The sequence below is a fragment of the Pseudacidovorax sp. DMC4 genome, assembly GCF_056314265.1.
Genome location: NZ_JBQUYR010000002.1, coordinates 95396 through 149824, shown reverse-complemented (window position 1 = coordinate 149824; position 54429 = coordinate 95396). Strand labels below are relative to the sequence as shown.

The window sequence follows — 54429 nt, the reverse complement described above, 5'->3', positions numbered from 1 at the left end:
TCGAGACGCTGCGGCTTTTCGTCGTGCAGGGCAAGACGATCCGCCCGGTGCTGGACGAACTGGTGATGCAGCGCGACAGCGGCGAGTGGGACTTGAGCTGCCACGGCCGCTTCGAGGAGCTGCGCACTCAGCTCACCACGCAGCCGCCACCCGCCCGACCTGCCGGCGCGTGGGCCGAGCTGCTGGTGCGACGCAGCCTGGTGGTGCGGCAGATGGCCGTCGACGAGAACGGCCAATGCGCCGAGCGTGCCGCGGCGCCGCGCTACACCTCGGTGATGCTCAAGGCGCGGGACGGGCGCTACCCGATCCCGCCCTCACTGCGCGCGCCCTGAGACGCCAAGCGCAGCCGCCCTGCCCCGCCGCATGTCGATGGGCAGCAGCAGCACCAGCCCACCCACGAACAGCACCGTCGTCGCCATGATGGCCACCCGCTGGTTGCCGCCCGCGGCCCAGGTGATGGCCCCGTACGACAGCGGCCCGACGATGCTGGCCAGGCGCGTGGCGAAGGTCCACAGCCCGAAGAACTCCGCCAGTTGCGCCTGCGGCGCCAGCACGCCCGTCATGGCGCGCCCGGCCGACTGGCTGGCGCCCATGGCCAGCCCCGCGATGGTGGCCGCCACCCAGAACAGCCCCTTGCCCTGCGCCAGCGCCGCCAGCACGCAGACGGCGATCCACGCGACCAGCGTGATCGCCAGCGTGGGCCGGTGGCCCAGCCTGTCCTGCAGGTAGCCAAGGCCGAAAGCGCCTGCCGCGGCGGCGATGTTGAGCACGAAGATGAGGGCCATCGTCTCCTGCGTCTTGAAGCCGATCACCTGCTCGGCATAGATGGCCGCCAGCGCAATGGCCACGGCCACGCCGCCCTGGTAGCAGACCGTGCAGGCCAGCACCCACATGAAGTCGCGGTACTGCCGCGCCTGCGCGAAGGTGTGGCGCAATTGCCGCCACGCGCCGATGCCGCGGTCGGGCTCGGGCTGCGCCCGCTCGGGCAGCCCCGCAAAGGTGGCGCTGGCGGCCAGTGCGTACACGCCCGCGGTCACCAGCAGCGTGACAGGCACGAACTGCGCCGCAGGCACCCCGCGCGCCTGCGCCCACAGCACATAGCCCAGGCAAAGACCGAGCGTGAGCATGCCGCCCACGTAGCCGAAGGCCCAGCCCCAGCCGCTGACCTTGCCCATGCCCTCGGCCGTGGCCAGCTCGGGCAGGAAGGCGCCGGTGAGCGATTCGCCGTACGAGTAGAAGGTGTTGGACACGGCCACCAGCAGCATCGCCACCGCCACGCCGGCCGCGCCATGCACCGTGGGCGTCAGGGCCAGGGCCGCGGTGCTGAGCACGCAGGCGGCGGTGCTGAGCATGAGCACCCGCTTCTTGGCGGCGCGCCGGTCGGCCCAGGCGCCAATGGCCGGCATGGTGAGCATGACCACCGCATACGACAGGCTCAGCGCCGAGGTCCAGGCCAGCGTGGCCCAGGGCGCACCGCCCGCGATGCCGCCGACGAAGTACGCGGCATACACGGCCGTGATGACGACGGTGGTGTAGCCCGAGTTGGCGAAGTCGTACATGGCCCAGGCCAGCACTTCGCGCTTGCGCACGCCAGGGCAGAGGGCGGAGGAAGGAAAGAGGGGCATGGCGGCGCGCGCAGGAGTGTGGGCGGAGGCCCAGGATAGCGGCGCGCTGCGACAGAAACGACGATGCCCGCCAGGGCGGGCATCGGAGGCGCTGACGCGAAGACTCAGTGCAGGTGGCGCGGCCGGCGTCCACCGCCATGGCCACCGGCACCAGGGCCACCGCTGCTGCCACCACCGCGGGGCGGGCGGCCGATTTCGAGCGAGTTGACCAGGGCGTCGAAGCGATCGCTGAAGAGCTTGTCGATCTCGGCGACCACGCCACCGAGTTCGGCGCCGTCGAAGTGGCGCTCCATGAGGTGCACCACGTCTTCCACCAGCAGGTCGCGCTGCACCTGCATGATGGCGGCGGGGTTGGGGCCCACGAAGAGCATGACGAAGTCGTCGCGGGAATCGGCCTCGGGGTCGCCGTCTTCCTCTTCGTCGAACTCGGTGTCGTAGAAGCTCACCTCGATGGCGGCGCCCTGCTCGGTCAGTTCGTTCAGGGCCATGCACATCTCGTCGAGGGCCTGGCGGAAGTCTTCGTCGCCGGTGATGGTCCAGCAGACCTGGAGCATGCGCTCCTTGGCGTCGAAGCGGATGCCGGGCTCTTCTTCGTAGGCGCTGGTGGCGCCGTCGGCCAGGGACTTGGCGCCGGCGTACGTCCACAGGGGCTTGAGCGCTTCCTGGATCTGGGCGTAGGTGACATCCGCGCGCATGGGCACATCGCCGTGCACATGGATTTCGAATGGAGCGTTGTAGCGAGGCATGAGCAGCTCCCTGTTCTGTGTGAAGGTGGTGCCCGGAACCGGGGTCGAACCGGTATGCCGTCTTTCAACGGCGACGGATTTTAAGTCCGCTGTGTCTACCAATTTCACCATCCGGGCGGCGTGGGCGGACGATAGCAGGAGCGTCGACGAGGGTGTGGGGTGGAGGCGCGATCCGGAGTCGAACCGGACTGACCGGATTTGCAATCCGGGGCATAACCGCTTTGCTATCGCGCCGCTGGGAGACCTTCGGTACAGGTGAGGCGGCGAGCGCCTGCTGCAGTTCCGAAGAGCCTCGCAGTATATAGCGTTTTCTGGCCGTTTCCGAAGCTGCCGACAGCTCAGCGTGCCTTGCCGCCAGACTCCGCCAGCAAGGCCACCAGTTCGGGCACCAGGCGCTGCACGCCGCCCTGCTCCACGGCGCCGGCATAGGTGCCATACACGGCCTCGGCAATGCGCTGCGCAGCGTCGAAGCCGTGGGCCATCTGCGTGTAGTAGCCCAGGTCTTTCTGCGCGTTGGACATGGCAAAGCGCAGGCCGCTGGCGTCGCTGTTCAGGATGAAGGGCTTGAGCCGCTCCAGCGCCACGCCACCGCCGCCGCCCTTGGCGAGCACGTCGACGAAGACGTCGGCGGACACGCCTGCACGCCGCGCGCAGGCGGCGGCCTCGGCGATCAGCGCCACCGAGCCCAGCGAGACGTAGTTGTGCAGCAGCTTCATGCCGTGGCCGGCACCCACGCCGCCGGCGTGCGTGATGTTCTCGGCAAAGCAGGCCAGCAGCGGCCGGCATTCGTCGAACAGCGCCGCGTCGCCGCCCACCAGCAGGTTGAGCCGGCCTTCGGCCGCTTCCTTGGGCGTGCGGGTCATGGGCGCGTCCAGGAAGCGGCCGCCGGCCTGCTGCACGGCCTTGGCCATGCGCAGCGTCGAATCGGGGATGGAGGTGGAGCAGTCGATGATGACCGTGCCGGGCTTGATGGCCTTGAGCAGGCCGCCGTCGCCGACGAGCACGGCCTCGACCTGCGGCGAGCCGGTCACGCAGAGGATGACGTAATCGGCGTCGGCCACCAGCGCGGCGGGCGTGGCCGCCGTGCGGACGCCGGCGGCCAGCAGGGCATCGAGGGGCTGGTTGCCCGGGTGCTCCAGCACGGTGAGCTGGTGGCCGTGCTTCACCAGGTTGGTGGCAATGCCGTGGCCCATCAGGCCGATGCCGATCATGCCGAGGCGAAGGGGGTTCATGCGGAGGATCTCCAATGGGATGCAGGGCGACGAGAAAAAGTCGCAGCCCGCCATTGTGCGGGGTCGCCCGCCCGCGCACCGGCCGGCACTGAGGCGGGCAGCCCGACCGCACGCGCGCCTACACCGCCAGCGCACCCGCACCGACCAGCGCCGCCCGCGCGGACCGACCGCCCGCCGACCGCTACGCACGTACTGTCCTTTCCAATGACCGCTGCGCTCTTCTCATCGTCGCCCCTGGCAGAACCGCCCGAGCGGGTACTCGGCCGGCTGGTGGAAGACTCGGGCACGGCCGCATTGACGCTGGACCATCTGGTCGGCCAAGGGCTGGACGCGCTGCCCCTGCCCGGCCATGGCAGCACGCTGCTGCGCTGGCAATGGCTGGCGGCCGTGGCAGGCCACGACCTCAATCTCGCCAAGCTGTACGAAGGCCACACCGACGCGCTCGCCATCCTGGACGAGCTGCGTGGTCCGCCCCGACCCGAAGGCAGCCTGTGGGGCACCTGGTGCGCCGAGCCCCCCAGCGCCCGGCTGCGCTTCGAACAGGCGCCGGGCGGCCAGTTGCGGCTGCACGGGCCCAAGGCTTGGTGCTCGGGCGCCCGGCAGCTCACCCATGCGCTGGTGAGCGGCTGGTACGACGACGGCCAGCCCGGGCTCGCGGCCGTGGAGATGCACGCCCCGGGCGTGACCATCGGCAGCCAGCACTGGCACGCCGTGGGCATGGGCCCGACGGACACGGCCCAGGTGGATTTCGACGGCGTGCTCGCCACGCCCGTGGGCGCGCCGGGCGACTACGTGAACCGGCCCGGTTTCTGGCATGGCGGCGCGGGCATAGCCGCCTGCTGGTGGGGTGCCGCGGCCACCGTGGCGGTGCGCATGCGCAAGCACCTGCGCCAGGGCCGGCCCAACGCGCACCAGCAGGCGCATCTGGGCGCGGCCGAAGCGCTGCTGTGCGCCTGCGCGGCGCTGTTGCGCGAAAGCGCTTCCTGGATCGACACCCATCCCACCGACGACGCCCAGGCCACGGCCCTGCGCGCACGGCTTGCCGTCGAGCATGCGGCGAGCATGGTGATGCAGCACGCAGGCCGCGCGCTGGGCGCAGGCCCGCTGTGCACCGACGCGCGCCTGGCGCGCCTGATGGCGGACCTGCCCGTGTTCATGCGCCAGAGCCATGCCGAGCGGGACGAAGCCGGGCTTGGCATGCTGGCCCTTTTGGCCGACGACGGGACGCCTGCCGCCTTCGGCGGCTGGTGCGCGCTGTGAACGGCGCCGTCCTGGCCGAGCCGCCTGCCACGCGCCATATCGGCCCGGGCGAAGGCACGCCCGAATGGCAATGGGCGCGCTGCAGCCGCCTCGCGGCCGTGCCCTTCGCGCAGTTCAGCGACCTGGTGCCGGCCGATGCCCGGGCCGTGGTGGTGGCACCACATCCCGACGACGAAGTGCTGGCCGCGGGCGGCCTGCTGGCGCTGGCGACGCAGATCGGCCGCTCTATCGCGCTGGTGGCCGTCACCGATGGCGCGGCCAGTCACCCGGCCTCGCGCCTGTGGCCGGCCGAGCGCCTGGCCGCGGAGCGCCCGCGCGAGACGCTGGCCGCGCTGGCGGCCCTGGGCGCGCATCCGCAGGCGCTGGTGCGCCTGGGCCTGCCCGACGGCGGGCTCGCCGCGCAGGAGGCGGAACTCGCCCGCCAGTTGCAGGCGGTGCTGCGTCCGCGCGACGTGGTGATCACCACCTGGCAGTTCGACGGACATCCCGACCACGAAGCCACTGGCCGTGCCGCCGCGCAGGCGGCCCGCGCCGTCGGCGCCCGCTGCCTGCAGGCACCCGTGTGGGCCTGGCACTGGGCTCGCCCGGGTGACGCGCGCATGCCTTGGGCGCGCGCGCAGCGCCTGCCCCTGCCGGCCGCCATCGCCCGCCGCAAGCAGGCGGCCATGCGCGCCTTCGCGAGCCAGTTGGCGCCCGACCCGAGCACCGGTGCCGGGCCCGTGCTGCGCGCCACGACCGTGGCGCGCGCCGATCGTCCCTTCGAGGTGTTCTTCCTGCCCTGAGAGTCCGGAAAGCCGCTTGTGATGTCCTCCTTCCATGCCCATCCCGCCGCCGATCTCCCGGAGAGCGGGCAGCGCTATTTCGACGGCATCTATGCGCAGCAGGACGACCCCTACGGCCTGCGCACCCGCTGGTACGAGCGCCGCAAGCGCGACGTGCTGCTGGCCGCCCTGCCCCGCCCGCGCTTCCGACGCGCCTACGAACCCGGCTGCGGTGCCGCGGAGCTGAGCGCCGCACTCGCCACGCGTTGCGACGCCCTGTTGTGCAGCGACTTCCATCCCCGCGCGGTGGTCACGGCCGCCCGGCGCCTGTCCGGCCAGCCCCATGTGCGGGTCGAACAGCGCACGCTGCCGCAGGACTGGCCGGCGGCCGAGCGTTTCGACCTCATCGTGCTCAGCGAAGTGAGCTACTTTCTGCCCCGCATCGACGTGGCCCGCGTGGCGCACTGCTGCGCCGCCACGCTGGCGCCCGACGGCGTGCTGGTGGCCTGCGACTGGCGGCCGGACTTCGAGGGCCGCCGCACCGCCACCGCCGAAGTGCACCGCGTGCTGGAAGGACTGGGCTTGTACCGCGTCGTACGACACGAGGAAGACGACTTCCTGCTGCACGTGTGGCAGCGCGAGCGCCGCTCCGTGGCGCAGCAGGAGGGCGTGCGTTGATCGGCGTGGCCATCCCGGCCCATGACGAAGAGGCCCACATCGCCGCCACGCTGGCCGCCGTGCGCGTTGCGGCGGCCCATCCGGACCTGCAGGGCGAGGCGGTGCGCGTGGTGGTGGTGCTGGACGCCTGTGCGGACGACACCGCCCGGCTGGCCCGCCATGCCGGCGCCTGGACGCTGCCCATCGAGGCGCGCAACGTCGGCACGGCGCGAGCCACCGGCGCCGACTGGCTGCTGGCGGCCGGCGCGCGCTGGCTGGCCTTCACTGATGCGGACACGCGCGTCGATGCGCGCTGGCTGGCCGCGCAACTGGCGCTGCAGGCCGACGCCGTGTGCGGCAGCGTGGCCGTGGACGACTGGTCGGCGCACGGCCCCCTGGCCGACCGGCTGCAGGCCCACTTCGACCACCACTACCGCGACGCCGACGGTCACCGCCACATCCATGGCGCCAACCTGGGCGTGAGCGCCGAGGCCTACCGGCGCGCTGGCGGCTTTGCGCCGCTGCGCTGCAGCGAGGACGTGGCGCTGGTCGACGCGCTGGCGCGCACCGGCGCCCGCATCGCCTGGAGCGCCCTGCCCCGCGTGTGGACCAGTGCCCGCCCGCAGGCGCGTGCGCGCGGCGGCTTCGGCGACACGCTGCTGGCGATGGCGCGCAGCCTCAGCGAGGTCCTGCCCGCCGTTCCCGTGCCCGACGTTGCTGACGTGTCTCCGTCGCTCGGCGCGCGGCTTCTTCCTTCTCCCGCTTGCGCTCGCGCCGCCGTGCGCTGAGCTTGCGGCCGAGCCAGAAACTCACGAGGCCGGCCACGGCGCCGAGCACCAGGCCGAGGGTGCTGAAGTCGATGCCACCCATCACAGCACCCTTTGGACCCAGTCGGGCGTAAAGGTGAACGAACCCGGCTTGCCCTTGCGGCCACGCGTGCCGCCCGCGTTGTTGAGCGTTCGGATGTCCAGCTGCTCGTCGCGCCGCTTGCCGCGGAAGTCGCCCTCGATGCGGATGCTGCGGGTGTAGGCCGCCGCGCCCGCGAGGCGCGCCTTGGGCGCGAGGTCCATCAGCGTGAGGCCGCGGCCGCCCTTGGGCAGCAGCTTCAATTCGGCAATGTCGAAGGTCAGGATCTGCCGGTCGCTCGCCACGCAGCACACATGGGTGGCAGCGGGCAGCGGCTCGGTGCCCGCCGCGCCGCCCACCAGGCTGGGGCGGCACAGCTGGTCGCCCTCGGCCACGTCCATGAAGGCCTTGCCGCTGCGGTGCCGCGACATCATGTGCTCGATGGCGGCGATGAAGCCGAAGCCGCCCGTGCTCGACAGCAGCAGCTGCGCCGTCGGCGGACCGGCAAAGAAGTGCGACACCTGCGTGCCGGCCTCCAGCTCGATCATGGTGGTGACGGGCTGCCCATCGCCGCGCCCGCCCGGCAGGCTGGCGACGGGAACGGTGTAGACCCGCACCGAGCCGCCCTTGGCGGTGCCGAAGACCAGCAGCGTGTCCACCGTGCGGCATTCGAAGGCGCCGTACAGGCTGTCGCCGGCCTTGAAGGCGTAGTCGGCCTTCTCCGGGTTCCAGCCCTTCTGCGTGCGCACCCAGCCCTTCTGCGACACGATCACCGTCACCGGCTCGTCCAGCACCTTGACCTCGGCCACGGCGCGCTTGTCGGCCTGGATCAGCGTGCGGCGCGGGTCCTCGAAGGTCTTGGCGTCATGCTCGATCTCCTTGACCAGCAGGCGGCGCAGCGCGGCCGGGCTGCCCAGGATCTCCTCGAGCTTCTTCTGCTCGTCGCGCAGCTTGGCCAGCTCCTGCTCGATCTTGATGGCTTCGAGCCGGGCCAGCTGGCGCAGGCGGATCTCGAGGATGTCCTCGGCCTGCCGGTCGCTGAGGTTGAAGCGGGCGATGAGCGCGGCTTTCGGGTCTTCCGCCGCGCGGATGATGGCGATCACCTCGTCGATGTTGAGCAGCACCAGCTGCCGGCCTTCGAGGATGTGGATGCGGTCCAGCACCTTGTCGAGCCGGAAGCGCGAGCGGCGCTCCACGGTACGGGCGCGGAAGGCGATCCACTCTTCCAGCATCTGGCGCAGCGACTTCTGCGTCGGCTTGCCGTCCAGGCCCACCTGCGTGAGGTTGATGGACGACGAGGTTTCCAGCGAGGTCTGCGCCAGCAGCGTGGCGATGAACTCTTCCTGCGGAATGCGCGAGGTCTTGGGCTCGAAGACCAGGCGCACCGGCGCGTCCTTGCTGGACTCGTCGCGCACGGCGTCCAGCACGGCCAGCAGCGCGGCCTTGACCTGCTGCTGCTCGGTGGTCAGCGCCTTCTTGCCGGCCTTGACCTTGGGGTTGGTCAGCTCCTCGATCTCTTCGAGCACCTTCTGGTTGCTCACGCCCGGCGGCAGCTCGGTGACCACCACCTGCCACTGGCCGCGGGCCAGTTCCTCGATCTTCCAGCGTGCGCGCACCTTGAGCGAGCCGCGGCCGGTGCGGTAGGCGTCGGCGATGTCGGCCGCGCTGCTGATGATCTGCGCGCCGCCGGGGTAGTCGGGGCCGGGGATGAGGGCGAACAGCTCCTCGTCGCTGAGCTGGCCGCCGGCCTTGATCAGGGCCACGCAGGCGTCGGCCACCTCGCGCAGGTTGTGGCTGGGGATCTCGGTGGCCAGGCCCACGGCGATGCCGCTGGCGCCATTGAGCAACACGAAGGGCAGGCGCGCCGGCAGCTGGCGCGGCTCGTCGGTGGAGCCGTCGTAGTTGGGCACGAAGTCCACCGTGCCCTCGTCGATCTCGTCCAGCAGCAGCGAGGTGATGCGCGCCAGCCGCGCCTCGGTGTAGCGCATGGCCGCCGCGCCGTCGCCGTCGCGGCTGCCGAAGTTGCCCTGGCCGTCGATCAGCGGGTAGCGCTGGGCGAAGTCCTGCGCCATGCGCACCAGCGCGTCGTAGGCAGCCTGGTCGCCATGCGGGTGGAAGCGGCCGAGCACGTCGCCGACCACGCGCGCACTCTTGACAGGCTTGGCGCCGACGGTGCCGTTGGCGCCGCCAAAGCCCAGGCCCATGCGCGACATCGAGTACAGGATGCGCCGCTGCACCGGCTTCTGGCCGTCGCACACGTCGGGCAGCGCGCGGCCCTTGACCACGCTCAGCGCGTATTCGAGGTAGGCGGTCTGGGCGTAGTCGGCCAGGGTCAGGCTGTTCGGGTCCTCGGGCTCGGCCAGGGCCTGGGGGGCTTGGGTGTCGTCGTCCATCGTCGTGCGGAAAGTCGGGTTCTGGCGGGCGGCTGCCGGGGGCAGCCGTCAGTCTTGGGGTGGGTTGCGTTCTGCTACGAGCGCTCGAAGCAGAAGGGCGGGCTCAGCGTGAAGGGGGCCATCGCCTCCGAGGCCACCGGGCTGCGGCCTCGGTGCACGAAGCATCCCGCCGAGCGGCGGGCCGGCATCGGTCATGGCGCACTACTCGGCGCCGACGTCGCGCTCGGCAGAGGGCGGCGCAATTTCCATGCGCACGCGCGTGGCGGGCTTGCCGGCGCGGTTCACGCTGGCCGTGAGCACACGCGAAGGGGCCGAGGGCTTGAGGTGCGCATAGAGCTGCATCACCGTCTTCACGTAGTTCTGCGTCTCGCGGTAGTCGGGAATGCGGCGGCCTGCGCGCTGCACGGCGCCCTCGCCCGCGTTGTAGGCAGCCAGGGCGAGTTCCATGCTGCCGTCGAACATCTTGAGCAGGTCGCTGAAGTAGCGGCTGCCGGCGGCGATGTTGATGCGCGGGTCGGTGAGCTTGTGGGCCACCGTCTGCTTGGCGTCGGCACGCACGCCGTAGCGCTCGGCGGTGGCGGGCATCAGCTGCATCAGGCCGACCGCGCCCTTGGGCGAGACGGCGTCGATGTCGAAGCCGGATTCGGCGGCCATCAGTGCGTGCAGCAGCGACTCGTCGAGACCGTGCTTGCGGGCGGCGTCACGCAGGGCAGTCTTCACGGCCGGCGACAGCGGCGGCTTCTCGACCAGCGCCAGCAGGCCCTTGCGCGGCGGCTCGCCGGCGGGAACGGCCGCGGGGGGCAGCGGACGGCGGCGGTCGATGGGATTCCAGCGGCTGTTGAGGACCTCGCCGTCGCGCACGATCAGCTCGTAGCGCTCATCGGCCCGGGTGTCGGCGAAATGCGGCTGGCCCTGGGGATCGAGGTAGCCGTAGACGGTGCCGCTCGCGCCGGCGCCGGTGCGGCGGGTCAGCAGTTGCTGCAGCGCCTGCGCCGCCTCGGCGGGCACCGCGTCGTCGGCGCCGAACCTGCCAGCGGTGTCGTCGCGCAGCACCAGCTGGTAGCGGGCGTCGAGCTTCTCAGCCGAGAAATGGGCGACACCGCGCTCGTCGGTGTAGCCGTAGAGGGCGGCATGGGCGGAACCGGAGACAAAGAAAAGAGCGCCCGCTGCAAAGCCAAGCGCCCGCATCCACTCCCTCTCCCTCTGGGGGAGGGCTGGGGTGGGGGCCAGCACCGCACGGCGCGCCCTATCGGCACTCACACGCTCGGCAGCTTCGACGACGAAGCCAACGCCGCGCCCCATCGAGCGCCCGCGGCCCCTCACCCAGCCTCTCCCCAGAGGGGAGAGGAGCAGAGCCAACACCGCGGCCGGGAATGACGCGCTCATACGTCGATCTCGACGTCGTCCGCGCGCAGTTCCATCAGCTCGCGGCGGGCGGCAGCCTCGCCCTTGCCCATGAGCTTGGTGATCTCGCCCTGCGTGTGGCTGAAGTCCAGCCGACCCAGGCGCACCTGCAGCAGGCGACGGGTGTCGGGGTTGAGCGTGGTCTCCCACAGCTGCTCGGCGCTCATCTCGCCCAGGCCCTTGAAGCGGCTGATGCTCCATTTGCCCTCGGCCACGCCGTCCTTGCGCAGCTTGTCGAGGATGGCGGTGAGCTCGGCCTCATCCAGCGCATAGAACTTGGCGGCCGGCTTCTTGCCGCGGGCGGGCGCATCGACGCGGAACAGCGGCGGCCGCGCCACGTACACATGGCCGGCGTCGATCAGCTTGGGGAAGTGCCGGAAGAAGAGCGTGAGCAGCAGCACCTGGATGTGCGAGCCGTCCACGTCGGCATCGGACAGGATGCAGACCTTGCCGTAACGCAGGCCCGACAGGTCGGGCGTGTCGTTGGGGCCGTGCGGATCGACACCGATGGCCACGGACATGTCGTGGATCTCGGTGTTGGCGAACAGGCGGTCGCGCTCCACTTCCCAGGTGTTGAGCACCTTGCCGCGCAGGGGCAGGATGGCCTGGCATTCCTTGTCGCGGCCCATCTTGGCGCTGCCGCCGGCGGAGTCGCCCTCGACCAGGAAGAGTTCGTTGTGGCCGATGTCGCGGCTCTCGCAGTCGGTGAGCTTGCCGGGCAGCACGGCCACGCCGGAGCCCTTGCGCTTCTCGACCTTCTGGCCGGCGCGCTGGCGCGTCTGCGCGGCCTTGATGGCGAGTTCGGCCAGCTTCTTGCCGTAGTCGACGTGCTGGTTGAGCCACAGCTCCAGCGCCGGCCGCACGAAGCTGGAGACCAGCCGCACCGCGTCGCGCGAATTGAGCCGCTCCTTGATCTGGCCCTGGAACTGCGGGTCGAGCACCTTGGCCGACAGCACGTAGCTGGCGCGGGCGAAGACGTCCTCCGGCAGCAGCTTGACGCCCTTGGGCAGCAGCGAATGCAGCTCGATGAAGCTCTTGACGGCGTTGAACAGGCCGTCGCGCAGGCCGCTTTCGTGCGTGCCGCCGGCGCTGGTGGGAATCAGGTTGACGTAGCTCTCGCGCACCGGCTGGCCTTCTTCGGTGAAGGCCACACACCATTCGGCGCCCTCGCCTTCGGCGAAGGTCTCGGTGTTCTTGTCGGCATGGCCGGCCCCCTCGAAGAGCGGGATCACCGGGTCGGCGGTGAGCGTCTGCATGAGGTAGTCGCGCAGGCCGCCCTTGTAGAGCCACTGCTGCGTCTCGCCGCTCTTCTCGACCGTCAGGCTGACGGCCACGCCGGGCATCAGCACCGCCTTGCTGCGCAGCAGGTGCGTGAGCTCGCCCATGGGAAAGGTGGCCGATTCGAAGTACTTGGCGTCGGGCCAGGCGCGGACGGTGGTGCCCTGCCTGCGGTCGCCGCTGCCCTGCGCGCGCAGCTGCAGCGGCTCGATCACGTCGCCGGCGCCGAAGACGAGGCGGGCCACCTGGCCCTCGCGGTGCGAGACGACTTCGAGCCGCGTCGACAGCGCATTGGTCACCGACACGCCCACGCCGTGCAGGCCGCCCGAGAAGCTGTAGGCGCCGCCCTGGCCCTTGTCGAACTTGCCGCCGGCGTGCAGCCGGGTGTAGACCAGCTCGATGACGGGGGCCTTCTCTTCGGGGTGCAGGCCGAAGGGGATGCCGCGGCCGTCGTCCTCGACGCTGACCGAACCGTCGGTGTGCAGCGTGAGCTTGATCTTCTTGCCGAAGCCCGCCAACGCCTCGTCGGCGGCGTTGTCGATCACTTCCTGGATGATGTGCAGCGGGTTGTCGGTGCGGGTGTACATGCCCGGCCGCTGCTTGACGGGCTCCAGGCCCTTGAGGACGCGGATGGAACCTTCCGAGTAGCCGGAAGGCGTCTTGCTGGGGGTTGCCATGGCGGCGGATTGTAGTCACGGCCCACGGCCGGGACTGGATGCCCATCCAGCCCCTGCGGGAAGCCGCCTCAGGGCAGGCCGGCGAACAGCGCGGCGGCGGGCAGGCGCAGGTCAAGGCAGGCGAGCGGCACCGCCTCGCCCGGCGCCAGCGGCTGCAAGGCCCACAGGCCGTCGGCGCCCTTGCGGTAGAGGTCGATGCCACGTCGATGCGCGTCGATCAGCAGGTATTCGCGCAGCGAGGGCAGCCCGCGGTAATGCGTGAAGCGCACTCCGGGGTACAGGCTGCCGGCCCCGGGCGAAAGCACATCGGCGATGAACACCGGCTCGGCGACCGGCACCCGCCTTTCGCGGGCCGCGCCCGGGCAGCTCACCACCAGGTCGGGGTACAGGTAGGCAGCCGCACCGGGCAGGTACAGCCGCAGGTCCCCCCGATGGACGCGGCATGCGGTGCCGCGCAGATGCGCGCGCAGTGCCGCCGCGAGGTTGGGCGCCACCGCCGCGCGCGGGTCCGCAGCGTCGGCGGGGGCCGGTTCGGCCTCGTCGTGCACCGCGTAGACGCGGCCTTCCACGTACTCGTGCCGTCGTGCCTGGGTCGATTCCCAGGCCAAATAGTCCGCCTCCGTCATGCGCGGCGTGCTGGATGGCTGTGCCATGTTCTTCTCCCTGATCGTCGAGCCGCCGCGATGCTAGCGACAGCAAGGTGCGCACAGACCGCCGACAATGCGCCGCGCCCCTCGCGGGCCGCAATAGATCACAACACCCAGCAAGAGACACCCGCTTCCATGTCCTCCCCTGCCACCAACCTCTCCATGCGCCAGGTGCTGATCTGCGGCGCGATGGTCGTGACCCTGTCCATGGGCATCCGCCACGGCTTCGGCCTGTGGCTGCAGCCCATCACGCAGGAGCAGGGCTGGACGCGCCAGACCTTCTCGCTGGCCATCGCCATCCAGAACCTGGCCTGGGGCGTGGCCGGGGTGTTCGCCGGCATGCTGGCCGACAAGCTCGGCGCCTTTCGCGTGCTGCTGATGGGGGCGGTGCTCTACGCCGCCGGCCTGGCCGGCATGGCCCTGTCGCCCACACCCCTGGTGTTTGCGCTGACGGCGGGCGTGCTGATCGGCATGGCCCAGGCGGGCACCACCTACGCCGTCATCTACGGCGTCATCGGCCGCCAGTTGCCGGCGGAACGGCGCTCCTGGGCCATGGGCGTGACGGCGGCGGCCGGCTCCTTCGGCCAGTTCTTCATGGTGCCGGTCGAGGGCCAGCTGATCCTGCAACTGGGCTGGAAGAGCGCGCTGCTGGCGCTGGCCGCCCTGGCACTGGTGATCGTGCCGCTGGCCTTCCTGCTGCGCGAGCCGGCCCACACGACGGGCGCGGGCCGGCGCGAGCAGACCATCGCCCAGGCCGTGGCCGAGGCCTTCCGCTACCCCAGCTTCGTGCTGCTGATGGCGGGTTACTTCGTCTGCGGCTTCCAGGTGGTGTTCATCGGCGTGCACATGCCCAGCTACCTCAAGGACCATGGCCTGGCGCCCCAGGTGGCGAGCTACGCGCTGGCGCTGATCGGGCTGTTCAACGTGATCGGCACCTACACCGCCGGCGTGCTGGGGCAGCGCTTTGCCAAGCGCAAGATCCTGGCCGCCATCTACCTGGGACGGGCGGTGGCCATCAGCCTATTCCTGCTGGCGCCGCTCACGCCGACATCGGTCTACGTGTTCTCGGCCGTGATCGGTGCGCTGTGGCTGTCCACGGTGCCGGCCACCAACGCCATCATTGCCCAGATCTTCGGCGTGGCGCATCTTTCGATGCTGGGCGGCTTCGTCTTCCTCAGCCACCAGGTCGGATCCTTCCTCGGCGTCTGGCTGGGCGGCTACCTCTACGACCGCACGGGCAGCTACGACATCGTCTGGTACATCGCCATCGCGCTGGGCATCTTCGCGGCGCTGGTGAACCTGCCTGTCAACGAGCGCGCCATCGAGCGGCGCGGACTGCAGCCGGCATGAAGCAGCGCCGCGACTCCGCCGCGCTCGGCCGCCGCATGGCGGCCTGGGGCATCGCCGCCGTGGCGCTCACGGGCGTCTTCCTGCTGTATGCGCAGCCGGACTTCCTGGTGATGCTGGGCAACCAGATCTGGACCTGCTTCGGATGAGCACGACAGGTCCGCAGCCGCCGCAGCCCCTGGCACCGCCCTCGCCCTGGGTTCAGCGCTGGGCCCATCTCATTCCCGCGGGCGGACGGGTGCTCGACGTGGCCTGCGGTGCGGGCCGGCACCTCTTCTGGCTGCAGAGCCAGGGCCATGCACTGACCGGCGTCGACCGCGATCCGGCGGCCATCGCCGCCCTGGCGCCCCTGGCACAGATCGGCGCCAAGATCGTGCAGGCCGACATCGAGGACGGCCCCTGGCCCTTCGAGGGGCGCCAGTTCGACGCCGTGGTCGTCACCCACTACCTCTGGCGCCCGCTGCTGCCCCGCATCGTGGCGGCCGTGGCGCCCGGCGGCGTGCTGCTGTACGAGACCTTCGCCGCCGGCAACGAGACCGTCGGGCGCCCTTCGCGGCCCGACTTTTTGCTCACGCCGGGCGAGCTGATCGCCGCCAGCGCCGGCCTGCGGGTGGTGGCCTACGAAGACGGCTTCCTGCCCTCGCCCGAGCGCTTCGTCCAGCGCATTGCCGCCGTCCGGCCCCGGCCCGAAGAAGCCCTTGCGCGACATCGCCTCGGTCCCTCCCAGGTCGCTGGCTAGAATCCGCGGTTCCGCGTTCACCGACAAAGAGAGTCCCTTGGAGCAACTGACTGGCAGCATCGTCGCGCTCGTCACGCCGATGCATGAAGACGGTAGCGTCGACTACGACGCGCTTCGCAAGCTCATCGACTGGCACATCGCCGAGGGCACCGACTGCCTGGGCGTGGTCGGCACCACGGGCGAATCGCCCACGGTGGACGTCGAAGAGCACTGCGAAATCATCCGCGTCACCGTCGAGCAGGCCGCCGGCCGCGTGCCGGTGATGGCAGGCTGTGGCGCCAATTCCACCCGCGAAGCCATCGAACTGGCCCGCTACGCCAAGGGCGTGGGCGCCGATTCGCAGCTGCAGGTGGTGCCCTACTACAACAAGCCCACGCAGGAAGGCCAGTACCAGCACTTCCGTGCCATCGCCGAGTCCGTCGGCGACCTGCCGATGGTGCTGTACAACGTGCCCGGCCGCACGGTGGCGGATATGGCCCACGACACGGTGCTGCGCCTGGCCCAGGTGCCCGGCATCGTCGGCATCAAGGAAGCCACCGGCAACATCGAACGCGCGCAGTGGCTGATCCGCGAGGCACCCAAGGGCTTCTCCATCTATTCCGGCGACGATCCGACCGCCGTGGCACTGATGCTCTGCGGCGGCCACGGCAACGTGAGCGTCACCGCCAACGTCGCGCCGCGCCAGATGCACGAGCTGTGCGCGGCGGCCATTTCGGGCGATGCGCGCCGGGCCATGGCGATCCAGCTGTCGCTGCTGCCGCTGCACCGGGCGCTCTTCGTCGAGCCCAACCCGATTCCCGTCAAGTGGGCGCTGCAGCGCATGGGCCGCATCGGAGCCGGCCTGCGCCTGCCGCTGACGCCCCTGGCCGGCCCCCAGCACGCCGCGGTCGAAGATGCCCTGCGCCAATGCGGCCTGGTGTCCGGCTGACACAAAGCTCAAGATTCGGCAACCTTTTGCCGCCCGGGCACTCCATCTGTCCCATGCAGCTGCCGTCGCCTCGACGGGCCGCCTGATTACCCCCCTCTCTTCGCCGAAGGAAGACGACTTGAACACCCCTTTGCGATTCGCCGTGCTGGCCCTGGCCACCAGTCTGGCCGCGTGCTCCGTGCTGGAGTCCGACAAGATCGACTACAAGAGCGCCGGCAAGGCCCCCACGCTGGAGGTACCGCCCGACCTGACCCAGCTCTCGCGCGACAACCGCTACGCCATTCCCGGCGGCGTCGTCTCGGCCAACGCCTATGAGGCGGGCCGTGCCAACGCCCCGGGCATTCCCACGGCCGTCGACAAGATCGGCGACGTGCGCATGGAGCGCGCCGGCAACGAGCGCTGGATCGTGGTCGACCGCCCGCCCGAGCAGCTGTGGGACACGGTGCGCGACTTCTGGATGGAGAACGGCTTCCTGCTGACCAGCGAACAGCGCAACCTTGGCATCATGGAAACCGACTGGGCCGAAAACCGGGCCAAGCTGCCGCAGGATCCGATCCGCTCCATGCTGGGCAAGGTGATCGACTCCGTCTACTCGACCGGCGAGCTGGACCGCTTCCGCACCCGCATGGAGCGCACCTCGAAGGGCACGGAGATCTACATCAGCCACCGCGGCATGCAGGAGGTCTACACCAACCAGCGGCAGGACCAGACCGTCTGGCAACCGCGTGCCGTGGACCCCGAACTCGAGACCGAATTCCTGCGCCGCCTGATGGTCAAGCTCGGCGTGACCCAGGAGCAGTCGCGCGCCGCGGCCGCTTCCGTGGCCGCTGCGCCCCGAGCCCGCGCCGCCACCATCGGCAACATCAACGGACAGCCGGTGCTGCAGGTGGCCGACGGCTTCGACCGCGCCTGGCGCCGGGTCGGCCTCTCGCTGGACCGCACGGGCTTCACCGTGGAAGACCGCGACCGCTCGGCCGGCGTCTACTACGTGCGCTACGTGACGCCCAATCCCGACCGCAAGGAACCCGGCATCTTCGGCAAGCTCTTCAGCCGCGACAGCAAGACCGAGGCGCCGATGAAGTACCGCATCCGCGTGCAGTCGGAAGGCGACAAGAGCACGGTGACGGTGCTGAACGAGGCCGGTGCGCCGGAGAAGTCGGACAACGCCCAGCGCATCGTGCGCGTGCTGGCCGACGACCTGAAGTAAGGCGTGGCGCTGCGCTTTCGCAGCCTCGGCAGCGGCAGCAGCGGCAACGGCACGCTGGTGGAGGTGCGCAGCGAGTCGCGCACCTCGCGCCTGCTGATCGACTGCGGCTTCAACCTGCGCCAGCTCGACCAGCGGCTGGCGCGCGAAGGCCTGCAGGCGCGCGACATCGATGCCGTCTTCATCACGCACGAGCACGGCGACCACATCGGCTGCGCCCATGCGCTGTCGCAGCGCGAAGGCATCGATGTCTGGATGAGCGAAGGCACCTGGCTCGCCACTGGGGCCCCCGACTATGCGGGGCGCCTGCACTTGGCCCGCGATGGCGAGGCCATTGAGGTGGGCGAATTGCAGGTCCAGCCCTTCACCGTGCCCCACGATGCCCGCGAGCCCCTGCAGCTGCGCTGCACCGACGGTGCCCGCACTCTCGCCGTCCTGACCGACCTGGGCCATGCCAGCGCCCACGTCATGGCCCGGCTGGCCGGCGTGGATGCCCTGCTGCTGGAATTCAACCACGACGTGGCGCTGCTGTCGCAGTCGCGCTATCCGCCCTTCCTCAAGCGCCGCGTCGGGGGCAACTATGGGCACCTGTCCAACACCGCGGCGGCCGAGATCGCCCGGGCCGTGAACCACGGCGGCCTGCGCCATGTGGTGGCGGCCCATCTGTCGGAGCAGAACAACCGGCCGGACCTGGTGCGCCAGGCCATGGCCGAGGCACTCGGCGCCGCCGCCCACGAGATGCTGGCGGCCGACGCCACCGAGGGCTCGCCCTGGCTCGACGCCTGAGCCTTCAGGACCGCCACCGCGCGCCTCCGGCCCGCGGGCACCGCTTCACAGGCCGGAGAGCCGGGTGCTCATGAACAGCGACTCGCTGAACGGCAGGGATTCGGGCCCGTCGGCGCTGCCGCTGTTGATCATGCCGGTCATTTCCTCGGCCGAGATCGGCTTCGAGAACAGAAAGCCCTGAAGCTCGTCGCAGCCCATCAGCATCAGCAGCTCGCACTGGCCCTGCGTCTCCACGCCCTCGGCCACCACCTTCAGGTTCAGGGCCTTGCCCAGGCTGACGATGGACGCGGCGATGGAGCGCGCGTCCTCGCTGTGCTCGAGGTCGGCCACGAAGGCGCGGTCCACCTTCAACTCCGAGGCGGGCAGGCGCCGCAGGGCGGCGAGGCTGGAATAGCCCGTGCCGAAGTCGTCGATGGAGACATGCAGGCCCAGCGAGCGCATGCGCTCGAAGGTGGCGGTGGCGGTGTCGGTGTGCTGCATGGCCACCGACTCGGTGATCTCGCAGGTGAAGCGGTTGGGCTGCAGGCCGTGGCGCTCCAGGCACTGGGCGATGTGATCGACCAGGTCTTCCTCCTGCATCTGCAGTGCGGAGATGTTGACGGCCACGCGCATGCGCAGCCCCATCGCCCGCCAGGATGCGGCCACACGGCAGGATTCCTCGATCACCCACCGGCCCAGCATGCCCATCAGGCCCGCGGACTCCGCCATGGGCACGAACACGGCCGGTGCCACGTTGCCACGCACCGGATGCTGCCAGCGCAGGAGCGCCTCGGCCGCGGTGATCTGCAGCGACTGGGCATCGACCTTGGGCTGGAACAGCAGGCGCAGTTCCTTGTTCTCCACCGCCGCGCGCAGGTCGTTCACGAAGAAGGCCTGCGCCCGCGCCTCCTCGGCGAAGGCGGGGTCGTAGACGCAGACCTTGCCCTCGCCATTGAGCCCGGCGCCCGCACGTTCGGCGGCCAGGGAGGCGAATTCGATGAGCCGGCCGCGATCCTCCGGAGCATCCGCCATGGCCACACCGAGCGAGGCGACGAGGATCACCTGGCCCTTGGCGGACTGCACCGGCAACGCCAGTTGCTCGAACGCCAGCTCGGCCACTTCGAGCAGGTCGGCACGGTTGCCGGGGATCGCCAGCGCGAACTCGCCCCCTTCCAGGTGCGCGGCCGTCGCGCCCGGCGGCAGGCAGCCCGACAGGCGCTGGGCGGCGAGCTTGACGATGAAGTCGCCGAATTCCTGGCCAAAGGCCTGCCGCATGCGCCGGAAGTGGTCCAGCAGCACCACAACGACACCGTGAGAGCCGACATGCGCCAGATCGTCGAGCGAGGCATCGAGCCCCTTGCGGTTGCGCAGGCCCGTCAGGGCGTCGCCCCACTCCAGCTCATGCTTCTGCCGCGAGACCGCCTGCAGCTCGCGCCGGATGCCCGCCGACTTCCAGCGCTCCCGCATCATCAGCAGCAGGGCGACCAGCGCGGCCAGCAGGCTCAATCCGATCAGGCCGAGCGAAACCTCGTCGAAGGCAGCGACTTTCATCGGAAGGACAGGCGGAACGGAAGGACGTCAGGGAGTCACCCAGATGATCGTCACTTTCGATCAGCCGGGCCGAAGCGTGTCTACATTTATCAACAATTTACAACTTATGTCGCATTTAATGTGAGCAGACTGTGTCGCTGACGCGCACATCGCCCGACCCGCGCGCAGCTGAGCCGGGCGGCCTCTGGCGGCCGCCACCCGTCGCGCCAGCGGTTCAGAGGCCGAGGATGGAGGCCGGGAAACCAGGGCGGCCCCGCGCGAAGGCATCGTCCATGCGATGCCGCAGCGACTCCACGGCCGCCTGTGCACCGCTGCTGCTGCCGCGGCTGAGCACGGGGTCGTGCCGCTCGACCGTCCAGCCTGGCGTCCACAGCCCGCTGGGCAGGTCGGCGGCATCGCAGTCGGCGCAGATCCGGCACTCGATGATGTGGTCCCAGCGCTGGCGCCAGGCGACGAAGCGCGGATGGCGCTCCCGCAGCAGGCGGTCGTCGCGCATCACCAGGCGCAGGCGGCGGGCGCTGCCTGCCCAGGCCTGGAGCGCCTGGATGACCGCGGCCTCCCCGAGCGGCCAGTCGGCGAACTGAGCGTCGGCGCACCACAGAGCCGGCCAGGCGCGGTCGGCCGCCGCGGCGAAGGCCTCGCGCAGCCGGTCGGCGAAGACCGTGGGCCCGTCGAAGGGGCCCGCGCTGAGCCTCAGCTCATCGGGCATGCACCCACCCGGCTTCGCACCAGTCGCCCAGCAGGGCCAGGGCCTCGGCGCTGGCCTTGGCCAACTCGCGCGAACCCAGTTCGCGGCGATCGGCCAACCGGCGCATCAGCACCGCGTCGCGGCCGCCGGCCAGCAGGCTTTCGCCGTTGATGAAGACATGGCGCACGTCGTAGAGCATGCGGGTGCGCCGGTCGAGCCGCACGGCCTCGACGCGCTCCGGCCATTCGCCGGGATCGAACCAGACGTTGGGCTTGGGCTCGGTCAGGGACTCGCCCAGCGCGCAGTCGATGCGCGTGGACTGGGCCAGCGCCTTCTGGACGGCGTCGCGGGCAAAGGCCTGCAGCGCCTCGGGGATGGCGGCCGGCGACTCGGAGGCCGGTTGGCCGGGGTCGGCATAGCGCCGGCCGGGTGCTTCATCGTCCGAGACGATGTCGCCCAGCCGCATGAGCAGGTCGGACGCCAGTTCGGTCTGCGCGGGCGCGCGAAGGCCCACGGAGCAGGTCATGCAGTCGCCACCCACGGCGACGCCGTCATGGGCATAGCGCGGCGGCAGGTAGAGCATGTCGCCGGGTTCGAGCACCTGGGTGTCCTCGGGCTCGAAATGGTCCAGGATCTTCAGAGGGGGGCCGGGGCGCAGCGTCAGGTCCTTCTGACGGCCCCAGGACCAGCGGCGGCGTCCGCTCACCTGCAGCAGGAAGACGTCGTAGCTGTCGAAGTGCGGGCCGACGCCCCCGCCATCGCTGGCATAGCTGATCATCACATCGTCCAGCCGTGCCTCGGGCAGGAAGCGGAAGGGTTGCAGCAGCGCGTGGACCTCGTCGTCGTGCAGGTCGACGCCTTGCACCAGCAGCGTCCATTCGCGGCGGCCCAGCGGCGGCAGGCTGCGCCGGGCGAAGGGGCCGTGGCGCAGGCGCCAGCCCTGGCGGGCGTCGTGGGTGACCAGGCGGGATTCCACGCCCTCCTCGCCAGCGAGTTCGAACAGGCGGGCGCGCGACATCGGTGGGACGGTCATCGGCAGCGCCTGGCGCACCAGCAGGGGTTTCTTCTGCCAGTGGCGGCGCATGAAGGTGTCGGCGCTCAGTCCTCCGAGCAGGGGCAATCGTTGTGTCAGGGGCATGGTGGGAGAATTCTCATATGGAAATCACCCCCCAATGCGTGGTCGCCCTGACCTGGACCCTCAAGGACACCCTTGGCGAAACCCTGGACGTGCTCACCGAGCCCGTCGAATTCCTGGTGGGCGGCGACGACCTCTTCGATGCGATCGAGACAGCGCTGCAGGGCCACGGCCCCGGCGCCCGCGTGCAACTCCACCTGGAGCCCGAACAGGCCTTCGGCGACTTCGACGAGCACCTGCTCTTCCTGGAGCCGCGTGCGCTGTTCCCCAAGGAAGTGGAAGAAGGCATGAGCTTCGACGGCGCCGCCCTGCCCTCCGGGGTCAATCCGGACATGCCGAAGAACGTGCTCTACACCGTGGCCGAGATCTACCCCGAGCACCTTGTGCTGGACGGCAACCATCCGCTGGCCGGCATCGCCCTGCGGCTGGACCTGACCGTCAATGCCGTGCGCGAAGCGACCGAAGAAGAGATCGGCCGCGGTACCGCCGGCACCGGCTTCTTCCGCTTCGCGCCGATGGCGCCGGGCAGCGACTCGCTGCACTGAGCGCCCCATTGGCCGCGTCGCGACGACGCGTTCCATGAAGCACAAAGGCCGGCGCCCGAGGGGCCGGCCTTTGTGCATTCAGGTGCGATCAGTAGCGCGAGATCTGGCCGCCGTCGATGCGCACGCGGTCGCCGATGCGCAGGTCGCCGGGGCTGGGCACATCGAAGCTGCGGTAGCCGCCATTGCTCATCTGCACGGAGACGCGATAGCTTTCGTAGACGCGGCCGGCGCCATTGCGTGCCTCGACCGCGTTGCCGGCCAGCGCGCCACCCACCACGCCCAGCATGGTGGCCGCCGCGCGGCCGGAACCATGGCCGATCTGGTTGCCCAGTACGCCACCCACCAGGCCGCCCACCACGGCGCCGCCGCCCGAAGGCGCCACCGGCGGCGTCTCGCTGCGCAACACCTCGATGTTGGCGACGATGCCGGTTTCGACATACACGGCCTGGTTGTAGGCAGGGGCCGCCGGGTACACCGGTGCCGCTGCGGGCTGATAGGGATAGCGGGTCTGGTACACCGGCACCGGCGTCACGCAACCGGCGAGCAGCGCGGCGGCGGTCAGGGCAACGGCCGGAACGGCCAGGGAGCGAATCTTGTTGTGAATCATGGTATGGATCCTCGACAGGCGGGCCTGCCCTCGGCTGATCGACTGCGCCGCCGCACCATGCGGCGTCGCGCGCGACCGCCCACCTCGGGGGTTGGAGGCGGACGCGCGGCAAAGGTTCTGGAAGGCACCCTTGCTCACAGCCGAAACAACTTCTGGGAGATGCTTACAGCTTTCCGGTGGAGCCGTAACCGCCGGCACCGCGCTGGGTGTCGGCATCGAAGGTCTCGACGACGCGGAACTGGGCCTGCACCACCGGCACGATCACCAGTTGGGCCAGGCGCTCCATGGGCGCGACGACGAACGGCGTCTGGCTGCGGTTCCAGGCGCTGACCTTGAGCTCGCCCTGGTAGTCGCTGTCGATCAGGCCGACGAGGTTGCCCAGCACGATGCCGTGCTTGTGGCCGAGGCCCGAGCGGGGAAGGATCAAGGCCGCAAAGCCAGGATCGGCCAGGTGGATGGCCAGCCCCGTGCCGATGAGCTCGCAGGCGCCGGGCGCCAGGGTCAGGGGTTCTGCCAGGCAGGCGCGCAGGTCCAGGCCGGCGCTTCCGGGCGTGGCATAGGTGGGCAGTTGCTGGACCATTCGCGCGTCGAGCACGCGCACGTCGATCTTCATGGGGAGGACTGTCTTCGAGGGTTGGGCCGTGCGGCAGTGCCGCCGGCGGGAGGTCGGGGTTTGCCGTTCTGGGGGCCTTGACGAAGGCCGGCCAGCAACTGGCGGGCAACTGGCGCTGCAGCGCCGCGCCGGACAAAGCGCTTGAACACCGCGGCACCGAGGGCTGCCAGCAGCACAAGGACGCCAACAGGCGCGCCAATGGCCCACAGCACGAGAAGGCCCACGATTCCCGCCGCGGCCCAGCCCGCCACGCCTGGTGGCGCCGACAGGTCGCCCGGCGCGCTGCGCGGGCCAGGCGAAGAAGTCGCACCCGGCGACGCAGTACCGGGCGGCACCGATGCTGCGGCTGCCGAAGGTCGATCCTGTCGCGCGTGGACACGCTGCAGCGACTCGGCCGTCAACTGCTCGACATAGCGCACGAAATCGCCATTGCGGGGCGTGTTCCAGTCGGTCTCGTTCATCGGCAGAAGGATGGGACGCCTCAGCCGCGCCACGGCCGCAGCCGGACAGCGATTTCGGAGGCGAGTTCGCGGGCGAGCGCGAGCTTGGAGGCCCGCGGCAGCTCTCGTGCGCCCTGCTCGTCGACCAGCAGCAGGCTGTTGTCGTCCTGACCGAAGGTCAGCGGCCCGATGTTGCCCACCAGCAGCGGAATGCCCTTGCGCTGGCGCTTGGCCTTGGCATGTTCGAGCAGGTTTTCGCTCTCGGCCGCGAAGCCGACGCAAAACAGTTGCCGCCCACGCGCCCGCTCGCCCTGCGCGACGGTGTGCAGGATGTCGGGGTTCTCGACGAAGCGCAGCACCGGCGTCTGGCCACTGCCGTCCTTCTTGATCTTGTGCATCTGCGGATCGGCCGGCCGCCAGTCGGCCACCGCCGCCGTCGCCACGAACACCGAGGCATCGACCACGGCCGCCTGCACTGCCTGCAGCATCTGCTGGGCCGAAGCCACGTCCACGCGCTGCACGCCACGCGGCGTGGGCAGGTGCACCGGGCCGGCCACCAGCGTGACGCGGGCGCCGGCCTCGCGCGCGGCGCGGGCGATGGCGAAGCCCATCTTGCCGGAGGAATGGTTGGTGATGCCGCGGATCGGGTCCATGGCCTCGAAGGTGGGGCCGGCGGTGACCACCACATGCTCGCCCTGCAGCACCTTGGGCTGGAAGTGGGCCACGACCTCTTCGAGCAGTTCGGCCGGCTCCAGCATGCGGCCGTCGCCGGTCTCGCCGCAGGCCTGCCAGCCCTGGCCCACGCCCAGCACCCGGGCGCCATCGTCTGCGAGTTGGCGCAGATTGCGCTGGGTGGCCGGGTGGGCCCACATCTCGCGGTTCATGGCGGGCGCCACGAGCAGCGGCACGCGCTGCAGCGGACGGGCCAGGCACAGCAGGCTGAGCAGCTCGTCGGAGCGCCCCTGCACCAGCCGTGCGATGAAGTCGGCGCTGGCCGGCGCCAGCACGATCGCATCCGCCTCCCGGCCCAGGTTGATGTGGGGCATGTTGTTGGCCTGCCGCGCGTCCCATTGCGACAGGTACACGGGCTGGCCGGAGAGCGCCTGCATGGTCACCGGCGTGATGAACTGCGTGGCGGCTTCGGTCATCACCACCTGCACGGTCGCGCCGGCCTTGACGAACAGACGGCACAGCTCGGCCGACTTGTAGCAGGCCACACCGCCGGTGAGGCCCAGGAGGATGTGCTTGCCCGCCAGGTCTTGTTGCATCCGGGCAGTGTAGAGGGAGCGCCGCCCGGCCCCAGCCCTGCGTCACGCGATGTGACCGAACTGAAAAGAGGACATCGGCCGGCCGGTACAATCTCAATTTCCCATCCGCGGGCCATGGCGCCCGCGTCCGGCAATGACCAAATTCGTCTTCGTCACCGGCGGTGTGGTGTCGTCCCTCGGCAAGGGTATCGCTTCCGCCTCCCTCGCCGCCCTCCTCGAATCCCGCGGCCTCACGGTCACCCTCATCAAGCTCGATCCCTACATCAACGTGGATCCGGGCACGATGTCCCCCTTCCAGCATGGCGAAGTCTTCGTGACCGACGACGGCGCCGAAACCGACCTCGACCTGGGCCACTACGAGCGCTTCATCACGACGCGCATGCGCAAGTCCAACAACTTCACCACCGGCCAGATCTACAAGTCGGTGCTGGAGAAGGAGCGCCGCGGCGACTACCTGGGCAAGACGGTGCAGGTGATCCCGCACGTCACCAACGAGATCCAGGAATACATCAAGCGCGGTGCCGGCATCGGCACGCCGCACGAGGTGCAGATCGCCATCGTCGAGATCGGCGGCACGGTGGGCGACATCGAGTCCCTGCCCTTCCTCGAGGCCGTGCGCCAGATGAGCCTGAAGGCCGGCCCCAACAACAGCGCCTTCGTGCACCTGAGCTACCTGCCCTGGATCGCGGCAGCCGGCGAGCTCAAGACCAAGCCCACGCAGCACACGGCGCAGAAACTGCGTGAGATCGGCATCCAGGCCGACGCCCTGCTGTGCCGCGCCGACCGGCCGATTCCCGACGAGGAGCGTGCCAAGATCTCGCTGTTCTCCAACGTGCCCGAATGGGGTGTGATCAGCATGTGGGACGTGGACACCATCTACAAGGTGCCGCGCATGCTGCATGAGCAGGGCCTGGACGGCCTCATCTGCGACAAGCTGCGCCTGAACACGCCGCCGGCCAAGCTGCAGCGCTGGGACGACCTGGTCTACGAGGTGGAGCATCCGCAGAAGGAAGTGACCATCGCCATGGTCGGCAAGTACGTCGACCTGTCGGACAGCTACAAGTCGCTCAACGAAGCGCTGCGCCACGCCGGCATGAAGAACCATGCCCGCGTGAAGATCGAGTACCTCGATTCCGAGACCATCCAGCCCGACAACGTGGCGCGCCTGGACAAGTACGACGCCATCCTGGTGCCCGGCGGCTTCGGCCAGCGCGGCGTGGAAGGCAAGATCTGCGCGGCCCGCTTCGCCCGCGAGAACAAGATTCCCTACCTGGGCATCTGCCTGGGCATGCAGGTCGCCACCATCGAATACGCGCGCAACGTGGCCGGCCTCAAGGGCGCCAACAGCACGGAGTTCGACCCCAATGCCAGCGTCCCCGTGATCGCACTGATCACCGAGTGGAAGGACGCCGACGGCACCATCAAGACGCGCACGGCCAAGTCCGATCTGGGCGGCACGATGCGCCTGGGCGCGCAGAGCTCCGACGTGATGCCAGGCACGCTGGCCCACAGCATCTACGGCGACGTGGTGACCGAGCGCCACCGCCACCGCTACGAGGCCAACGTCAATTACCTGGACCAGCTGCGCCAGTCCGGCCTGGTGATCTCGGCGCTGACGCAGCGCGAGCAGCTGACCGAGATCGTCGAGCTGCCGCAGGACGTGCATCCCTGGTACATGGGCGTGCAGTTCCACCCCGAGTTCAAGTCCACGCCCTGGGACGGCCATCCGCTGTTCAACGCCTTCGTGCGTGCGGCGCTGTCGCACCAGGGCTCGGACAAGAGCGCGCTGAAGGTCGTGGCCTGAGCGGCCGGCGCCAAGGAGCAAGCATGAAACTGTGTGGCTTCGACGTCGGGCTCCAACAGCCCTTCTTCCTGATCGCCGGGCCCTGCGTGGTCGAGTCCGAGCAACTGCAGATGGACACCGCGGGCCAGTTGAAGGAAATCACCAGTTCGCTGGGCATTCCCTTCATCTTCAAGAGCAGCTTCGACAAGGCCAACCGCTCCTCGGGCACGAGCTTCCGCGGTCCGGGCCGCGAGAAGGGCCTGGCCATCCTGGCCAAGCTGAAGCAGGAGCTTGGCGTGGCGGTGCTGACCGACGTGCATTCCGAAGAGGACATCGCCGAGGCCGCCCAGGTGGTCGATGTGCTGCAGACGCCCGCCTTCCTGTGCCGCCAGACCGATTTCATCCGCGCCGCTGCCCAGTCGGGCAAGCCGGTGAACATCAAGAAGGGCCAGTTCCTCGCGCCGCACGACATGAAGAACGTGATCGACAAGGCGCGCGCGGCCGCCCGCGAGAAGGGCCTGCCGGACGACAACTTCCTGGCCTGCGAGCGCGGCGCGAGCTTCGGCTACAACAACCTGGTCAGTGACATGCGCGGCCTGGCGATCATGCGCGAGACCGGCGCACCGGTGGTGTTCGACGCCACGCATTCTGTGCAGCTGCCGGGCGGCCAGGGCACCAGCTCCGGCGGACAGCGCGAATTCGTGCCGGTGCTCTCGCGCGCCGCGGTGGCCGTGGGCGTGGCAGGCCTGTTCATGGAGACGCACCCCGACCCCAAGAACGCGCTGTCCGACGGCCCCAACGCCGTGCCGCTCAAGCACATGAAGGCGCTGCTCGAGACGCTGGTCGAACTCGACCGCATCACCAAGAAGAACGGCTTTCTGGAAGACAGCTTCAACGCATGACCCTGCCGCCCAGCCAGGACCGGATCGTCGCCGCGCTGCGCAACGCGCTGCCGCAGGCGCGGGCTGCCTGGCTGTTCGGCAGTGCGGCCTCTGGCCGCTTCGGCCCCCACAGCGATCTGGACATCGCAGTGGATCTACCGGCCCCCTTGTCGCCCGAGCTTCGGTGGGAAGCCTCCGAACAAATCGCAGCGCAGTTTGGCGTCGACGTGGACCTGCTGGACTTCCGGCGCCTGTCCACCGTGATGCAGCATCAGGTCCTGGCCACCGGCCGCCTCCTCTTCAGCCTGGACCCGGTGGCGCTGACGGGCTACTGCGCATTCGTGCTCAGCGAGTACCAGCACATGCAGGCATGGCGGCAGCCGATGGTGAAGCAACTGGCCCATCGACTGCTTCGCGCGGGAGAAGCGCGTCCATGACGGCCCTTGCTGACGCCCTGGCGCAAAAGAGCGCCCGTCTCGAGCGCTGCGTGCGCCGCGCCCGCGAAGAGCTGGCTGCGGCGGCAGACTTCATGACCGATTTCTCGCGTCAGGACGCTGCCATCCTCAACGTGCAACGTGCCTGCGAACTGGCGATCGGCATGGGCAACATGGTGATCGCGGCCCAGGGCTGGGCGTTGCCGGGCAGTGCGCGCGAAGTGTTTGCGACACTGCAGCAAGAGGGCGTGATCGACGCCGACCTGGCGGCTGTGCTGGGCCGCATGGTTGGCTTTCGTAACATCGCGGTCCACGAGTACCAGAGCCTGGATGTGGCCATCGTGGTCGCTGTCATCCGGCACGAGCTGGACGGGTTGCTGCGCTTCGCCGGCCTGTTGCTGTCGCGCCAATTCCCCGATTCGAACTGAAGGACACCTGCAACATGCCCAGCGGCTACGTCATCGCCCACGTCGAAGTCACCAACCCGACGCAGTACGAGGAATACAAGAAGTGGTCCTCCGCCGCCATGCAGGCGCATGGCGCCGAGGTCTGCGTGCGTGGCGGGCAGGTCGAGCCGCTCGAAGGCACCTGGCAGCCCACGCGCGTGGTGCTGCTCAAGTTCGCCACGTTCGAGCAGGCCAAGGCCTTCTACGAGACCCCCGAATACAAGAAGGCCCGCGAGGCCCGTGCCGGCGCCGCGATCATGAACATGATCGCCGTCGAAGGCGTCTGAGCGCGGCACGCCCGCCTGAACCGATTTCAAAAAACCGGAGAACCCTGAATGAGTGCCATCGTTGACATCGTCGGCCGCGAGATCCTCGACAGCCGCGGCAATCCCACCGTGGAATGCGACGTGCTGCTGGAAAGCGGCACCATGGGCCGTGCGGCCGTGCCCTCGGGCGCCAGCACCGGTAGCCGCGAAGCCATCGAGCTGCGCGACGGCGACAAGGGCCGTTACCTGGGCAAGGGCGTGCTCAAGGCCGTCGAGCACGTCAACACCGAGATCAGCGAAGCCGTGCTGGGCCTGGACGCCTCGGAACAGGCCTTCCTGGACAAGACCCTGATCGACCTGGACGGCACCGAGAACAAGAGCCGCCTGGGCGCCAACGCCATGCTGGCCGTGTCGATGGCCGTGGCGCGCGCTGCGGCCGAAGAGTCCGGCCTGCCCCTGTACCGCTACTTCGGCGGCATGGGCGGCATGAGCCTGCCGGTGCCGATGATGAACGTCATCAACGGCGGCGCGCATGCCAACAACAGCCTGGACCTGCAGGAGTTCATGATCATCCCGGTGGGCGCGCCCAGCTTCCGCGAAGCGCTGCGCTACGGCGCCGAGGTGTTCCATGCCCTCAAGAAGATTATCGACAGCCGCGGCATGCCCACGGCCGTGGGCGACGAAGGCGGTTTTGCCCCCAGCGTCGAGAACCATGAAGCGGCGATCCAGCTGATCCTGGAAGCCATCGACAAGGCCGGCTACACCGCCGGCGAGCAGATCGCCCTGGGCCTGGACTGCGCCGCCAGCGAGTTCTACAAGGACGGCAAGTACGTGCTCGAAGGCGAAGGTGGTCTGCAGCTGGAGGCCGCAAGCTGGACCGACATGCTGGCCACCTGGTGCGACAAGTACCCGATCATCTCGATCGAGGACGGCATGCACGAAGGCGACTGGGCCGGCTGGAAGCTGCTGACCGAGCGCCTGGGCAAGAAGGTGCAGCTGGTGGGCGACGACCTGTTCGTGACCAACACCAAGATCCTGAAGCAGGGCATCGACCAGAACATCGCCAACTCGATCCTCATCAAGATCAACCAGATCGGCACGCTGACCGAGACCTTCGCCGCCATCGAGATGGCCAAGCGCGCCGGCTACACCGCCGTGATCTCGCACCGCTCCGGCGAGACCGAAGACAGCACCATCGCCGACATCGCCGTCGGCCTGAACGCCGGCCAGATCAAGACCGGCTCGCTGTCGCGCTCGGACCGCATGGCCAAGTACAACCAGCTGCTGCGCATCGAGGAAGACCTGGGCGACGTCGCGAGCTACCCCGGCCGCGCCGCGTTCTACAACCTGCGTTGATGCGCCGGTCTTCCAGTTCGGGCGTGGTGCGGGCCACGGTGCCAGTGCAGATCGGCTGAGCGGCGATGCGCACGCGCCTCGTCATCCCGGCCATCCTGCTGTGCCTTCTCGGCCTGCTGCAGCTCCAGCTGTGGACAGGCCGCGGCAGCCTGCCCGACGTGTCCAAGCTGCGCAAGAACCTGGAAGACCAGAAGACCGCCAACCTCCGCGCCCAGCACACCAACGAGCGGCTCGAGTCCGAGGTCAACGACCTCAAGGAAGGCATCGAGATGGCCGAGGAGCGGGCGCGACAGGAGCTGGGCATGGTCAAACCCAACGAGATCCTGGTGCAGATCGCGCGCTAGGACGGCGCGTCAAGAATGCGCGCGCTGCCGCTCCCATGACACCGCGCCTCGGCACCGGCAGCGTGATCGCCGTCTGGGGTGTGTCGGCGGCAGACGGGGAGCAACTGGTCGACGCGCTGGCCCGCCGCTTCATGCAGCGGGGCATCAAGGCCATCGCGTTGGTCGGGATGGCGCCGACCGACGCACCCGAACGCCCGCCGGCTCCCGCCGATGCGCTTGCACGGGCCCATGCCTGGCGCATGCGGATCGATCAAGCGCGCCATGACGCACTCGTCGTGGCGGCCGGCAGTCCCATCGCCCTGCTCGCCCAAAGGGGCGTCCCGGTCGAAAGCTGGCCCCCCTCGCTGGTCGCCGCCGAGCGCGGCCATGCCTTCACCCTGCTGCTGCCCCCACAGGACACGGCAGGCCACGACGAGCAGGTTCTCGACGGTCGCTTGCGGGCGGGGTTCGCCGCGGCAGGCCTGCCTTGCGCCGTCATTCACGGCCGCGACGCCGCCCAACACATGTCCCGCGCCTGGTCGGCGCTGCAGGCAGCCCTGGATGCGCGGGAAGAGGCACCGGCCCCCCCGCGCCACCTGCGCGCGCCGGCGTGGAACTGCGAGCGCTGTTCCGACCCTGACTGCGAGCACCGCCTCTTCACCGACCTGATCGCTGCCCGGCAGACGCCGGCCGCGGGCTGACCCACTCATGCACCTCCGGACATCCGCCCCCTTCCCCATCCGCCGCGCGCTCGCCGCCTGTGCCGCACTGATCGCACTCGCGGCAGGAATGCCGCCCGCCGCCCAGGCCGCGGCCACTACCGTGACGGTCGAGAACCAGACGAAGCCGACGCGATGCGCCGAGGAAGACAACGTCTCGCTGCTGCTGCGTGGCGGCGTCAAGCGTTTCACCGTCGAGGCGCTGCAACCCGGCTACATCGAACGCATCGCGCAGGACACCACCGCCCCCGACTTCTCCGGCTGCAACTTCGACGGCGGCGATCATCCGACCGACCCCAAACACCGCTTCGAGCCACGCACCGTCACCTTGCACGAGGACGCCAAGTGGCGCATCGTGGGCATGACGCTGCCGGTGTTCTGGCGGCCGCAGCAGGTGCCGGTGGAAGTGGACGGCAAGCGCGACCGCGGCTTCCACATGATCCAGGTCTATCGCCGGATCGACGGCCAGATGAAGGAAGCGCTGGTCATGTACCCCTCGGACGGCTACTGGCGCATCAAGCCGTTGCCGCTGGCCCGCTTCGGGGACGGCGTCTACGGCTCCTCGATGCTGCTGGGCCCGGTGCGCCAGGAGGGCCGGCCGGTGGTCAACATCCGGGACATCCGCATTCGCACACAGCCCGATATCCGCTTCGACCTGCGATTCGCCGGTGGGGGCGCTGCACGCATCCGCCTTGCCGAGGTCAGCCGCGAGCGCACGGCGCTTGACGTGCGCTTCTCGCGGCCGGTCCGCGGCATGCAGCCCTTCTCGGTGCTGCGGTCGATGTATGTGGCGGCAGACAACGCCGACATGAGCGAGGTCCGCTGGCACGGCAGCGGCGACGCCGGTGCGGTGGCGCACACGCAGCCGCTGCCGGACTTCGGGCGCGCCTCGGGGGTGGGAGAGGTGCGCTTCGGCCGCAGCGAGCCCTCCCGACACAACACCAGCGCCCCGGACATCCGCTACAGCGCCTTCGAACGCTGAGGACGGCCGCGGCCCGCGCCCTCACAGTACGTCTTCGGGCAGCAATTTCAGCAGGAGCCAGTCGCGCACGCGGTCGATGACGTTGGCACCGGGCTCTTCGTCGAGCACCGCCTCGCTGCCGTCCGTGTGGTGCTCGATCCACTGCACGTCGTCGACGTCCTTGCGAAGGCGCAGTTCGTAGGCGCCCAGTTCGCGCACCGGCATCAGCGCGCCGAACTGCTCGATCAAGGCCGGGCTCTCGATGATGACGCCCACCTCGGTATTGAGGCGGGCGGAGCGCCCATCGAGGTTCATCGAGCCGATGAAGACGCGCTCGCGGTCCACCAGCATGATCTTGGCGTGCAGCCGCGCGCTGGAATGCCGGAATTCGCCGAAGCGGCGTTCCTTGGGCACCAGCCGCGAGCCGAGTTCGTAGATCTTCACGCCGGCCTTGAGCATGGCGAGCCGGTAGCGGGCATAGCCGGAATACACCAGGGTCTCGTCCGTGGCGTCCAGGGAATTGGTGAAGACCAGCACCTGAACGCCCCTGGCGGCCTGCTCCCGCAACAGTGCCAGGCCGGCCTGGCCCGGGACGAAGTACGGCGACACCATCAGCACCTCCCGCCGCGCGCCGTAGAGCATGGCGATGGTTCGCTGGCTCACGCTGTCGGCAAAGCTGGCTTCGGGGTCGTCGTAGGTGATCTTCTCGGGCACGTCCGACACCACGCGGCCGTCGCCTTCGGTCAGGAGCAGCCGGCCCGCGGCCAGCTGCACGCTCACGGGCGGGTGACCGAGCACATCGGTGGCCGCCTCGGGCAGCAGGTCGCGCCGGTCCTCGCAACGTTCGGCCAGCACGCGGCGGGTCCGGTCATCGTCGGGCGGCAATTCCATCAGGCTGCCGATGGGCCTCACCTGGCGGCTGTTCCAGAAGTCGTCGAAGCTGTTCGACAGCGCCGGCACCACCGGCCCGGCGGCGAGCAGGTCCATGTCGACGAAGTTGGCCTGGTCGCTGCGCATGAAGTATTCGTCAGCGATGTTGCGACCGCCCGTGATCGCCACGCTGTTGTCAGCCACTAGCAGCTTGTTGTGCATGCGGCGATTGACGCGCCGCAGATCGCCCAGGGAAAGCGCCACGCGCCAAGCCAATGGACCGCTGCGCACGGCGAGCGGATTGAACAGGCGCAGTTCGAAATTCGGTTGGGAGGCCAGGGCAGCGAAGAGCTGGTCCTTGCCAGGGGTGTACAGGTCGTCGACCAGCAGGCGCACACGCACGCCGCGGCGCGATGCATCGAGCAGTTCACTCAGGAAAAGCAGGCCTGTCGCGTCGTCCTGGAGGATGTAGTACTGCGCGTCGAGGGTCTTACGCGCAGCCCGGATCAGTGCAATCCGGGCATTCAGGGCCGTGGGCCCCTCGGGCATGAGCAGGAAGCCGGAACGACCGCGCGACGCCGCGTCCGCCGCGAGACTGGCCGCAGCGATATGGGCCAGGGGTGTGGGCCCAACGTCCGTCGCCGCGAAGGACGGTGCCGCGGCGACGGACGGTTCGGGCAGACTGGCACAGGCGGTGAGCAGCGCAACAAGTCCGAGCCCCAGGCACCGAACCAGCCATCCCACCCACGGAACCGGCGACGCGCCAGCATGAGCGTGGCGCGCCACGCGGCCGGCATGCGCCTGTGCCACTCAGCGAAGGCCGGTTACTTCTTGGGTTCGCCGGCTTCGGTCGGAGCCGGGATGGCGCCAGCCTTGTTGGCGGCGGCCATTTCCTTGCGCTTCTTCGCGCGCTCGGCCTTGCGCGACTCGTGCGTGCCCGAGATGACCTTGGTCTGCTTCTCGGGAGCCGTGGCTTCACCACCGGTGGGAGCGGTGCCGCTCTTTTCGGCAGCGGTCATGTCGGCCTTGCGCTTCTCGCGTGCGGCGGCACGCTCGGCCTTGGTGGTCTTCTTGGCGGCAGGCGTCGGCGGTTCCTTGGTCGGATCGTCAGCCATCGCGGGGCTGGCGGCCAGAAGCGCGACGGCCAGAGCTGCAGTTGCCGCAAAGAGGTTCTTGGTGTTCATATCGTCCTCGAGATAGTTGATTGAAGCCGACCGCGAACGGCCGACACCCCATCGTGGAACCGGCTTACAAAAGCGTCAAGGGTTGTGACACAAGGAATCTGCTCCCATCCCCCCAATGGACCTGCCTCTGTGGCGCGGACGACACTCCGCGGAAGCCGCAGCTAAACAAAAAGGACAAAGCTGAACGATTACTGAACGATTGAACTGCCCGGCACCTGCCCCGGCGGCCCTGCAAAGATCTGGGCCGTGTCGACAGCATCGAAGCGGTATTGCTGACCGCAGAAGTCGCAGCCCACCTCGATGCGGCCCTGCTCGGCCAGGATGTCGTCGGCCTCCTCGCGGCCCAGGCTGCGGATCATGCTGGCGACGCGGTCGCGGCTGCAGGTGCATGCAAAGCGCGGGCCAAGCATGCCGTCGCGCGGCGCGAAGCGCAGCAACCGCTCCTCCCAGAACAGGCGCCGCAGGATGGTCTCGATGTCCAGCGACAGCAGTTCGGTCCGCGTGAGGCTGCTGGCCAGCGTCGAAATGCGGTTGTAGTCCTCGTTGCGGCCGATCTCGTCCTCGTCCCGCGCGGTGGCGCTGCCGGCCAGATTGGCCTCGCCGGCCAGCGGCAGGCGCTGGATCAGCAGGCCCGCGGCCACCTGCTCGTCGGCGGCCAGCACCAGCGTGGTGTCGAGCTGCTCGCTCTGCAGCATGTAGTGCTGCAGCACGTCCGATAGCTTGCCCAGGCGCTCGCCACGGTCGCCGAACAGGGGCACCACGCCCTGGTAGGGCTGCTGGCCCGGCAGGCGCTCCTTGGGATCGAGGGTGATGGCGCAGCGGCCCTTGTTGCCCACGTTCACCAGGTCGGCCAGGCCGGCGGTGGCCGGCACATCGCCCACCACGCTGGCCGTGGCGCGCAGGCTCAGGTCGGGCTGCGCTTCGGCCACGGCCACCTTGACCGGCCCGTCGCCGAAGATCTGGAGGATCAAGGAGCCCTTGAACTTGATGTTGGCCTGCATCAGCGTGGCTGCGGCGGTCATCTCGCCCAGCAGTTCGGCCACGGGCGGTGCATAGGCGCCCGTCTGGGTGTTGGCGGCGCGGCGGGCAAGGATCTCCTGCCAGGCGCCGTCCAGGCGCACGATCATGCCGCGCACCGGCAGGCCGTCGAAGAGGAAGGTGTGTAGTTCGCTCAAGGTTGCTTTCCTCGGCCGACGGGCCGGCGCACTGCGCCGAAGGGGTCAGCCGATCTTTTTGAGGCCCTTCGCGAAGCGATGGGCGTTTTCCACATAGTGCTGCGCGCTCTGGCGCAGCTTGGCGGCGGCAGCATCATCGAGCGTGCGCACCACCTTGGCCGGCGAGCCGATGATCAGCGAGTTGTCCGGAAACTCCTTGCCTTCGGTCACCACGCTGCCGGCACCGACGATGGAGTTGCGGCCGATGCGCGCATTGTTCAAGACCACTGCCTGGATGCCGATCAGCGAGCCGTCGCCGATGGTGCAACCGTGCAGCATGACCTGATGGCCGACGGTCACGTTCTCGCCGATGGTCAGGGGGCAGCCGATGTCGGCGTGCAGCACCGACAGGTCCTGCACATTGCTGTTGCGCCCGATGGCGATGTGCTCGGTGTCGCCGCGCACGACGGCGCCGAACCAGACGCTGGCGTTCTCGGCCAGGCTCACATTGCCCATCACCTCGGCGCTGTCGGCCACCCATGCGCCTTCGGCGAGTTGGGGGGCGGTGCCATCGAGTTCGTAGAGGGCCATGCTTGTCGTCTCCTTGTGTCGTGGGTGCACATGCGGGCAGGCCGCGGGCGAAAAATAGAATTGTAGGGATGCACCCCCGGTTGCGCGCGCTGCAGGCGCTTGTCCTTTCCGATCCCGCCCAGAAGGTGGCGGCCACCCGCGCGCTGGCAGCCGATTGCGCCCAGGCGCCGCCCGTCGACGCCTGCTGGACCGACCACGTCCGCATGCCGGACGACGGTGCGGGCGTGCCGGGCCGCCCTGCCCGGCCGGTCCGCGTGGGCGCCAAGGACGTGCCTACCCGCTCGCCCTTCACCGAGGAAGGCCGCGCGGCGCTGGTGCATGCCATCTGCCACATCGAATTCAATGCCATCAACCTCGCGCTCGACGCGCTGTGGCGCTTCGACGGCATGCCGGCCGACTACTACCGCGACTGGCTGCGGGTCGCGGACGAGGAGGCGCTGCACTTCACGCTGATCCACGGTCACCTGGAGTGCATGGGGTGGTGCTACGGCGACTTCCCCGGCCACGACGGGCTGTGGACCATGTGCGAGAAGACGGCCGACGACGTGGTCGCCCGCATGGCGCTGGTGCCCCGGACCCTGGAAGCGCGCGGGCTGGACGCGACGCCGCTCATCCAGGCCAAGCTCGCCCGTGTGGGCACGCCCGACGCGCGGGCGGCCATGGCCATCCTCGACATCATCCTGCGCGACGAGATCGGCCATGTGGCGGTGGGCAACCGCTGGTACCGCTGGCTGTGCGAGCGGGAGGGGCTGGAACCGCTGGCGCACTACCGGCGCCTGTACCGCGAGCATCAGGCGCCCCGGCTCAAGCCGCCGTTCAACATGGACGCGCGGTCGCGGGCCGGCTTCACGCCAGACGAACTGGAAGGGCTGGCGGCGGACGCGACATAGGCGCCTGTAGCGCGGACCGCGCATTGGCACGCCCGCCCTGGGCCGCCCGCGCCAACACGCCCCTTGCGCCCACTCAATCCGCCTTGATGCCCGCGGCGCGGATGATCCGGCCGTTGTTCTCGTATTCGGCCGCGATCTCCTTGGCAAAGGCCGCGGGGCTTCCGCCGGTCGGCACGTTGTCGGTGGTGGTCAGGCGCGAACGCATCTGGGGCGATTGCAGCGCGGTGTTGATCTCCGTGTTGAAACGGGCCTGCAAGGGCTGCGGCAACCCGGCCGGGGCGAAGACGCCGAACTGCGAAGAGAGGTTGGCGTCCTTGAAGCCCAGCTCGGTGAGGGTCGGCACGTTGGGCAGGCTCTCCAGCCGCGCCGGGGCGCCCACAGCCAGGGGCCGCAGCTTGCCGGCCTTGACCTGGATGGCCACCGCCGGGCCCGCGTTCGTGGACAGCACCTCGAACTGGCCCGACAGCGCATCCGTCATCTGCTGGCCGCCCCCCTTGTAGGGCACATGGGTGATGTCGACCTTGGCCGTCGCGCGCAGTTGTTCCAGCATGATGTGTCCCAACGATGCCGGCCCCGAGGTCGCCCACCGCACCGCGCCGGGCTGCGCCTTCGCCTTCGCCAGCACGGCGCGCATGTCCGCGCTGCCCTCGGCCGAGGTGGCCAGCAACACCACCGGCGAATACATGACGCTGGCCACCGGCAGCAGGTCGCGCAGCGGGTCGTAGGGCAGCTTGCCCAGATGCGGGCTCAGCACCAGCGGGCTGATGGCCGAGAAGCCGAGCGTGGCGCCGTCCGGTGCGGCCTTGGCGATGGCCTCCATGGCGATGGTGCCGCTGGCGCCCGCCTTGTTGTCGACGACGAAGGTGCTGCCGGTCTGCGCCGCCAGCCGCTCGGCCAGGGTGCGGGCCACCACGTCGGCCACGCCGCCGGGCGGATAGGCCACGATCAGGCGCACAGTCTTGGGCAGGTCCTGGGCCAGGGCCGGCAGGCCGGTGGCCGCGAGGGCCGCGCCACAGGCCGCGAGAACAGCGCCGCGGCACAGGCGCCGGCGCAGGTAGGAATCGGTCGTAAAGATCATGGCCGGATCATGCCAGCGGCCCTCGGCTTCGGCTGCCGCAGGCGGCCAGCCGCCCGGCTTCAGCCACGCGGATGGTGCCGCGCATGCAGCTGGCGCAGGCGTTCACGCGCCACATGGGTATAGATGGTGGTGGTGGAGATATCGGCATGCCCGAGCAACAGTTGCACCGCCCGCAGATCGGCCCCGTGGTTGAGCAGATGCGTGGCGAAGGCATGGCGCAGCGTGTGCGGCGACAGCGGCACACGCACGCCCGCCGCCTCGGCGTGCTTCTTGACGATCACCCAGAACATGGCCCGCGTCATGCCGGCGCCGCGCGCGGTGACGAACAGGTCGCCGCTCTGCTGGCCGCCCAGGATGGCGGACCGGGATTCGGCCAGATAGCGGCCGATCCAGCGCTCGGCTTCCTGGCCGAAGGGCACCAAGCGCTCCTTGCTGCCCTTGCCCATCACGCGCAGCACGCCCTCCTGCAGGCCGAGGTCGACCAGGCGCAGGCCCACCAGCTCGCTCACGCGCAGGCCGCTGGCGTACATCAGCTCCAGCATCGCGCGGTCGCGCAAGCCCAGCGGCGTGGCGATGTCGGGCGCGCCCAGCAGCGCCTCCACCTGCGCCTCGCTCAGCGTCTTGGGCACGCGCGCGGGCTGGCGCGCAGGCAGCAGGCGCAGGGTCGGGTCGGCCACGATGCGGTGCTCGCGCAGCGCCCAGCGGAAGTAGCGCTTGAACACCGTCAGCCGGCGGTTGGCCGAGGTGGCCTTGCCGCGCTGCGCAAGCCGCTCGCCCATATAGGCCTGTAGATCGCTCTCGCGCGCCGCCGGCAGTGTCACGCCGCGGGGTGCGAGCCATTGCGCCAGCAGCGAGAGGTCGCGCCGGTACGCGGCCAGCGTGTTGCGCGACAGGCCCTCCTCCAGCCACAGCGCGTCGATGAAGTCGTCGATGTCGGCAGGCGATGGCGTGGCGGCGGTGGAGGCCGGAGGGGTCATGGACATGCGGAAAAACAGGAAGCCGCCCGAGGGCGGCTCCAGAGAACGCCGCGCCCGCAGCGGCGGGCAGGGCAAGAACAGAACGCTCAGTCGAGCTTGAGATTCTGCTTCTTCACCACGTCCTTGTAGATCGCGAACTCGGCCTTGATCTGCGCGGCGAACTGTTCGGGCGTATTGGCCACGATGATCGAGCCGGTGTCCTCGATACGCTTGCGCACGGCGGGGTCTTCCAGCGCCTTGCGCGTGCCTGCGTTGATCTTGTCCACCACGTCCTTCGGCAGGCCCTTGGGGCCGAGGATGCCGTAGTACGCCATGCGGTTCACTGGCTCCAGACCGACCTCCTTGAAGGTGGGCACGTTGGGCAGGTCCTTCAGGCGCTGGGGCGCCGCCACCACGATGGGCACCAGCTTGCCGGCCTTGATGAAGGGCAGCGCCGAGGGCAGGTTGTCGAAGATCATCGGCACCTGGCCGCCGACGGTGTCGTTGAGGGCGGGGCCGGCGCCGCGGTACGGGATGTGCGTGACGAAGGTGCCGGTCATGCTCTTGTAGAGCTCCATCAGCAGGTGGCCGATGCCGCCGGTGCCGGACGAGCTGTACGAGTACTTGCCGGGGTTTTTCTTCAGCTCGGCCACGAAGCTGGCGTAGTCCTTGGCCGGAAAGCTCGGATGCACCGCGATCACGTTGGGCGTGGCGGCGATGTTGATGATGGGCGTGAAGTCGTTGATCGGGTCGTACGGCGTCTTGGGATTGATCGCCGGGTTGGCGGCCGTGCTCGACACCGTGGCCACGCCGAGCTTGTAACCATCGGGCGCGGCGCGGGCCGTCTCGGACGCGCCGACCACGCCGCCGCCGCCGGCCTTGTTGGTGACCACCACCGGCTGGCCCAGGATCTTGCCCAGCGGATCGGCGATGACGCGGCCCACGATGTCGGTGGTGCCGCCGGGAGCGAAGGGCACCTGCAGTTCGATCGGCTTGTCGGGATAGCCCTGCGCCCAGGCGGCGGGGGCAGCCAGCGAGCCCAGCAGGGCAGCGGCGGCGATGGCGTTCCAGTGGCGACGTTGCATCGGTTTGACTCCAGGTTCGTTTCTTGAAATGGGCGGATTCGCTTCCCGCGTGCGGCGCATCCTAGCGGCAGCCCTGCTGCCGGACCTTGAGGGAATACCTATAAGCGGCCCGTTTATGCTCCCCGGGTGAATTACGCGCAGCTGCTGTTTCCGGACTTCTCCCTCATCGCCTGCGGTTGGCTGCTGTGCCGCTACACCGCGCTGGACCGCCGGGTCTGGGACCAGGTGGAGAGCCTGGTGTATTACTTTCTCTTCCCGGTCCTGCTCTTCCATTCGATCGTGAAGAGCCCCATCGACTTTGGCTCCGCCACGCACTTGCTGGCCGCCGGGCTGGGCGTGGGACTGGCCGGCATCGCGTTCGCGTATGCGCTGCCCCATCTGCCCTGGCTGGGACGGCACATCGACCGGCGCGAGCACGCGGCCAGCGCCCAGGTGGCCTTCCGCTTCAACTCCTTCATCTGCCTGGCCGTGGCCGAGCGCCTGGCCGGCGCCGAGGGCCTGCTGGTGATCGCGGTGCTGATCGGCGTGTGCGTGCCGCTGATGAACGTCGCGGCGGTGTGGCCGATGGCGCGGCATGCCAACAGCGGGTTTCTGCGCCAGCTCGTGCGCAATCCGCTCATCATCGCGACGGCCAGCGGGCTGGTGATCAACCTGCTGGGCCTGCAGGTGCCCCACTGGATGCAGCCGACGCTCGGCCGGCTGGGCGCCGCCTCGCTGGCGCTCGGCCTGCTGGCAGCGGGCGCAGGCATGCAGTTCGGCGCACTCAACCGCGGCAAGGCGCTGGGCGTCGCGGTGCTGTCGATCCGGCACCTGGTGCTGCCGCTGGTGGCCTGGTGCCTGTGCCGGCTGCTGGGGCTGCACGGGGCCCAGGCGGCGGTGCTGATGGCCTTCTCGGCCGTGCCCACCGCATCGAGCGCCTACGTGCTCGCAGCGCGTATGGGCTACAACGGCGCGTATGTCGCGGCGCTGGTGACGCTGTCGACCCTGCTGGGCATCGTCAGCCTGCCCTTCGCGCTCAGCCTGCCGCGCTGAGTGCCGGCCTCAGGCGCGCGCGGCGGTGGGCGCCTGCGCCAGCGCCCAGTCGATGTGCTCGCGCAGCAGGGGCGCGGCGGTGTCGCGCCGCGACAGCAGCGCCGCTGCGGCCGACGCATCGCCCTGCCGCAACGCATTGCCCAGCGCGACGGCGATGTTGCGCAACCAGCGCTCATGGCCGATACGGCGGATGGGGCTGCCTTCGGTGCGGCGCAGGAACTCGTCCTCGGTCCATGCGAAAAGCTGCGCCAGCGTGACGCCCGTCAGGCCCTCGCGCGGATCGAAGTCCGGCAGTGCACTGCGCTGCGCGAACTTGTTCCAGGGGCAGGCGAGCTGGCAGTCGTCGCAGCCATAGATGCGGTTGGCCATCGCCGGGCGCAGCGCCTCCGGGATGACTCCCGCGTGCTCGATGGTCAGATAGGAAATGCAGCGTCGCGCGTCCAGCCGGTGCGGCCCGAGGATGGCGCCGGTCGGGCAGGCGTCGATGCATGCCGTGCAGCGGCCGCAGTGCGCCGCCACCGGCTCGGTCGGCGGCAGGGCGATGTCGACATAGATCTCGCCCAGGAAGAACATGGAGCCCGCCTCGCGGCTCAGCACCAGCGTGTGCTTGCCGCGCCAACCCTGGCCACTGCGACTGGCCAGCTCGGCCTCCAGCACGGGCGCGGAATCGGTGAACACGCGGTGGCCGAAGGGTCCGATCTCGGCGGCCAGCCGGTCGGCCAGCTTCTGCAGCCGGGCCCGCAGCACCTTGTGGTAGTCGCGCCCCCGGGCATAGAGCGACACGATGCCCTCGCCGGGCCGATCCAGCCGTGCCCATTCGACGGCCTGCCAGTCTTCCGGCGTCTCGCGCGGCAGGTAGTCCATGCGGGCGGTGATGACGCTGAGGGTGCCCGGCACCAGCTCGGCAGGCCGGGCGCGACGCATGCCGTGCGCCGCCATATACCCCATCTCGCCATGGAAGCCCTGGGCCAGCCATTCCGCCAGGCCGGGCTCTGCGTCGGACAGGTCGATGCCCGCGATGCCGATTTGGGAGAATCCGAGCTCCCCGGCCCACGCACGAATCCGAGCCACGAGTTGAGCATCGACCGCAGTCACCGCCCGATTGTAGAAATCGCCTCCCGCACGCTGCATTGGCAGGGCGAGGAGGACACCGCCCGCTTTGCCCAGTCGCTGGCGCAAGCCATGCAGGCCCGGCCCGAGCTGGGCCACGCGTTCATCGCGCTGCACGGCGACCTGGGCGCTGGCAAGACCACCATCGTGCGCCACCTGCTGCGCGCGCTCGGCGTCCAGGGCCGCATCAAGAGCCCCACGTATGCCGTGGTGGAGCCGCACACGACGCAGGACGGCCGGCCGGTCTACCACTTCGACTTCTACCGCTTCAGCGATCCACGCGAGTGGGAGGACGCCGGGTTCCGGGACCTTTTTGCCGGCCCCGGACTCAAGCTGGCCGAGTGGCCCGGCCAGGCGGCCGGCTACCTGCCCACCGAGGACCTCGCCATCCACATCGAAGCCATGACCCCAGACGCCGACGACGTGCGCCGCGTGCAGTTGCGCGCCTTCACCCCCAACGGCCAGGCCCTGCTGGCGGCTGTTGCGCCATGAGCCGTCGCCGCACGCCATCCCACCCTCCCGCCGCAACCGCCGACGATGCCGAGGCTGCGCCCATGACCCACGCCCTGCTCCCCGTGCAGCCCGAGCGCCGGCGCTGGCTGCAACAGGCGGGCAGCCTGGTGCTGCTGATGGGCGCGGCCGAGATCGCGCACGGCGCCTCCATCGTGGCCGTGCGCGTGTGGCCGGCCGCCGACTACACGCGCATCACCATCGAGTCCGATGCGCGGCTGCAGTCGCAGCAGCTCGTGGTGGGCGACCCGCCCCGCCTGGCGGTGGACATCGAGGGCATCACCCTCAACCCGGCCCTGCGCGACCTGGTCGGCAAGGTCAAGGCCGACGATCCCTACATCGCCGGGCTGCGGGTGGGCCAGAACACGCCCACCATGGTGCGCATCGTGTTCGACCTCAAGCAGACCGTGCGGCCGCAGGTCTTCTCGCTGGCGCCCGTGGCGGCCTACAAGCACCGGCTGGTGCTCGACCTGTACCCGCAGGAAGCGCTCGACCCGCTCGAATCGCTGATCGCCGAGCGCCTGCGCGACACCCGCACCGGCGCATCGCCTGCCGCCCCGCTGCCGCCTGCGCCCCCTGCCGTGGCGGTGGCGCCGCCGGTGGTCCAGGCCCCGCCCCCCGTGCCGGCACGGCCCGTCCCGGCCACCGATCCGTTGGGGGACCTGATCGCGCAGAAGGCCGTCCGTCCGCCCCCGCCTGCGCCGCCCACGCCCGTGGCGCCGGCGGCGCCCCCGGTCGTGGCCGAGGCGCCGCGCCCGGCGCCTGCGCGGCCACAGCGGCCCGAGCCCAACGTGGCCACCTCCACACGCACCGACCGCATCATCATCGTGGCGCTCGATCCCGGACACGGCGGCGAAGACCCTGGCGCCATCGGCCCCAACGGCACGCGCGAGAAGGACATCGTGCTGCAGGTGGCCCGGCGCCTGCGCGACCGCATCAATGGCAGCACCCTGGGCGGCAACCCGATGCGCGCCTTCATGACCCGCGACGACGACTTCTTCGTGCCACTGAACGTGCGGGTGCAAAAAGCGCGGCGCGTGCAGGCCGACCTGTTCATCAGCATCCATGCCGACGCCTTCACCACGCCGGCGGCGCGCGGCGCCAGCGTGTTCGCGCTTAGCCAGAACGGTGCCTCCAGCAGTGCCGCCCGCTGGATGGCCAACAAGGAGAACCAGTCCGACCAGGTCGGGGGCATCAGCATCGGCGAGCACGAGATTCAGGTGCAGCGTGCGCTGTTCGACATGAGCACCACCGCGCAGATCAAGGACAGCCTGAAGCTCGGTGGCGCCATGCTGGGCGAATTCCGCCGCATCGGCGCCCGGCTGCACAAGGGCGACGTCGAGCAGGCCGGCTTCGCCGTGCTCAAGGCGCCCGACATCCCGAGCGTGCTGGTGGAGACGGCCTTCATCAGCAATCCGGAAGAAGAAGCCAAGCTGCGCAGCGTGGCCTATCAGGAGGAGATGGCGGACGCTCTGTTGAAGGGCATCCACCGCTATTTCGGCCAGAACCCGCCTCTCGCGCGCAGCCGCGCGCTGTAATGCGGCGGCCTTCGCGCCGCGCGCGCGGCGTCTCTCAGGGCGGGACCGCCGCGACGCACAGCGGCCGGCGGACCGCTCCTACAGGCGCGAAGAGACCGACGAGCACACCATGCGCCCATCACATTCCAGAAAGGTGGACACCATGTTGAAGACTCGCACTTGGATTTCTGCCGCCGCGATCGGTGCGGCGGCCCTGATGGCCGGCTGCGCCGCGGGCCCGAATCAGCAGTTGGGTGCCGGCGTCGGCGCGCTGGGCGGCGCCGTCGTGGGCAATGCGATCGGCGGCAATACGGCCGCGACCGTGGGCGGCGCGGCCATCGGCGGTCTGGTCGGTAACGAGATCGGCCGCCAGCGCGACCAGCAGAACTACAACAACCAGTACTATTACCCGGACGGCAGCCGCCGCTATTGAGCGGAACGCCATCCATCAATGCCGGGGGCCGCGAACGCGGCCCCCGGCGTTTTTGCGCTGAGCAGCCTCAGCGCGCCGTTGCGGCCGGCGCGCTCGAAGCCCTCGAACCGCGCCAGGCGCCAAAGATGGCAATGAGGCCGGGCACCAGGATCAGCGCCCAGATGATCTTGTCCAGATGCTCGCGGACGAAGGCCAGGTTGCCGAAGAAGTAGCCCGCCGCGCAGATGCCCACCACCCACAGCACGGCCCCGCCGACGTTGAAGGCCGTGAACTTGGAGCGGCTCATGGCGGCCACGCCCGCCACGAAGGGTGCGAAGGTCCGGATGAATGGCATGAAGCGCGCCAGCACGATCGTGATGCCGCCATAGCGCTCGTAGAACGCATGCGCTTGGTCGAAGGCCTTGCGGTTGAAGAAGCGCGTGTTCTCCCACTGGAAGACACGGGGCCCGATGTGGCGGCCGATGGCGAAATTGCACTGGTCCCCCAGGACGGCCGCGGCCAGGAGCACCGGGATGGCGATCCCGAGGTTCATCAGCCCCGCGCCGCACAGCGCACCGACGATGAACAGCAGCGAATCGCCCGGCAGGAAGGGCATGACCACCACGCCCGTCTCCACGAAGACGATGAGGAAGAGCAGCACATAGACCCAGGTGCCATAGGCGGCGACGAAGGCCTCCAGGTGCTTGTCCACGTGGAGGATGAAGTCAATCAGGAAGGCGACGATGTCCATGGCGCGGCATTATCCGGGCCGCCTGTTGACGGATTCTTAAAATCCCGCCGTGAGCGCCCTCCTTTCCTCCTCCTCCGCCACCCGGCGCCCCATCCGGGACCTGCCGGACGAACTCATCAGCCAGATTGCCGCCGGCGAGGTGGTGGAGCGGCCCGCCTCGGTCGTGCGCGAACTGGTGGACAACGCCCTGGACGCCGGGGCGAGCCAGATCACGGTGCGCCTGGCCGCCGGCGGTGTCCGGCTGATCGCCGTCGAGGACGATGGCGGCGGCATCCCGCGCGACGAACTGCCGCTGGCGCTGCGCCGCCATGCGACCAGCAAGATCGCCAGCCTGGCCGAACTCGAATCGGTCGGCACCATGGGCTTTCGCGGCGAAGCGCTGGCTTCGATCGCCTCCATCGCCGAGCTGAGCCTGCTGTCGCGCCACGGTGGGGCGGACAGCGCCTGGCAACTGGACGCCCGCACGGGCGAGCTGCGTCCTGCGGCCCGCAGCCAGGGCACGACGGTGGAAGTGCGTGAGTTGTTCTTCGCCACGCCGGCGCGCCGCAAGTTCCTCAAGACCGATGCCACCGAACTGGCGCACTGCATCGAGGCGGTGCGCCGCCATGCGCTGGCGCGGCCGGACGTGGGCTTCGCGATCTGGCACGAAGGCCGGCTGGTCGAGCAGTGGCGTATCGCGGACACGCCCGCCCAGCGCCTGTCGGACGTCTTCGGCGAGGATTTCATTGGCCAGAGCGTGCAGGTCGACCATGGCGAAGGCGCCCTGCACGTTCGTGGCCATGCCGGCGTGCCGGATGCGGCGCGCAGCCGGGGCGACCAGCAGTTCTTCTACGTCAACGGCCGCTTCGTGCGCGACAAGGTGCTGCTGCACGCGGTGCGTGCCGCCTACGAGGACGTGCTGCACGGTCAGCGCCAGCCGGTGTTCGTGCTGCACCTGCAGATCGATCCGACGCGCGTGGACGTCAACGTGCACCCCACCAAGATCGAGGTGCGCTTTCGCGATGGCCGCGAAGTGCACAGCGCCGTGCGCCATGCCATCGAGAACGCCCTGGCGGCCCCACGCGCGGCCGGCGCGGCGAGCACGGACGACAGCGGTACCGGCCGGCCCGCCCCGCTGCTGCGAGGCTACGACGCGCCTGCTGCGGCGCCGGCATGGCGGCAGTCCGGCATTCCGTTCGCAGCCGAGCGGGGTGCCGGCGATTGGGCGGCCATGTGGCCCACCGCGCCTGCGGCACCGTCTGCAGCGGCGGCCCCGGGGGCGGACCAAGAGGCCGCCCCCACCCTGCCCAGCGGCCTGGGGGGCGCCCCCCTCCAGCCCCCCTGGACCGCCGGCGGGGCGGCGGCTGGCGCCCTGCGCCTCTCTTCCACACCGCCGGAGGTCACTGCCGCGGCAGCCAGCGACTGGCCGCTGGGCCGTGCACTGGCGCAACTGCAGGGCATCTACATCCTGGCCGAGAACACCCAGGGCCTGGTCATCGTCGACATGCACGCCGCGCACGAACGAATCGTCTACGAGCGCCTGAAGACCCAGCTCGACGGCCATGCGATCGCCAGCCAGCCACTGCTGATTCCCGCCACCTTCGCGGCCACGCCGGAAGAGGTGGCCACGGCCGAGACCTGCTCGGAGGTACTCGGCGCCCTGGGACTGGAGGTCTCGCCCTTCTCGCCCCGCACCCTCGCGGTGCGCGCTGTGCCGGCGCCCCTGGCCGACGGCGATCCGGTGGCCCTGGCCCGCAGCGTGCTGGCCGAGCTGGCCCAGCACGAAGCCACCACCGTCATCCAGCGCGCCCAGCATGAACTGCTCGCCACCATGGCCTGCCACGGCGCCGTGCGGGCCAACCGGCGGCTCACGCTGGACGAAATGAACGGACTGCTGCGCCAGATGGAAGCCACCGAGCGCTCCGACCAGTGCAATCACGGGCGCCCCACTTGGCGGCAACTGAGCGTGCGCGATCTCGACGGACTGTTCCTGCGCGGGCGCTGAGACGGCTGGGCGGGAACGCGCCCGCGCCGGGGCTTGTGTAGGCAACTTCCTACACGGCGCTGGCACTGGGGTTTACACGGTCGTCGGAAAGGCGGGCACGCCCGTTGCATGCGGGCAAGGGTGTGCAAGGCCTGTAACGGGCCGTCACCCACACGGTGCTCAGGGGCCGCAGTTGCAAATCCCTGTGAACTTCGACCCGCCATCCGGTCTCTGTTTGCCCAATGAAACGTTGGTCCCTCATCGCGTCGGCCCTGTCTTTCACCGTCCTGGTCGGTGCAGGATGCTCCACGCTCGACGCCCAACAGCGCGAATGGATCTTTCAGCCCAGCGACCTCAGCTGGGGCAACACTGCCGAAATGACGGCGGGCATGGACGACGTGTGGATCGACTACCGCACGCCCGATGGCGATGACGTGCGGCTCCATGGCTTGTGGCTGGGCGACGCGCCGATGTCGCGCGACACGCCCGTGATGCTGTACCTGCACGGCGCGCGCTACAACGTTTCCGGCTCGGCGCCGCGCATCCGCCGCATGCACGAGCTCGGCTTCTCGGTGCTGGCCATCGACTACCGTGGCTTCGGCAAGAGCACCAAGACGCTGCCCTCCGAGGAATCCGCCCGCGAAGACGCGCGCGCCGCCTGGAAATGGCTGGCCGCCAAGTACCCCAAGCAGCGCCGCTACATCTTCGGTCACTCGCTGGGCGGCGCCATCGGCATCGACCTGGCCGCCGATGTGCGCGACGAATCCGGCACCATCGTCGAAGGCACATTCACCTCGATCTCGGACGTGGTGAGCAGCTTCAAATGGGGCTGGCTGCCCTTCAAGCCCTTCATCACCCAGCGCTTCGAGTCGCTGGCGAAGGTCAAGTCCATCGGCTCGCCGTTGCTGGTGGTGCATGGCTCGAACGACACCCTGATCAATCCCACCCTGGGCCGCAAGCTCTACGAGGCGGCCACGGGCCAGAAGATGTTCGTGCTGGTCGAAGGCGGCTCCCACCACAGCACCAACTCCGTCGGGGAGGCGCAGTACCGCGCCGCGCTGGCCCAGTTGTTCCAGATGAAGGAACGCGCACTTGGCACCCCAGCTCTCGCCACGGGCGAGCCGACGGCAGGCCTCAGCCGCCCCGCGGGTGGCGCCGCCGTGCCGCAGGCGGTGAAGCCGCCCCAGCCGCTGGGCACCTGAGCGCGGCCTGGCCACCCCTCGCTGCGGCGGGCGCCGGGCGATTTGCTACCCTCGGCAGGATGCCCGCGTGCTTCCCGGCTTCCTGCTCTCCCCCCTCGCCTGACCTTGCCCCGCGCGGCAGACGTTCACCGCGCCCGGCGCCCGTGCCGAGCGGCCCCTGCACATGACCGCGCACCTGCGCTACATCGCCTTGGCAGGCCCTACCGCCAGCGGCAAGACTGCCGCCGCGCTGGCCGTGGCGGCTGCGCTGCCGACGCCGGTGGAAGTGGTCAGCGTCGACTCGGCCCTGGTCTACCGTGGCATGGACATCGGCACCGCCAAGCCCACGCCGGACGAGCGCGCGGCCGTGCCGCACCACCTGATCGACATCCTCGACCCGGCCGAGCGCTACAGCGCCGCCGCCTTCGTGGCCGACGCCCAGCGGTTGATCGACCAGATCCGCCAGCGCGGTGCCCTCCCCCTGCTGGTCGGTGGAACGATGCTGTACTTCAAGGCGCTGCTCGACGGGCTGGACGCGATGCCGGCCGCCGATCCGGAACTGCGCCGGCGCATCGACGCCGAGGCCGCCGAGCACGGCTGGCCGGCCATGCATGCCCGTCTGGCGGAGGTCGACCCGGACACCGCCGCCCGCTTGGCGCCTGCCGACAGCCAGCGCATCCAGCGGGCGCTGGAGGTCTGGATGAGCAGCGGCCGGCCCCTCTCCGCCTTTCATCGCCGCGAGGGCGAGGATCCGACCCCTGATCCGCTGGCGAGCGGCGAGGCCCTGCTCCTCTCGCTGGAGACCGAGGACAGGGCCTGGCTTCACGCGCGCATCGCGCAGCGCTTCGACGCCATGCTGGCCGGCGGCTTCCTCGACGAAGTCGGGCGCCTGCGCCAGCGCAGCGACCTGGACCCGGCGTTGCCCTCGATCCGCTGCGTCGGCTATCGACAGGCGTGGGAGATGCTCGATGCCACGAAAGGCCGATTCCCCACGCGCGCGGAACTCGCCGAGTTGCGCGAGCGGGGCGTGGCCGCAACCCGCCAGTTGGCGAAACGCCAGATCACCTGGTTGCGCAGCATGCGCCGTCGCGAAGTGATCGCCTGCGACGCGACGACCGCGGCCGATCAGGTGGTGGCGCGGGTCCGGCAGGCGCTTGCGAAGGACGGGGCATGAACCGCCGCCCCCACCCAGAAACGGCGCCCGACGGGCGCGCGAAGGAGACGGCCTCGCGCGCCGTACCCCTCCGCATCGAGGGACTCGGCAAGTTCTATGGCCAGGGCGCGGACGCGCGACCGGTGTTCCGCCACCTGGACCTGACGGTCGCGCCGGGCGAGTTCGTGGCCATCGTGGGCGAGTCGGGCGTCGGCAAGTCGACGCTGCTGAACTGCATGGCTGGCCTCGACCACTGGGACGAGGGGCGCGTGCTGCATGGCCAGCGGGACCTCGGCACCATGGACGCCGAGCAGCGCGCGCTGTGGCGGCGCGCGCATGTCGGCTTCGTCTTCCAGGCCTTCCATGTGCTGCCCCACCTCGATGTCGCCCAGAACGTGGGGCTGCCCCTGATGCTGCTGGGCCGCAAGCAGGAGATGGCGCAGCGCGTCGCGCAGATGCTCGAGGCGGTCGGCCTGCAGGGCCTGGGTCAGCGGCTGCCGCAGGCGCTGTCGGGTGGTCAATTGCAACGCGTGGCCATTGCCCGGGCGCTGGTCCATCGCCCCGGCCTGCTGCTGGCGGACGAACCCACCGGCAACCTGGACCCGGCAACGGCCGGGAAAGTGATGGACCTGCTGCTGTCCGAATCGCGGGCCCACGGCGCCAGCCTGGTTCTGGTCACCCATTCCGACGCTGCCGCCGCGCGGGCCGACCGCCGGCTGCACCTGCGCACCGACGGTTTCCGCTGAACGCCGCCGAAGCGGCTGCGCTGGCACCTACTTGAGCAACGCGTCCGCGCCAGGCCGCTGCCAGTAGACGTAGAGCCAGGCCGGCGAGAAGCCTACCCGGGCATAGAGCGATCGCGCCAGGTAGTTCTCTGCCTCGACCTGGAGGAAGGTGCGGGTCACGCCACGCTGCACCGCCTCCGCACCCATCGCCGCCATCAGCTGACGCGCGAAGCCGTGGCCGCGAAAGCGCGGCCGGGTGCGCATGCCGTGCACGCCCATCCAACCCTCGGCAAAACAGCCGCTGCCCACGGCCGCCACGTCGCCTGCCTCGCCACCCGGGAGATCCTGCGTCAGTCGCAGGCTGACGTAGACCGCATCCCGAGCCCGGCGCAGCAGACGGACCCGGCTCTGACCGTCGACCGGATCGAAGCCCTCGCCCAGGTAGACGCGGGCCCAGTCGTCGCCCGGCGTGGGAGATAGCTGGACGGCCTCCGGCCGGCCGTTGGCCGCCACGGTGGCCGGGTCGGCACACATCACCTGGGTGGGCCGGGACGGCACGTAGCCGCGCTGGCGCAAGGCTTCGGTGAGCGTCTCGAAGCCCGGCGTCTCGATGGGCAGGCGCAGCACGGCCGGCAGGCCATAGGCCTCGTAGGCCGCCTCGATGCGGGAAAGGACCGACGGGTCCTGCACGCCGTGGTGCAGGGGCACCGCGCTGCGCGCCCGGCCCACCGTGCCGCGGTCCAGTGCCAGCAGCCAGCCCGGCAATTCCTCCAGGGCATCGGGGGGCACCGCGGCCAGTGTGGCCCTTTCGATCGATTCAACGTTCACGCCAGCAACCATGACCCCATTGTGAAACGCTTCACCGTCTTTGACACCCGCCCGGCCCCCACAATCGCCCGATGTGTTCGCTGCTCAACACCTTCTCCTGGCAGGAGGTCCGCCACCATCCGTGGCGCCATCTGGCGGCCGTGCTGGCCGTCATGCTGGGCGTGGCGCTGGCGTTCTCGGTGCATCTGATCAACAACTCGGCGCTGGACGAATTCCAGCGGGCGACGCGCACCGTCAACGGCCAGCCGGATCTGGAGGTGCGTGCGGTGCAGGGCGATCTGGACGAAGCCCTGTTCGGGCAGTTGGCCGGCCTGAGGCAGGTGGCGCTGCTCAGTCCGGTGCTGGAGGCGCAGGTGCTGTTGCGCACCCGCGAAGGCAGGCTGGCCAGCCTGCGCCTGCTTGGATTGGACGCGCTGGTGCTGCCTGCCATTTCGCCTTCGCTGATGCCCACGTCCTTTCCGGGCCGCGGTGACGATCGCCTGGCCATGCTGCTGCCGGAACGCGCCTTCCTCAACGCGTCGGCGCGGCAATCGCTCGCCAGCGGTGCCGAGCAGCTCGAACTCCGCATGCCGGATGGCGCAGCCCGACGGCTCGACATCGCCGGCACCGTCGCGGCGGCCGGCCCGCCGCTGGCCGTGATGGACATCGGCGCCGCACAGGCCCTCCTGGGCCGGCAGGGGCGCCTGAGCCGCATCGACCTGCGCCTGGCTGCCGGCACCGACCGCGAGGCGCTCGCCCAGGCCATCCGCGCCCTGCCCGACTGGACGCCTGCCCTGCGGCTTGCCGAGCCGGCCGACGAGGCCCTGCGCATCGGCAACCTCTCCAGGGCTTACCGCGTGAACCTCACGGTGCTCGCGCTGGTGGCGCTGTTCACGGGTGCCTTCCTGGTCTTCTCGGTGCTGGCCCTGTCGGTGGCCAAGCGGGCGCAGCAGTTCGCCCTGCTCGGCGTGCTGGGGCTGACCGCGCGGCAGCGGCTGCGCCTGGTGCTGGCCGAGTCGCTGGCCTTGGGGGCCGTCGGCAGCGCCGCGGGTCTGGCGCTCGGGCTGGCGCTGGCCTGGGCCGCCCTCCGGCTGCTCGGCGGCGACCTGGGCGGGGGCTACTTCCGCGACGTGACACCGCCCCTGCGCGTCGACCCGGCGGCCACGCTCGCCTACGGCGTGCTAGGCACGCTGGCCGCACTGGCCGGCGGCTGGTGGCCGGCGCGCGCCGCGCAACGCCTACCAGCGGCGCAGACGCTCAAGGGCCTGGGCGACGCCTCGGGCCGGGGCGGGCGCCTGTGGCCGGCCCTCACCCTGATGGGCGCCGGCGGCGCACTCGCCTTGGTCCCACCGGTCCTGGGCATGCCGCTGGCCGCCTATGCCTCGGTGGCCTTGCTGCTGGTCGGGGGCATCGCCGCCTTGCCGTGGCTGATCCAGGCCCTTTACGGGTGGCTGGCGCCACGCCTTGCGGGCCGACTGCTGCCGCTGATGGCGATCGAGCGCGCCCGGCGCATGAGGGGCACCGCCGCCATCGCCCTGAGCGGGGTCGTCGCCAGCCTGGCGCTGTCGGTGGCGCTCACCGTCATGGTCGCGAGCTTCCGCGAATCGGTCACGCGCTGGCTGGACGTCGTACTGCCGGCTGACCTCTATGTCCGCGCGGCCGGTGCCGCAACGGGCGAACTGGCGCCGTTCGATGCCGACTTCGTGGCGGCCGCGCGGGCCATCCCCGGGGTGGCGCGGGTCGCGCCGCAGCGCATCCGACTGCTGCAACTGGATCCCGCGGCGCCCACCGTGAGCCTGCTCGCCCGCTCCATCGACCCGGAAGCGCCCGGCGACAGCCTGCCGCTGACGGGGCCGACGCTGTCCGCACCGCCCGGCCGCATCCCTATCTACGTCAGCGAGCCCATGCTGTCGCTGCATGGCGCGCGCGTGGGCGGCACGCTGGTGTCGCTCGATGCGGCATTCGGACTTCCGGCGGGCCGCTTCTTCGTGGCCGGCGTGTGGCGGGACTACGCACGACAGTTCGGCGCCATTGCGATCAGCCGGGACGACTACCAGGCCCTGACCAGCGATGGCGCGGCGAGCGAGCTGTCGCTGTGGCAAGCCGCCGGCGCGGACGAAGCACGCATCCGCCAGGCGCTGGACGGGCTCGCGCGCGTCCGGCTTGGTTCGGCTGACGCACTGGACATCGCATCGACCGCGCAGCTGCGGGCCGTGTCGCTGCGCATCTTCGACCGCAGCTTTGCGGTGACCTACTGGCTGCAGGCCGTGGCCATTGCCATCGGCCTGTTCGGGATCGCGGCCAGCTTCAGCGCGCAGGTGCTCGCGCGGCGCAAGGAATTCGGCCTTCTGGCGCACCTCGGCTTCACGCCGAGCCAGGTTCGCCGCCTCGTCGCCGGCGAAGGCGCCGCCTGGACCGGCATCGGCGCGCTGGCAGGACTGGGGCTGGGCATCGCCGTGGCCACCGTGCTGGTGAAGGTGGTCAATCCCCAGAGCTTCCACTGGACGATGGACATGCTGCTGCCACCTGGACGGCTGGCCGCGCTCTGCATGGCAGTGATCGGGGCAGGAACACTCACCGCCTGGTTCTCCGCGCGTGCCGCCGCCTCGCAGGACATGGTGCTGGCGGTCAAGGAGGACTGGTAGCGGCCCGAAGCGCCGGACGCGACGCGCAGTCCACAGCGCCGGATGCGGCGCGGGTCCGGCGCCGCCTTACGGGGCGCGACGCCACCACGATCTGGAACCGGCAGCACGCCGAAACGCCGTCACCGTCGCCAAGGATGGGAAAGGAGCAGGCCAAAACAAAACCGCCTTGCTGAACTCCCGTGAGGGGCAGACAAGGCGGTCTTGGACCTGAGACTGGAGCGGGAAAACGGTCTCGAACCGTCGACCTCAACCTTGGCAAGGTTGCGCTCTACCAACTGAGCTATTCCCGC

General features: G+C 70.0%; 55 protein-coding genes and 3 tRNA genes (1 of these 58 running past the window's edge). 31 read left to right on the top strand and 27 right to left on the bottom strand.

The window, feature by feature from the left end:
• Positions 1-332, top strand: partial view of a PA3715 family protein gene (locus tag ACT54X_RS04360; protein ID WP_476345220.1) — the 3' portion only. Its footprint begins 454 nt before the window's first position; 332 of the gene's 786 nt are visible here — the last part of the coding sequence; its start codon lies beyond the left edge, outside the window; its stop codon occupies positions 330-332.
• On the opposite strand, the gene ACT54X_RS04355 is transcribed toward ACT54X_RS04360, so the two are convergent.
• The 5 genes from ACT54X_RS04355 to ACT54X_RS04335 all read right to left on the bottom strand — a co-directional run bounded on the left by ACT54X_RS04355 (position 315) and on the right by ACT54X_RS04335 (position 3603).
• Positions 315-1625 carry an MFS transporter gene (locus tag ACT54X_RS04355; RefSeq protein ID WP_476345218.1) on the bottom strand — a complete coding sequence of 437 codons (1311 nt, stop codon included), beginning with the start codon at positions 1623-1625 and terminating at the stop codon, positions 315-317. The genes ACT54X_RS04360 and ACT54X_RS04355 overlap by 18 nt on opposite strands.
• Positions 1626-1729: 104 nt before the next feature.
• The gene (locus ACT54X_RS04350) at positions 1730-2371 is read right to left on the bottom strand and encodes a DUF6806 family protein (RefSeq protein ID WP_294373228.1); all 642 of its coding nucleotides are present in this window, start codon (positions 2369-2371) and stop codon (positions 1730-1732) included.
• A 26-nt stretch (positions 2372-2397) separates the two neighbouring features.
• Positions 2398-2488: transfer RNA gene (locus tag ACT54X_RS04345), tRNA-Leu, on the bottom strand.
• A gap of 43 nt (positions 2489-2531) precedes the next feature.
• Positions 2532-2605: transfer RNA gene (locus tag ACT54X_RS04340), tRNA-Cys, on the bottom strand.
• Between the two features lie 104 nt (positions 2606-2709).
• Positions 2710-3603, bottom strand: coding sequence for an NAD(P)-dependent oxidoreductase (locus ACT54X_RS04335; RefSeq protein WP_294373225.1), 894 nt, complete (start codon positions 3601-3603; stop codon positions 2710-2712).
• Positions 3604-3807: 204 nt separating this feature from the next.
• Between ACT54X_RS04335 and ACT54X_RS04330 the strand changes: the two genes are divergently transcribed.
• The 4 genes from ACT54X_RS04330 to ACT54X_RS04315 are packed head-to-tail and all read left to right on the top strand — an operon-like array spanning position 3808 to position 7069.
• Positions 3808-4863, top strand: coding sequence for an acyl-CoA dehydrogenase family protein (locus ACT54X_RS04330; protein ID WP_294373223.1), 1056 nt, complete (start codon positions 3808-3810; stop codon positions 4861-4863).
• Positions 4860-5645, top strand: coding sequence for a PIG-L deacetylase family protein (locus ACT54X_RS04325; RefSeq protein ID WP_476345215.1), 786 nt, complete (start codon positions 4860-4862; stop codon positions 5643-5645). Before ACT54X_RS04330 ends, ACT54X_RS04325 begins: the two co-directional genes overlap by 4 nt.
• A gap of 21 nt (positions 5646-5666) precedes the next feature.
• Positions 5667-6302: a methyltransferase gene (locus tag ACT54X_RS04320; protein WP_476345213.1), complete on the top strand. Its 636-nt coding sequence runs from the start codon at positions 5667-5669 to the stop codon at positions 6300-6302.
• Positions 6299-7069, top strand: coding sequence for a glycosyltransferase family 2 protein (locus ACT54X_RS04315; protein WP_294373217.1), 771 nt, complete (start codon positions 6299-6301; stop codon positions 7067-7069). The genes ACT54X_RS04320 and ACT54X_RS04315 overlap by 4 nt, the downstream gene beginning before the upstream one ends.
• A gap of 81 nt (positions 7070-7150) precedes the next feature.
• Here the strand turns inward: ACT54X_RS04315 and parC are convergent, their stop codons facing one another.
• From parC to ACT54X_RS04295, 4 genes are all read right to left on the bottom strand, one after another.
• On the bottom strand, positions 7151-9520 hold the full coding sequence (gene parC / locus ACT54X_RS04310) for a DNA topoisomerase IV subunit A (protein WP_294373214.1): 2370 nt from the start codon (positions 9518-9520) through the stop codon (positions 7151-7153).
• A 201-nt stretch (positions 9521-9721) separates the two neighbouring features.
• The gene (locus ACT54X_RS04305; protein WP_294373212.1) at positions 9722-10708 is read right to left on the bottom strand and encodes a lytic transglycosylase domain-containing protein; all 987 of its coding nucleotides are present in this window, start codon (positions 10706-10708) and stop codon (positions 9722-9724) included.
• 194 nt (positions 10709-10902) lie between these two features.
• Entirely contained in the window at positions 10903-12879 is a 1977-nt protein-coding gene (locus ACT54X_RS04300) for a DNA topoisomerase IV subunit B (RefSeq protein WP_476345211.1), read from the bottom strand.
• A 68-nt stretch (positions 12880-12947) separates the two neighbouring features.
• Positions 12948-13532: a Uma2 family endonuclease gene (locus ACT54X_RS04295; protein WP_354321013.1), complete on the bottom strand. Its 585-nt coding sequence runs from the start codon at positions 13530-13532 to the stop codon at positions 12948-12950.
• A 129-nt stretch (positions 13533-13661) separates the two neighbouring features.
• On the opposite strand from ACT54X_RS04295, the gene ACT54X_RS04290 reads away from it, so the two are divergent.
• From ACT54X_RS04290 to ACT54X_RS04265, 6 genes are all read left to right on the top strand, one after another.
• On the top strand, positions 13662-14876 hold the full coding sequence (locus ACT54X_RS04290) for an MFS transporter (RefSeq protein WP_294373207.1): 1215 nt from the start codon (positions 13662-13664) through the stop codon (positions 14874-14876).
• Positions 14873-15022, top strand: a complete 150-nt coding sequence (locus tag ACT54X_RS04285; RefSeq protein ID WP_294373205.1) for a hypothetical protein — start codon at positions 14873-14875, stop codon at positions 15020-15022. The genes ACT54X_RS04290 and ACT54X_RS04285 overlap by 4 nt, the downstream gene beginning before the upstream one ends.
• Complete coding sequence (locus ACT54X_RS04280) at positions 15019-15612, top strand: class I SAM-dependent methyltransferase (protein ID WP_476345207.1); 594 nt, start codon at positions 15019-15021, stop codon at positions 15610-15612. The genes ACT54X_RS04285 and ACT54X_RS04280 overlap by 4 nt, the downstream gene beginning before the upstream one ends.
• 1 nt (position 15613) lies before the next feature.
• Positions 15614-16540, top strand: coding sequence for a 4-hydroxy-tetrahydrodipicolinate synthase (gene dapA / locus ACT54X_RS04275; protein ID WP_476345651.1), 927 nt, complete (start codon positions 15614-15616; stop codon positions 16538-16540).
• 118 nt (positions 16541-16658) lie between these two features.
• The gene (gene bamC / locus ACT54X_RS04270; RefSeq protein WP_476345205.1) at positions 16659-17747 is read left to right on the top strand and encodes an outer membrane protein assembly factor BamC; all 1089 of its coding nucleotides are present in this window, start codon (positions 16659-16661) and stop codon (positions 17745-17747) included.
• A gap of 3 nt (positions 17748-17750) precedes the next feature.
• On the top strand, positions 17751-18530 hold the full coding sequence (locus tag ACT54X_RS04265; RefSeq protein ID WP_476345204.1) for an MBL fold metallo-hydrolase: 780 nt from the start codon (positions 17751-17753) through the stop codon (positions 18528-18530).
• Between the two features lie 45 nt (positions 18531-18575).
• On the opposite strand, the gene ACT54X_RS04260 is transcribed toward ACT54X_RS04265, so the two are convergent.
• The 3 genes from ACT54X_RS04260 to ACT54X_RS04250 form a co-directional block, all read right to left on the bottom strand.
• The gene (locus tag ACT54X_RS04260; RefSeq protein WP_354321011.1) at positions 18576-20060 is read right to left on the bottom strand and encodes a putative bifunctional diguanylate cyclase/phosphodiesterase; all 1485 of its coding nucleotides are present in this window, start codon (positions 20058-20060) and stop codon (positions 18576-18578) included.
• A gap of 214 nt (positions 20061-20274) precedes the next feature.
• Entirely contained in the window at positions 20275-20769 is a 495-nt protein-coding gene (locus ACT54X_RS04255) for a hypothetical protein (RefSeq protein WP_354321009.1), read from the bottom strand.
• Positions 20759-21886 carry a cupin domain-containing protein gene (locus tag ACT54X_RS04250; RefSeq protein WP_354321008.1) on the bottom strand — a complete coding sequence of 376 codons (1128 nt, stop codon included), beginning with the start codon at positions 21884-21886 and terminating at the stop codon, positions 20759-20761. Before ACT54X_RS04250 ends, ACT54X_RS04255 begins: the two co-directional genes overlap by 11 nt.
• Before the next feature lie 17 nt (positions 21887-21903).
• Between ACT54X_RS04250 and ACT54X_RS04245 the strand changes: the two genes are divergently transcribed.
• Entirely contained in the window at positions 21904-22428 is a 525-nt protein-coding gene (locus tag ACT54X_RS04245; RefSeq protein WP_043117948.1) for an FKBP-type peptidyl-prolyl cis-trans isomerase, read from the top strand.
• 88 nt (positions 22429-22516) lie between these two features.
• On the opposite strand, the gene ACT54X_RS04240 is transcribed toward ACT54X_RS04245, so the two are convergent.
• From ACT54X_RS04240 to coaBC, 4 genes are all read right to left on the bottom strand, one after another.
• Positions 22517-23035, bottom strand: a complete 519-nt coding sequence (locus ACT54X_RS04240) for a glycine zipper 2TM domain-containing protein (RefSeq protein ID WP_476345200.1) — start codon at positions 23033-23035, stop codon at positions 22517-22519.
• Between the two features lie 163 nt (positions 23036-23198).
• Entirely contained in the window at positions 23199-23648 is a 450-nt protein-coding gene (dut, locus tag ACT54X_RS04235) for a dUTP diphosphatase (RefSeq protein ID WP_476345199.1), read from the bottom strand.
• Entirely contained in the window at positions 23645-24109 is a 465-nt protein-coding gene (locus ACT54X_RS04230; protein ID WP_476345198.1) for a hypothetical protein, read from the bottom strand. Before ACT54X_RS04230 ends, dut begins: the two co-directional genes overlap by 4 nt.
• 20 nt (positions 24110-24129) lie before the next feature.
• Complete coding sequence (gene coaBC, locus ACT54X_RS04225) at positions 24130-25356, bottom strand: bifunctional phosphopantothenoylcysteine decarboxylase/phosphopantothenate--cysteine ligase CoaBC (RefSeq protein ID WP_294373189.1); 1227 nt, start codon at positions 25354-25356, stop codon at positions 24130-24132.
• 133 nt (positions 25357-25489) lie between these two features.
• Between coaBC and ACT54X_RS04220 the strand changes: the two genes are divergently transcribed.
• The 9 genes from ACT54X_RS04220 (at position 25490) to ACT54X_RS04180 (ending at position 32546) form a co-directional block, all read left to right on the top strand.
• Positions 25490-27160, top strand: a complete 1671-nt coding sequence (locus tag ACT54X_RS04220) for a CTP synthase (protein WP_294373187.1) — start codon at positions 25490-25492, stop codon at positions 27158-27160.
• A gap of 23 nt (positions 27161-27183) precedes the next feature.
• Complete coding sequence (gene kdsA / locus ACT54X_RS04215; protein ID WP_294373184.1) at positions 27184-28041, top strand: 3-deoxy-8-phosphooctulonate synthase; 858 nt, start codon at positions 27184-27186, stop codon at positions 28039-28041.
• A complete protein-coding gene (gene mntA / locus ACT54X_RS04210; RefSeq protein WP_294373182.1) occupies positions 28038-28457 on the top strand; it encodes a type VII toxin-antitoxin system MntA family adenylyltransferase antitoxin in 420 nt (139 codons plus the stop codon). The genes kdsA and mntA overlap by 4 nt, the downstream gene beginning before the upstream one ends.
• A complete protein-coding gene (gene hepT, locus ACT54X_RS04205; RefSeq protein WP_294373181.1) occupies positions 28454-28882 on the top strand; it encodes a type VII toxin-antitoxin system HepT family RNase toxin in 429 nt (142 codons plus the stop codon). The genes mntA and hepT overlap by 4 nt, the downstream gene beginning before the upstream one ends.
• A gap of 14 nt (positions 28883-28896) precedes the next feature.
• Positions 28897-29187, top strand: coding sequence for a DUF1330 domain-containing protein (locus ACT54X_RS04200; protein ID WP_234193897.1), 291 nt, complete (start codon positions 28897-28899; stop codon positions 29185-29187).
• Positions 29188-29235: 48 nt separating this feature from the next.
• The gene (gene eno / locus ACT54X_RS04195) at positions 29236-30522 is read left to right on the top strand and encodes a phosphopyruvate hydratase (RefSeq protein ID WP_234193896.1); all 1287 of its coding nucleotides are present in this window, start codon (positions 29236-29238) and stop codon (positions 30520-30522) included.
• 65 nt (positions 30523-30587) lie between these two features.
• Entirely contained in the window at positions 30588-30866 is a 279-nt protein-coding gene (locus ACT54X_RS04190) for a septum formation initiator family protein (protein WP_294373177.1), read from the top strand.
• A gap of 35 nt (positions 30867-30901) precedes the next feature.
• Positions 30902-31546 carry a hypothetical protein gene (locus tag ACT54X_RS04185; RefSeq protein ID WP_294373175.1) on the top strand — a complete coding sequence of 215 codons (645 nt, stop codon included), beginning with the start codon at positions 30902-30904 and terminating at the stop codon, positions 31544-31546.
• A 7-nt stretch (positions 31547-31553) separates the two neighbouring features.
• Complete coding sequence (locus ACT54X_RS04180) at positions 31554-32546, top strand: hypothetical protein (protein ID WP_294373173.1); 993 nt, start codon at positions 31554-31556, stop codon at positions 32544-32546.
• 21 nt (positions 32547-32567) lie between these two features.
• Here ACT54X_RS04180 and ACT54X_RS04175 read toward each other — a convergent pair whose 3' ends face one another.
• The 4 genes from ACT54X_RS04175 to ACT54X_RS04160 all read right to left on the bottom strand — a co-directional run bounded on the left by ACT54X_RS04175 (position 32568) and on the right by ACT54X_RS04160 (position 36324).
• Entirely contained in the window at positions 32568-33944 is a 1377-nt protein-coding gene (locus ACT54X_RS04175) for a phospholipase D family protein (RefSeq protein WP_294373171.1), read from the bottom strand.
• A gap of 275 nt (positions 33945-34219) precedes the next feature.
• A complete protein-coding gene (locus tag ACT54X_RS04170; protein ID WP_476345193.1) occupies positions 34220-34579 on the bottom strand; it encodes a hypothetical protein in 360 nt (119 codons plus the stop codon).
• Between the two features lie 188 nt (positions 34580-34767).
• Entirely contained in the window at positions 34768-35754 is a 987-nt protein-coding gene (hslO, locus tag ACT54X_RS04165; protein ID WP_294373166.1) for an Hsp33 family molecular chaperone HslO, read from the bottom strand.
• Positions 35755-35799: 45 nt separating this feature from the next.
• Positions 35800-36324, bottom strand: coding sequence for a gamma carbonic anhydrase family protein (locus ACT54X_RS04160; protein ID WP_294373164.1), 525 nt, complete (start codon positions 36322-36324; stop codon positions 35800-35802).
• Positions 36325-36392: 68 nt separating this feature from the next.
• On the opposite strand from ACT54X_RS04160, the gene ACT54X_RS04155 reads away from it, so the two are divergent.
• A complete protein-coding gene (locus tag ACT54X_RS04155) occupies positions 36393-37214 on the top strand; it encodes a ferritin-like domain-containing protein (RefSeq protein ID WP_294373162.1) in 822 nt (273 codons plus the stop codon).
• Between the two features lie 73 nt (positions 37215-37287).
• On the opposite strand, the gene ACT54X_RS04150 is transcribed toward ACT54X_RS04155, so the two are convergent.
• From ACT54X_RS04150 to ACT54X_RS04140, 3 genes are all read right to left on the bottom strand, one after another.
• Entirely contained in the window at positions 37288-38292 is a 1005-nt protein-coding gene (locus tag ACT54X_RS04150) for a Bug family tripartite tricarboxylate transporter substrate binding protein (protein ID WP_294373160.1), read from the bottom strand.
• Between the two features lie 59 nt (positions 38293-38351).
• Positions 38352-39275 carry a site-specific tyrosine recombinase XerD gene (gene xerD / locus ACT54X_RS04145; RefSeq protein ID WP_294373158.1) on the bottom strand — a complete coding sequence of 308 codons (924 nt, stop codon included), beginning with the start codon at positions 39273-39275 and terminating at the stop codon, positions 38352-38354.
• A gap of 80 nt (positions 39276-39355) precedes the next feature.
• Positions 39356-40333, bottom strand: a complete 978-nt coding sequence (locus ACT54X_RS04140; protein WP_294373156.1) for a tripartite tricarboxylate transporter substrate binding protein BugE — start codon at positions 40331-40333, stop codon at positions 39356-39358.
• Positions 40334-40459: 126 nt separating this feature from the next.
• Between ACT54X_RS04140 and ACT54X_RS04135 the strand changes: the two genes are divergently transcribed.
• A complete protein-coding gene (locus ACT54X_RS04135; RefSeq protein WP_294373153.1) occupies positions 40460-41365 on the top strand; it encodes an AEC family transporter in 906 nt (301 codons plus the stop codon).
• 9 nt (positions 41366-41374) lie between these two features.
• On the opposite strand, the gene queG is transcribed toward ACT54X_RS04135, so the two are convergent.
• Positions 41375-42427 (bottom strand): tRNA epoxyqueuosine(34) reductase QueG, encoded by a 1053-nt coding sequence (queG, locus tag ACT54X_RS04130; protein ID WP_294373265.1) that lies wholly within the window; start codon positions 42425-42427, stop codon positions 41375-41377.
• Between the two features lie 12 nt (positions 42428-42439).
• Between queG and tsaE the strand changes: the two genes are divergently transcribed.
• From tsaE to ACT54X_RS04115, 3 genes are all read left to right on the top strand, one after another.
• The gene (gene tsaE / locus ACT54X_RS04125) at positions 42440-42967 is read left to right on the top strand and encodes a tRNA (adenosine(37)-N6)-threonylcarbamoyltransferase complex ATPase subunit type 1 TsaE (RefSeq protein WP_476345189.1); all 528 of its coding nucleotides are present in this window, start codon (positions 42440-42442) and stop codon (positions 42965-42967) included.
• A 62-nt stretch (positions 42968-43029) separates the two neighbouring features.
• Complete coding sequence (locus ACT54X_RS04120) at positions 43030-44523, top strand: N-acetylmuramoyl-L-alanine amidase (RefSeq protein WP_294373151.1); 1494 nt, start codon at positions 43030-43032, stop codon at positions 44521-44523.
• A 142-nt stretch (positions 44524-44665) separates the two neighbouring features.
• A complete protein-coding gene (locus tag ACT54X_RS04115; protein WP_017761537.1) occupies positions 44666-44935 on the top strand; it encodes a glycine zipper domain-containing protein in 270 nt (89 codons plus the stop codon).
• Positions 44936-45002: 67 nt separating this feature from the next.
• On the opposite strand, the gene ACT54X_RS04110 is transcribed toward ACT54X_RS04115, so the two are convergent.
• Positions 45003-45665: a DedA family protein gene (locus ACT54X_RS04110; RefSeq protein WP_294373148.1), complete on the bottom strand. Its 663-nt coding sequence runs from the start codon at positions 45663-45665 to the stop codon at positions 45003-45005.
• Positions 45666-45714: 49 nt separating this feature from the next.
• Here ACT54X_RS04110 and mutL point away from each other — a divergent pair, with 49 nt between their 5' ends.
• The 4 genes from mutL to ACT54X_RS04090 all read left to right on the top strand — a co-directional run bounded on the left by mutL (position 45715) and on the right by ACT54X_RS04090 (position 50708).
• The gene (gene mutL / locus ACT54X_RS04105; RefSeq protein WP_354320993.1) at positions 45715-47649 is read left to right on the top strand and encodes a DNA mismatch repair endonuclease MutL; all 1935 of its coding nucleotides are present in this window, start codon (positions 45715-45717) and stop codon (positions 47647-47649) included.
• Between the two features lie 221 nt (positions 47650-47870).
• Positions 47871-48830, top strand: a complete 960-nt coding sequence (locus tag ACT54X_RS04100; protein ID WP_294373145.1) for an alpha/beta hydrolase — start codon at positions 47871-47873, stop codon at positions 48828-48830.
• Positions 48831-48993: 163 nt separating this feature from the next.
• Positions 48994-49983 (top strand): tRNA (adenosine(37)-N6)-dimethylallyltransferase MiaA, encoded by a 990-nt coding sequence (gene miaA, locus ACT54X_RS04095; protein ID WP_294373143.1) that lies wholly within the window; start codon positions 48994-48996, stop codon positions 49981-49983.
• Positions 49980-50708, top strand: a complete 729-nt coding sequence (locus tag ACT54X_RS04090; protein WP_476345185.1) for an ABC transporter ATP-binding protein — start codon at positions 49980-49982, stop codon at positions 50706-50708. The genes miaA and ACT54X_RS04090 overlap by 4 nt, the downstream gene beginning before the upstream one ends.
• A gap of 27 nt (positions 50709-50735) precedes the next feature.
• Here ACT54X_RS04090 and ACT54X_RS04085 read toward each other — a convergent pair whose 3' ends face one another.
• The gene (locus ACT54X_RS04085) at positions 50736-51515 is read right to left on the bottom strand and encodes a GNAT family N-acetyltransferase (protein ID WP_476345183.1); all 780 of its coding nucleotides are present in this window, start codon (positions 51513-51515) and stop codon (positions 50736-50738) included.
• 71 nt (positions 51516-51586) lie between these two features.
• On the opposite strand from ACT54X_RS04085, the gene ACT54X_RS04080 reads away from it, so the two are divergent.
• Complete coding sequence (locus ACT54X_RS04080; RefSeq protein ID WP_476345181.1) at positions 51587-54139, top strand: FtsX-like permease family protein; 2553 nt, start codon at positions 51587-51589, stop codon at positions 54137-54139.
• Between the two features lie 214 nt (positions 54140-54353).
• On the opposite strand, the gene ACT54X_RS04075 is transcribed toward ACT54X_RS04080, so the two are convergent.
• Positions 54354-54429 (bottom strand) — tRNA-Gly (locus tag ACT54X_RS04075).

Excerpts from the sequence above, each read along its gene's own strand:
- ACT54X_RS04090 (WP_476345185.1), top strand. The coding sequence starts at position 49,980 with ATGAACCGCCGCCCCCACCCAGAAACGGCGCCCGACGGGCGCGCGAAG.
- ACT54X_RS04190 (WP_294373177.1), top strand. The coding sequence starts at position 30,588 with ATGCGCACGCGCCTCGTCATCCCGGCCATCCTGCTGTGCCTTCTCGGC.
- mntA (WP_294373182.1), top strand. The coding sequence starts at position 28,038 with ATGACCCTGCCGCCCAGCCAGGACCGGATCGTCGCCGCGCTGCGCAAC.
- dut (WP_476345199.1), bottom strand. The coding sequence starts at position 23,648 with ATGAAGATCGACGTGCGCGTGCTCGACGCGCGAATGGTCCAGCAACTG.
- ACT54X_RS04175 (WP_294373171.1), bottom strand. The coding sequence starts at position 33,944 with ATGCCCGAGGGGCCCACGGCCCTGAATGCCCGGATTGCACTGATCCGG.
- ACT54X_RS04120 (WP_294373151.1), top strand. The coding sequence starts at position 43,030 with ATGACCCACGCCCTGCTCCCCGTGCAGCCCGAGCGCCGGCGCTGGCTG.
- ACT54X_RS04100 (WP_294373145.1), top strand. The coding sequence starts at position 47,871 with ATGAAACGTTGGTCCCTCATCGCGTCGGCCCTGTCTTTCACCGTCCTG.
- ACT54X_RS04110 (WP_294373148.1), bottom strand. The coding sequence starts at position 45,665 with ATGGACATCGTCGCCTTCCTGATTGACTTCATCCTCCACGTGGACAAG.
- coaBC (WP_294373189.1), bottom strand. The coding sequence starts at position 25,356 with ATGCAACAAGACCTGGCGGGCAAGCACATCCTCCTGGGCCTCACCGGC.
- hepT (WP_294373181.1), top strand. The coding sequence starts at position 28,454 with ATGACGGCCCTTGCTGACGCCCTGGCGCAAAAGAGCGCCCGTCTCGAG.
- ACT54X_RS04245 (WP_043117948.1), top strand. The coding sequence starts at position 21,904 with ATGGAAATCACCCCCCAATGCGTGGTCGCCCTGACCTGGACCCTCAAG.
- ACT54X_RS04355 (WP_476345218.1), bottom strand. The coding sequence starts at position 1,625 with ATGCCCCTCTTTCCTTCCTCCGCCCTCTGCCCTGGCGTGCGCAAGCGC.
- ACT54X_RS04220 (WP_294373187.1), top strand. The coding sequence starts at position 25,490 with ATGACCAAATTCGTCTTCGTCACCGGCGGTGTGGTGTCGTCCCTCGGC.
- kdsA (WP_294373184.1), top strand. The coding sequence starts at position 27,184 with ATGAAACTGTGTGGCTTCGACGTCGGGCTCCAACAGCCCTTCTTCCTG.
- ACT54X_RS04150 (WP_294373160.1), bottom strand. The coding sequence starts at position 38,292 with ATGATCTTTACGACCGATTCCTACCTGCGCCGGCGCCTGTGCCGCGGC.
- ACT54X_RS04200 (WP_234193897.1), top strand. The coding sequence starts at position 28,897 with ATGCCCAGCGGCTACGTCATCGCCCACGTCGAAGTCACCAACCCGACG.
- ACT54X_RS04330 (WP_294373223.1), top strand. The coding sequence starts at position 3,808 with ATGACCGCTGCGCTCTTCTCATCGTCGCCCCTGGCAGAACCGCCCGAG.
- ACT54X_RS04160 (WP_294373164.1), bottom strand. The coding sequence starts at position 36,324 with ATGGCCCTCTACGAACTCGATGGCACCGCCCCCCAACTCGCCGAAGGC.
- ACT54X_RS04295 (WP_354321013.1), bottom strand. The coding sequence starts at position 13,532 with ATGGCACAGCCATCCAGCACGCCGCGCATGACGGAGGCGGACTATTTG.
- miaA (WP_294373143.1), top strand. The coding sequence starts at position 48,994 with ATGACCGCGCACCTGCGCTACATCGCCTTGGCAGGCCCTACCGCCAGC.
- ACT54X_RS04240 (WP_476345200.1), bottom strand. The coding sequence starts at position 23,035 with ATGATTCACAACAAGATTCGCTCCCTGGCCGTTCCGGCCGTTGCCCTG.
- ACT54X_RS04230 (WP_476345198.1), bottom strand. The coding sequence starts at position 24,109 with ATGAACGAGACCGACTGGAACACGCCCCGCAATGGCGATTTCGTGCGC.
- ACT54X_RS04320 (WP_476345213.1), top strand. The coding sequence starts at position 5,667 with ATGTCCTCCTTCCATGCCCATCCCGCCGCCGATCTCCCGGAGAGCGGG.
- ACT54X_RS04335 (WP_294373225.1), bottom strand. The coding sequence starts at position 3,603 with ATGAACCCCCTTCGCCTCGGCATGATCGGCATCGGCCTGATGGGCCAC.
- ACT54X_RS04185 (WP_294373175.1), top strand. The coding sequence starts at position 30,902 with ATGACACCGCGCCTCGGCACCGGCAGCGTGATCGCCGTCTGGGGTGTG.
- ACT54X_RS04115 (WP_017761537.1), top strand. The coding sequence starts at position 44,666 with ATGTTGAAGACTCGCACTTGGATTTCTGCCGCCGCGATCGGTGCGGCG.
- ACT54X_RS04180 (WP_294373173.1), top strand. The coding sequence starts at position 31,554 with ATGCACCTCCGGACATCCGCCCCCTTCCCCATCCGCCGCGCGCTCGCC.
- ACT54X_RS04350 (WP_294373228.1), bottom strand. The coding sequence starts at position 2,371 with ATGCCTCGCTACAACGCTCCATTCGAAATCCATGTGCACGGCGATGTG.
- ACT54X_RS04140 (WP_294373156.1), bottom strand. The coding sequence starts at position 40,333 with ATGCAACGTCGCCACTGGAACGCCATCGCCGCCGCTGCCCTGCTGGGC.
- parC (WP_294373214.1), bottom strand. The coding sequence starts at position 9,520 with ATGGACGACGACACCCAAGCCCCCCAGGCCCTGGCCGAGCCCGAGGAC.
- eno (WP_234193896.1), top strand. The coding sequence starts at position 29,236 with ATGAGTGCCATCGTTGACATCGTCGGCCGCGAGATCCTCGACAGCCGC.
- ACT54X_RS04250 (WP_354321008.1), bottom strand. The coding sequence starts at position 21,886 with ATGCCCCTGACACAACGATTGCCCCTGCTCGGAGGACTGAGCGCCGAC.
- ACT54X_RS04155 (WP_294373162.1), top strand. The coding sequence starts at position 36,393 with ATGCACCCCCGGTTGCGCGCGCTGCAGGCGCTTGTCCTTTCCGATCCC.
- ACT54X_RS04280 (WP_476345207.1), top strand. The coding sequence starts at position 15,019 with ATGAGCACGACAGGTCCGCAGCCGCCGCAGCCCCTGGCACCGCCCTCG.
- ACT54X_RS04285 (WP_294373205.1), top strand. The coding sequence starts at position 14,873 with ATGAAGCAGCGCCGCGACTCCGCCGCGCTCGGCCGCCGCATGGCGGCC.
- ACT54X_RS04255 (WP_354321009.1), bottom strand. The coding sequence starts at position 20,769 with ATGCCCGATGAGCTGAGGCTCAGCGCGGGCCCCTTCGACGGGCCCACG.
- ACT54X_RS04300 (WP_476345211.1), bottom strand. The coding sequence starts at position 12,879 with ATGGCAACCCCCAGCAAGACGCCTTCCGGCTACTCGGAAGGTTCCATC.
- ACT54X_RS04080 (WP_476345181.1), top strand. The coding sequence starts at position 51,587 with ATGTGTTCGCTGCTCAACACCTTCTCCTGGCAGGAGGTCCGCCACCAT.
- ACT54X_RS04170 (WP_476345193.1), bottom strand. The coding sequence starts at position 34,579 with ATGAACACCAAGAACCTCTTTGCGGCAACTGCAGCTCTGGCCGTCGCG.
- ACT54X_RS04290 (WP_294373207.1), top strand. The coding sequence starts at position 13,662 with ATGTCCTCCCCTGCCACCAACCTCTCCATGCGCCAGGTGCTGATCTGC.
- ACT54X_RS04305 (WP_294373212.1), bottom strand. The coding sequence starts at position 10,708 with ATGCGGGCGCTTGGCTTTGCAGCGGGCGCTCTTTTCTTTGTCTCCGGT.
- ACT54X_RS04260 (WP_354321011.1), bottom strand. The coding sequence starts at position 20,060 with ATGAAAGTCGCTGCCTTCGACGAGGTTTCGCTCGGCCTGATCGGATTG.
- xerD (WP_294373158.1), bottom strand. The coding sequence starts at position 39,275 with ATGTCCATGACCCCTCCGGCCTCCACCGCCGCCACGCCATCGCCTGCC.